47 protein-coding genes, 2 tRNA genes and 2 pseudogenes (1 of these 51 only partly in view) are annotated in these 51,795 nt (G+C 66.0%); 26 read left to right on the top strand and 25 right to left on the bottom strand.

Translation table 11 applies throughout. From position 1 onward, the window contains the following. Positions 1–184, top strand: a 184-nt coding sequence (locus ACTJJK_RS10270) for a hypothetical protein (protein ID WP_440730135.1), incomplete at its 5' end; no start/stop codon positions are given. Positions 185–270: 86 nt separating this feature from the next. Here the strand turns inward: ACTJJK_RS10270 and arsC are convergent. The 3 genes and pseudogenes from arsC to ACTJJK_RS10255 form a co-directional block, all read right to left on the bottom strand. After that, positions 271–617, bottom strand: a pseudogene (gene arsC / locus ACTJJK_RS10265) (arsenate reductase (glutaredoxin)). Positions 618–794: 177 nt separating this feature from the next. Continuing rightward, positions 795–869 (bottom strand) — tRNA-Val (locus ACTJJK_RS10260). 140 nt (positions 870–1,009) lie between these two features. Continuing rightward, a complete protein-coding gene (locus tag ACTJJK_RS10255; RefSeq protein ID WP_031371733.1) occupies positions 1,010–1,864 on the bottom strand; it encodes a hypothetical protein in 855 nt (284 codons plus the stop codon). A 182-nt stretch (positions 1,865–2,046) separates the two neighbouring features. Here ACTJJK_RS10255 and ACTJJK_RS10250 point away from each other — a divergent pair, with 182 nt between their 5' ends. Next, on the top strand, positions 2,047–2,451 hold the full coding sequence (locus tag ACTJJK_RS10250) for a hypothetical protein (RefSeq protein WP_223619511.1): 405 nt from the start codon (positions 2,047–2,049) through the stop codon (positions 2,449–2,451). 126 nt (positions 2,452–2,577) lie between these two features. Here the strand turns inward: ACTJJK_RS10250 and ACTJJK_RS10245 are convergent, their stop codons facing one another. Beyond that, positions 2,578–3,204 carry a TetR/AcrR family transcriptional regulator gene (locus tag ACTJJK_RS10245; RefSeq protein WP_031371731.1) on the bottom strand — a complete coding sequence of 209 codons (627 nt, stop codon included), beginning with the start codon at positions 3,202–3,204 and terminating at the stop codon, positions 2,578–2,580. 34 nt (positions 3,205–3,238) lie between these two features. Further along, a complete protein-coding gene (locus tag ACTJJK_RS10240) occupies positions 3,239–3,496 on the bottom strand; it encodes an acyl-CoA-binding protein (protein WP_031371730.1) in 258 nt (85 codons plus the stop codon). A 152-nt stretch (positions 3,497–3,648) separates the two neighbouring features. Between ACTJJK_RS10240 and ACTJJK_RS10235 the strand changes: the two genes are divergently transcribed. Continuing rightward, positions 3,649–5,637 (top strand): SDR family oxidoreductase, encoded by a 1,989-nt coding sequence (locus ACTJJK_RS10235; RefSeq protein WP_031371729.1) that lies wholly within the window; start codon positions 3,649–3,651, stop codon positions 5,635–5,637. A 288-nt stretch (positions 5,638–5,925) separates the two neighbouring features. On the opposite strand, the gene ACTJJK_RS10230 is transcribed toward ACTJJK_RS10235, so the two are convergent. The 3 genes from ACTJJK_RS10230 to ACTJJK_RS10220 all read right to left on the bottom strand — a co-directional run bounded on the left by ACTJJK_RS10230 (position 5,926) and on the right by ACTJJK_RS10220 (position 9,423). Beyond that, positions 5,926–7,026 carry a restriction endonuclease gene (locus ACTJJK_RS10230; RefSeq protein WP_440730134.1) on the bottom strand — a complete coding sequence of 367 codons (1,101 nt, stop codon included), beginning with the start codon at positions 7,024–7,026 and terminating at the stop codon, positions 5,926–5,928. A gap of 342 nt (positions 7,027–7,368) precedes the next feature. Beyond that, a complete protein-coding gene (locus ACTJJK_RS10225; RefSeq protein ID WP_051884815.1) occupies positions 7,369–7,974 on the bottom strand; it encodes a phasin family protein in 606 nt (201 codons plus the stop codon). A 156-nt stretch (positions 7,975–8,130) separates the two neighbouring features. Further along, complete coding sequence (locus ACTJJK_RS10220) at positions 8,131–9,423, bottom strand: patatin-like phospholipase family protein (protein WP_031371726.1); 1,293 nt, start codon at positions 9,421–9,423, stop codon at positions 8,131–8,133. Positions 9,424–9,516: 93 nt separating this feature from the next. Between ACTJJK_RS10220 and ACTJJK_RS10215 the strand changes: the two genes are divergently transcribed. After that, on the top strand, positions 9,517–10,320 hold the full coding sequence (locus ACTJJK_RS10215; RefSeq protein ID WP_223619514.1) for an FFLEELY motif protein: 804 nt from the start codon (positions 9,517–9,519) through the stop codon (positions 10,318–10,320). A gap of 176 nt (positions 10,321–10,496) precedes the next feature. On the opposite strand, the gene ACTJJK_RS10210 is transcribed toward ACTJJK_RS10215, so the two are convergent. Beyond that, entirely contained in the window at positions 10,497–10,772 is a 276-nt protein-coding gene (locus tag ACTJJK_RS10210) for a polyhydroxyalkanoic acid system family protein (RefSeq protein ID WP_031371724.1), read from the bottom strand. A 202-nt stretch (positions 10,773–10,974) separates the two neighbouring features. On the opposite strand from ACTJJK_RS10210, the gene ACTJJK_RS10205 reads away from it, so the two are divergent. Then, positions 10,975–11,778, top strand: a complete 804-nt coding sequence (locus tag ACTJJK_RS10205; RefSeq protein WP_031371723.1) for an FHA domain-containing protein — start codon at positions 10,975–10,977, stop codon at positions 11,776–11,778. Positions 11,779–12,003: 225 nt separating this feature from the next. Here ACTJJK_RS10205 and msrQ read toward each other — a convergent pair whose 3' ends face one another. Both msrQ and msrP read right to left on the bottom strand, forming a co-directional pair. Further along, positions 12,004–12,621: a protein-methionine-sulfoxide reductase heme-binding subunit MsrQ gene (gene msrQ / locus ACTJJK_RS10200; RefSeq protein ID WP_031371722.1), complete on the bottom strand. Its 618-nt coding sequence runs from the start codon at positions 12,619–12,621 to the stop codon at positions 12,004–12,006. Positions 12,622–12,721: 100 nt separating this feature from the next. Further along, positions 12,722–13,693, bottom strand: coding sequence for a protein-methionine-sulfoxide reductase catalytic subunit MsrP (gene msrP / locus ACTJJK_RS10195; protein ID WP_031371721.1), 972 nt, complete (start codon positions 13,691–13,693; stop codon positions 12,722–12,724). Between the two features lie 160 nt (positions 13,694–13,853). Here msrP and serC point away from each other — a divergent pair, with 160 nt between their 5' ends. The 4 genes and pseudogenes from serC (at position 13,854) to aroA (ending at position 18,749) form a co-directional block, all read left to right on the top strand. Continuing rightward, complete coding sequence (gene serC / locus ACTJJK_RS10190; RefSeq protein WP_031371720.1) at positions 13,854–14,939, top strand: 3-phosphoserine/phosphohydroxythreonine transaminase; 1,086 nt, start codon at positions 13,854–13,856, stop codon at positions 14,937–14,939. Positions 14,940–15,080: 141 nt separating this feature from the next. Further along, a complete protein-coding gene (gene pheA / locus ACTJJK_RS10185) occupies positions 15,081–16,301 on the top strand; it encodes a prephenate dehydratase (protein ID WP_031371719.1) in 1,221 nt (406 codons plus the stop codon). Then, a pseudogene (gene hisC / locus ACTJJK_RS10180) lies at positions 16,298–17,427 on the top strand (histidinol-phosphate transaminase). The gene pheA and the pseudogene hisC overlap by 4 nt, the downstream one beginning before the upstream one ends. Then, positions 17,424–18,749 carry a 3-phosphoshikimate 1-carboxyvinyltransferase gene (aroA, locus tag ACTJJK_RS10175; RefSeq protein ID WP_440730133.1) on the top strand — a complete coding sequence of 442 codons (1,326 nt, stop codon included), beginning with the start codon at positions 17,424–17,426 and terminating at the stop codon, positions 18,747–18,749. The pseudogene hisC and the gene aroA overlap by 4 nt, the downstream one beginning before the upstream one ends. A 213-nt stretch (positions 18,750–18,962) precedes the next feature. On the opposite strand, the gene ACTJJK_RS10170 is transcribed toward aroA, so the two are convergent. After that, positions 18,963–19,583, bottom strand: a complete 621-nt coding sequence (locus ACTJJK_RS10170) for an energy transducer TonB (protein WP_440730132.1) — start codon at positions 19,581–19,583, stop codon at positions 18,963–18,965. Between the two features lie 135 nt (positions 19,584–19,718). Next, the gene (locus tag ACTJJK_RS10165) at positions 19,719–20,387 is read right to left on the bottom strand and encodes an energy transducer TonB (RefSeq protein ID WP_051884811.1); all 669 of its coding nucleotides are present in this window, start codon (positions 20,385–20,387) and stop codon (positions 19,719–19,721) included. 193 nt (positions 20,388–20,580) lie between these two features. Between ACTJJK_RS10165 and serS the strand changes: the two genes are divergently transcribed. Together serS and ACTJJK_RS10155 are read left to right on the top strand one after the other, a co-directional pair. Next, entirely contained in the window at positions 20,581–21,873 is a 1,293-nt protein-coding gene (gene serS / locus ACTJJK_RS10160) for a serine--tRNA ligase (protein WP_440730131.1), read from the top strand. Between the two features lie 69 nt (positions 21,874–21,942). Beyond that, the gene (locus tag ACTJJK_RS10155; RefSeq protein ID WP_440730130.1) at positions 21,943–22,266 is read left to right on the top strand and encodes a hypothetical protein; all 324 of its coding nucleotides are present in this window, start codon (positions 21,943–21,945) and stop codon (positions 22,264–22,266) included. Between the two features lie 72 nt (positions 22,267–22,338). On the opposite strand, the gene ACTJJK_RS10150 is transcribed toward ACTJJK_RS10155, so the two are convergent. Continuing rightward, a complete protein-coding gene (locus ACTJJK_RS10150; protein WP_440730129.1) occupies positions 22,339–22,917 on the bottom strand; it encodes an FMN-dependent NADH-azoreductase in 579 nt (192 codons plus the stop codon). A gap of 116 nt (positions 22,918–23,033) precedes the next feature. Between ACTJJK_RS10150 and ACTJJK_RS10145 the strand changes: the two genes are divergently transcribed. The 5 genes from ACTJJK_RS10145 to ACTJJK_RS10125 all read left to right on the top strand — a co-directional run bounded on the left by ACTJJK_RS10145 (position 23,034) and on the right by ACTJJK_RS10125 (position 29,273). Then, the gene (locus ACTJJK_RS10145; RefSeq protein ID WP_152566184.1) at positions 23,034–24,059 is read left to right on the top strand and encodes a LysR family transcriptional regulator; all 1,026 of its coding nucleotides are present in this window, start codon (positions 23,034–23,036) and stop codon (positions 24,057–24,059) included. A gap of 408 nt (positions 24,060–24,467) precedes the next feature. Next, positions 24,468–26,657, top strand: a complete 2,190-nt coding sequence (locus ACTJJK_RS10140; protein WP_440730128.1) for an XVIPCD domain-containing protein — start codon at positions 24,468–24,470, stop codon at positions 26,655–26,657. Beyond that, complete coding sequence (locus ACTJJK_RS10135) at positions 26,657–27,571, top strand: hypothetical protein (RefSeq protein ID WP_440730127.1); 915 nt, start codon at positions 26,657–26,659, stop codon at positions 27,569–27,571. Before ACTJJK_RS10140 ends, ACTJJK_RS10135 begins: the two co-directional genes overlap by 1 nt. Before the next feature lie 453 nt (positions 27,572–28,024). After that, a tRNA-Ser gene (locus ACTJJK_RS10130) sits at positions 28,025–28,114 on the top strand. 460 nt (positions 28,115–28,574) lie between these two features. Next, positions 28,575–29,273, top strand: a complete 699-nt coding sequence (locus ACTJJK_RS10125) for a DUF2971 domain-containing protein (RefSeq protein WP_161786095.1) — start codon at positions 28,575–28,577, stop codon at positions 29,271–29,273. Between the two features lie 248 nt (positions 29,274–29,521). On the opposite strand, the gene ACTJJK_RS10120 is transcribed toward ACTJJK_RS10125, so the two are convergent. Then, positions 29,522–29,962, bottom strand: a complete 441-nt coding sequence (locus ACTJJK_RS10120) for a hypothetical protein (RefSeq protein ID WP_031371708.1) — start codon at positions 29,960–29,962, stop codon at positions 29,522–29,524. Positions 29,963–30,030: 68 nt separating this feature from the next. Continuing rightward, on the bottom strand, positions 30,031–30,390 hold the full coding sequence (locus ACTJJK_RS10115) for a hypothetical protein (protein ID WP_235186225.1): 360 nt from the start codon (positions 30,388–30,390) through the stop codon (positions 30,031–30,033). A gap of 260 nt (positions 30,391–30,650) precedes the next feature. Here ACTJJK_RS10115 and ACTJJK_RS10110 point away from each other — a divergent pair, with 260 nt between their 5' ends. The 3 genes from ACTJJK_RS10110 to ACTJJK_RS10100 all read left to right on the top strand — a co-directional run bounded on the left by ACTJJK_RS10110 (position 30,651) and on the right by ACTJJK_RS10100 (position 33,204). Next, a complete protein-coding gene (locus tag ACTJJK_RS10110; RefSeq protein ID WP_440730126.1) occupies positions 30,651–31,493 on the top strand; it encodes a hypothetical protein in 843 nt (280 codons plus the stop codon). A 73-nt stretch (positions 31,494–31,566) separates the two neighbouring features. Then, a complete protein-coding gene (locus ACTJJK_RS10105) occupies positions 31,567–32,073 on the top strand; it encodes a hypothetical protein (protein ID WP_440730125.1) in 507 nt (168 codons plus the stop codon). A gap of 219 nt (positions 32,074–32,292) precedes the next feature. Then, complete coding sequence (locus ACTJJK_RS10100; RefSeq protein ID WP_440730124.1) at positions 32,293–33,204, top strand: DUF2268 domain-containing putative Zn-dependent protease; 912 nt, start codon at positions 32,293–32,295, stop codon at positions 33,202–33,204. Positions 33,205–33,291: 87 nt separating this feature from the next. Here ACTJJK_RS10100 and ACTJJK_RS10095 read toward each other — a convergent pair whose 3' ends face one another. The 3 genes from ACTJJK_RS10095 to ACTJJK_RS10085 all read right to left on the bottom strand — a co-directional run bounded on the left by ACTJJK_RS10095 (position 33,292) and on the right by ACTJJK_RS10085 (position 35,362). Then, entirely contained in the window at positions 33,292–33,579 is a 288-nt protein-coding gene (locus ACTJJK_RS10095) for a hypothetical protein (protein ID WP_440730123.1), read from the bottom strand. Between the two features lie 150 nt (positions 33,580–33,729). Beyond that, on the bottom strand, positions 33,730–34,620 hold the full coding sequence (locus ACTJJK_RS10090) for a LysR family transcriptional regulator (protein WP_440730122.1): 891 nt from the start codon (positions 34,618–34,620) through the stop codon (positions 33,730–33,732). 37 nt (positions 34,621–34,657) lie between these two features. Then, the gene (locus ACTJJK_RS10085) at positions 34,658–35,362 is read right to left on the bottom strand and encodes a cysteine hydrolase family protein (RefSeq protein WP_440730121.1); all 705 of its coding nucleotides are present in this window, start codon (positions 35,360–35,362) and stop codon (positions 34,658–34,660) included. 277 nt (positions 35,363–35,639) lie between these two features. On the opposite strand from ACTJJK_RS10085, the gene ACTJJK_RS10080 reads away from it, so the two are divergent. The 3 genes from ACTJJK_RS10080 to ACTJJK_RS10070 all read left to right on the top strand — a co-directional run bounded on the left by ACTJJK_RS10080 (position 35,640) and on the right by ACTJJK_RS10070 (position 38,942). After that, on the top strand, positions 35,640–36,767 hold the full coding sequence (locus tag ACTJJK_RS10080) for a serine hydrolase domain-containing protein (RefSeq protein ID WP_440730120.1): 1,128 nt from the start codon (positions 35,640–35,642) through the stop codon (positions 36,765–36,767). Positions 36,768–36,974: 207 nt separating this feature from the next. After that, entirely contained in the window at positions 36,975–37,697 is a 723-nt protein-coding gene (locus ACTJJK_RS10075; RefSeq protein ID WP_440730119.1) for a hypothetical protein, read from the top strand. A 198-nt stretch (positions 37,698–37,895) separates the two neighbouring features. Continuing rightward, on the top strand, positions 37,896–38,942 hold the full coding sequence (locus tag ACTJJK_RS10070) for a saccharopine dehydrogenase family protein (protein ID WP_440730118.1): 1,047 nt from the start codon (positions 37,896–37,898) through the stop codon (positions 38,940–38,942). A gap of 55 nt (positions 38,943–38,997) precedes the next feature. On the opposite strand, the gene ACTJJK_RS10065 is transcribed toward ACTJJK_RS10070, so the two are convergent. Further along, entirely contained in the window at positions 38,998–40,353 is a 1,356-nt protein-coding gene (locus ACTJJK_RS10065) for a hypothetical protein (RefSeq protein ID WP_440730117.1), read from the bottom strand. A 213-nt stretch (positions 40,354–40,566) separates the two neighbouring features. On the opposite strand from ACTJJK_RS10065, the gene ACTJJK_RS10060 reads away from it, so the two are divergent. After that, complete coding sequence (locus ACTJJK_RS10060) at positions 40,567–41,877, top strand: hypothetical protein (protein WP_440730116.1); 1,311 nt, start codon at positions 40,567–40,569, stop codon at positions 41,875–41,877. A gap of 136 nt (positions 41,878–42,013) precedes the next feature. Here ACTJJK_RS10060 and ACTJJK_RS10055 read toward each other — a convergent pair whose 3' ends face one another. Then, positions 42,014–43,381 carry an alpha/beta hydrolase family protein gene (locus ACTJJK_RS10055; RefSeq protein ID WP_223619534.1) on the bottom strand — a complete coding sequence of 456 codons (1,368 nt, stop codon included), beginning with the start codon at positions 43,379–43,381 and terminating at the stop codon, positions 42,014–42,016. 490 nt (positions 43,382–43,871) lie between these two features. Between ACTJJK_RS10055 and ACTJJK_RS10050 the strand changes: the two genes are divergently transcribed. Beyond that, on the top strand, positions 43,872–45,314 hold the full coding sequence (locus tag ACTJJK_RS10050; protein WP_440730115.1) for a hypothetical protein: 1,443 nt from the start codon (positions 43,872–43,874) through the stop codon (positions 45,312–45,314). Positions 45,315–45,394: 80 nt separating this feature from the next. Here ACTJJK_RS10050 and ACTJJK_RS10045 read toward each other — a convergent pair whose 3' ends face one another. Beyond that, positions 45,395–46,861: a TIGR04222 domain-containing membrane protein gene (locus ACTJJK_RS10045; protein WP_440730114.1), complete on the bottom strand. Its 1,467-nt coding sequence runs from the start codon at positions 46,859–46,861 to the stop codon at positions 45,395–45,397. Between the two features lie 1,033 nt (positions 46,862–47,894). On the opposite strand from ACTJJK_RS10045, the gene ACTJJK_RS10040 reads away from it, so the two are divergent. Beyond that, a complete protein-coding gene (locus ACTJJK_RS10040) occupies positions 47,895–48,206 on the top strand; it encodes a DUF2782 domain-containing protein (RefSeq protein WP_440730113.1) in 312 nt (103 codons plus the stop codon). A 13-nt stretch (positions 48,207–48,219) separates the two neighbouring features. On the opposite strand, the gene ACTJJK_RS10035 is transcribed toward ACTJJK_RS10040, so the two are convergent. Further along, positions 48,220–49,032, bottom strand: a complete 813-nt coding sequence (locus ACTJJK_RS10035) for an isocitrate lyase/PEP mutase family protein (RefSeq protein ID WP_408953481.1) — start codon at positions 49,030–49,032, stop codon at positions 48,220–48,222. 105 nt (positions 49,033–49,137) lie between these two features. Next, positions 49,138–50,052, bottom strand: coding sequence for a M28 family metallopeptidase (locus ACTJJK_RS10030; RefSeq protein ID WP_440730112.1), 915 nt, complete (start codon positions 50,050–50,052; stop codon positions 49,138–49,140). A gap of 139 nt (positions 50,053–50,191) precedes the next feature. Between ACTJJK_RS10030 and ACTJJK_RS10025 the strand changes: the two genes are divergently transcribed. After that, positions 50,192–50,839, top strand: a complete 648-nt coding sequence (locus tag ACTJJK_RS10025; RefSeq protein ID WP_031371689.1) for a response regulator — start codon at positions 50,192–50,194, stop codon at positions 50,837–50,839. A gap of 293 nt (positions 50,840–51,132) precedes the next feature. Here the strand turns inward: ACTJJK_RS10025 and ACTJJK_RS10020 are convergent, their stop codons facing one another. Next, positions 51,133–51,795, bottom strand: partial view of an Rne/Rng family ribonuclease gene (locus tag ACTJJK_RS10020; protein WP_440730111.1) — the end only. It continues 2,751 nt past the right edge of the window; 663 of the gene's 3,414 nt are visible here — the last part of the coding sequence; its start codon lies off the right edge, out of view; it ends in the stop codon at positions 51,133–51,135.

Raw genomic sequence — 51,795 nt, 5'->3', positions numbered from 1 at the left:
GGTAACTTTCTTTTGTCTAAAGCAACAAAAGAAAGTCACCAAAGAAAAGTGCTTTTGCTTTGAATCACAGGCCCGCACGAGCGATGCACACGCAGGGTTTTTTCATACGGGACATCCCTGTCCCGATGAAAAACGGCGCGCATCCCTGCGCGCCGCCCTCCGGGTCTTCGATTGCCTTCGCTAGTGCGAGTCGGCGCACAGCAACAGCAAAATCTTTGCGGCAACTGCAACTGCAACTGCAACGGCAACGGCTTGTCGCCGCGTCTTCGCTCACAGCAATTCCAGCACACGCTCCGGCGGGCGGCCGATCACGGCGCGAGCGGCGTGGACGAAGATGGGCGTTCGATCAGGCGCGGGTGGGCGGCCATGGCGGCGAGCAGGCGGTCGTCGTCGAGCGCGGGGTCGGCCAGGCCCAGTTGGCGGTACTCGTCTTCGCCGCTGCGCAGCAGGTCGCGGGCGGGCAGGCCGCGCAGTTCGTCGACGCTCGGCGGGGTGTCGAGGTAGGCGACGAGGGTCGGTTCGATGCCGCGAGCCTGCAGCAGTTCCAGGGCGCCGCGCGATTTGGAGCAGCGCGGGTTGTGGTAGAGGCGGGTCGGGGCGGCGTGGGTGTCGGTCATGGCGGGTCCTCACGGTTCGGTGGTCGCGTGGGCGCGGAGGCTTCGGTGCGGCGCATCGGCAGGGCGGGCCGCGCGAGGCCGCTCGCGCTGGTGCGCGGCCGGGGCTGCGCCCTGGTCGTGCCGCGGTGGCGGCCCGGAAACGAAAAAAGCCGGCTTGCGCCGGCCTTTTCGTGGAACTGGTGGGCGGTGCAGGGTTCGAACCTGCGACCCTCGCCGTGTGAAGGCGATGCTCTACCGCTGAGCTAACCGCCCGAGTTGAATCGGGCCGCAAAGTTTACAGGGGGACTCGCGGAACAGGCAAGCCTCTCGATGAATCGGCCGCAGGGGCGGGCTCTCGGGCGTTCCGCCAGGCCCACGGGAGCGAGCGAGCGCCCTGCGAACCCAGGCGCGTGTTACTCCAGTTGTTCCTTGGCATAGCCGGCATCCAGCGCTTCCATCGCGTCCAGCGGCTTGAGCTTGGCGGCTTTCTCGTAGGCCGCGGCGGCGGCGTTTTCCTGCTTGTCGCCGTGCAGGAGCATCAGCACGTTGCCGTACTCGATGTGGGCGATCGGCGAGTCCGGAGTCAGCTTGACCGCGGCCTTGATGTGCTTCTCGGCTTCGGCCGCCTTGGCGCCGTAGGTCAGGCCACCGATCATGCCGCCGATCTTGTTGATGATCTCGGCGTGGTACAGGGCCATCGCGGTATGCGCTTCGGCATGTTTCGGCGACAGCTCCAGCGCGGTTTCCAGCGAGCTGCGGACCTTGCCGGCGATGCCGGCCTTGAGCGCCTTGGCGATGCTCAGGCCCTGGCTGTAGCGGCCCAGGGCGAAGGCGTGGCGATAGTGGCTGTTGGCGTCCTCGGGCAGGGCCTTGATCGCGGTCTCGGCGAGCTTGGCGGCCTGCTCGAAGCGCTGCAGCTTTTCGGTGTCGTCGTCGACCAGATAGGTGGCGTGGATGCCCATGGCCTTGACCGCGACGCTGGCGCCGACCGGGCCGAGCGCCTGGCCGGCATCGAAGGCGGCCTTGAAGTCGCCGCGATGGAACGCGCGCCAGGCGTCCTGCAGAGCGGCGGCGAGTGCGTCGGCGTCGAGGCCCTTCGGGGCCGCCTTGCCGGCCGCGCCGATCAGCGCGCTGGCGCGCTTGGCGTCGGGGAAGGGCTCGGTATCGCCGGCGTGCAGCTTGGGCCAGGCTTTCTTGAGGGCGTCGCCGGCGTAGGCGTAGCCCTTGGCATCATGGGGAAAGTTGGCCCAAGCGGATTTGGCAGCCATCTGCAGTCCTTGTCGACAGGTCGGGAAGGCAGCATCCCGCCGTCGCCGCGCTGTGGCAAGAGGGGACGAGGTATCGGCGCTTCGCCGTCAGAAAGCTGAAGCGGCTAGTGTGATTGCTCGATGCTCCGCCGCCACAGTGGCCTGGTGAAACCGCTCATCCGGAGCGGTCAGCGGAGCTAACGATGGCAGCAGTGAAACGCAAGAAACCGGCGGCGAGCGAAACCACGCTGCGCCATGTCTGGCTGGCCGGCCTGGGCCTGGTGGTATTGGCGCGTCGCGAAGCGATCGCCGCGGCGGGCCGCAGCATCGGCCGTGTCGATGCGCTGCAGCAGCGCGTACGCGATTTCGCCGACGACGCGCGCAGCAACGTGCGCGGCGGCATCGAGAACGTGCGCGACCAGGTCGAGCCCAAGGTCGTCAAATTCAGCGCCGAGGTCGAGGCGCGCCTGGCGCCGGTGTTGGACAAGCTGGGCCTGAAGAAGCCCAAGCGCGGCCAGCGCAAGGCCCGCAAGACCGCGGCGAAGAAGCCGCAGTCGCGCCGGGTGGCGACGCGTAAGCCGGCGGCGCGTCGCGCCCGCAAGGCCTGATCGGTCCGCTCGCCGCCTCCACGGCGGCGGGTCGGTTCGAACGAACCAGGAAAGGGCGCCTAACGGCGCCCTTTCTGCGTTGGGGTTCGGACTCGGGTTTGGCGCCGCCGGCGAGGGCCCGCCGGTTCAGTCCAGATAGGCCCGGATCAGCGTGTTCAGATGCATGCGCTCGGCGTCGCGCAGGAACGGCGCCAACAGCATCATCACCTGGACGATGCCGTCGCGGATCGCCGCGTGCTCGTCCTTGTCGCCGCGCGCGGCGGCGTAGTTGAGCCAGAAGGTGGCGATGACCAGCACGTTCGTGGCCGTAGCCGCGAGCTCGTCGCCGGACGCGCGCATGATCCCGGCCTGCGACAGCCCGCGCATCACCATGTGGGCCTGTTCATCGGCGCGCTTGAGGATGCGGGCGAAGCGCATGCGCAAGCGGCGGTTGCGGCTGAGGATCTCGACCAGGTCGCGGTAGAGGAAGCGATAGTCCCAGATGCACTCGAACACCAGGTGCAGTTGCAGCCAGATGTCCTCGAGCCCGGGCAGGCGGCCTTGCGGCGCGGCCAACGCGGCGTCCATGCGCTCCTCGAAGCGCGCGAACAGCTGCTCGATGATGTCGTCCTTGTTGCGGAAGTGGTAGTACAGATTGCCCGGGCTGATCTCCAGCTCGTCGGCGATGTGGTTGGTGGTGACGTTCGGCTCGCCCTGCGCGTTGAACATGGTCAACGCGGTGTCGAGGATGCGCTGACGGGTCTGTTTCGCCATCGGGCGTGCCGTGCAGGGGCGGGCGGGCGCGGCGTCAGCCGCGCAGTTTCTTGACCAGGTCGACGTACTTCTTCTGCGCGTCGGCCTGTGCGGTGCCCTTGAGCTTTTCCCAGGCTTCGTACTTGGCGGTGCCTACGAAGTCGAAGAAGCCGGGCTTGGGACCGCTGACGTCGCCGTCGGCGCCCTGCTTGTACAGCGCGTACAGGCGCAGCAGGGTGTCGTTGTCGGGGCGGTCGGTCAGCGATTGGACGTCTTTGGCGGCTTGTTCGAACGCGGACTGGATATCGGACACGGCGAGCCTCTCCTGGCGCCAGGGTGAAGCGGCATAACAGCATGCACGCCCGGGACGGTCAATACGGAAAGGAATTGTTCCGCGGCACGGGCTCTGGCACCGTAGCGTCATGCCGCCGCATTGGCGGTCGATCGGCCATCCAGGAGAGGGGTATGAGCTATTTCGTCACCGGCGCGACGGGTTTCATCGGTCGCTTCCTCGTCAGCAATCTGCTGAAACGCAAGGGCACGATCCACGTGCTGGTGCGCAAGGACTCGCAGAAAAAGTTCGACGCCACCGCAAAAAAAATGGGCTGGGACCTCAAGCGGGTGATCCCGGTCGCCGGCGACATGACCCAGGCCAAGTGCGGCCTGAGCGCCGCGCAGATCCGCGCGCTCAACGGCAAGATCAAGCACTTCTTCCACCTGGCCGCGATCTACGACCTGACCGCCAGCCCGGCCGCGCAGCGCGCCGCCAACATCGATGGCACCCAGCACGCGCTGGACCTGGGCACGGCGCTCAACGTCGGCTGCTTCCACCACACCAGCTCGATCGCCGCCGCCGGCATGTACCCGGGCGTGTTCCGCGAAGACATGTTCGACGAGGCCGAGGGCCTGGACGATCCCTACCTGCGCACCAAGCACGATTCCGAAGGCCTGGTGCGGGCCGAGAAGCGCATCAAGTGGCGCATCTACCGCCCGGGCATGGTCGTCGGCCATTCCCAGACCGGCGAAATGGACAAGATCGACGGGCCGTACTACTTCTTCACCTTCCTCAAGAAGCTGCGCGAGATGCTGCCGCCGTGGATGCCGATGCTCGGCGTCGAAGGCGGGCGGATCAACATCATCCCGGTCGACTACGTGGTCGATGCGATGGACCACATCGCGCACAAGCCCAAGCTCGACGGGCATTGCTTCCACCTGACCGATCCGGAGCCGCAGCGCGTCGGCGAGGTGCTCAACACCTTCGCCCGCGCCGGCCACACCCCGGAGATGACCATGCGCATCGACGCGCGCATGTTCGCCTTCGTGCCCAGCAGCGTGCGCGGCGCGGTCGGCAACCTGCCGCCGGTGCGGCGTTTCATCGGCATGTTGCTGCGCGACTTCAAGATTCCTAAGGAAACCCTGAAGTTCATCACCTATCCGACCCGCTTCGACAACCGCGAGACCGAGCGCGCGCTGCGCGGCAGCGGCATCAAGGTGCCGAACCTGGACACCTATGCCTGGCGTTTGTGGGACTACTGGGAACGCCATCTCGACCCGGACCTGTTCATCGACCGCACCCTCAAGGGCAAGGTCCGCAACAAGGTCGTGGTGATCACCGGCGGTTCCTCGGGCATCGGCCTGGCGACGGCGGAGAAGGTGGCCGCGGCTGGCGCGGTGACGGTGATCATCGCCCGCGGCGAAGACGAGCTGTTCAAGGCCCGCGACGCGATGAAGGCCGCCGGCGGCAAGGTCTTCGCCTACACCGCGGACCTCGCCGACATGGCCGACTGCGACCGCCTGGTCAAGCAGATCCTGGACGAGCATGGCCACGTCGACATCCTGGTCAACAACGCCGGCCGTTCGATCCGGCGTTCGATCGAGCTCAGCTACGATCGTTTCCACGACTTCGAACGCACCATGCAGCTCAACTACTTCGGCAGCCTGCGCCTGATCATGGGCTTCATGCCGAAGATGACCGAGCGCCGCAAGGGCCACATCATCAACATCAGTTCGATCGGCGTGCTCGCCAGCTCGCCGCGGTTCTCGGCCTATGTCGCCTCGAAGGCGGCGCTGGACGCGTTCAGCCGCTGCGCCCAGGGCGAGTTGTCGGGCAAGGGCATCAGCTTCACCACCATCAACATGCCCTTGGTGAAGACGCCGATGATCGCGCCGACCAAGATGTACGACAGCGTGCCGACCCTGACCCCGGACGAAGCCGCCGACCTGGTGGTCAAGGGCATCATCGAGAGGCCGACCCGCATCGCCACCCGCCTGGGCATCTTCGCCTCGGTGGTCAACGCGCTGGCGCCGAAGGCCTACGAGGTGGTGATGAGCACGGCGTTCGAGCTGTTCCCCGACTCGGCCGCGGCCAAGGGCGACCGCAAGGGGCTCAAGGACGAACACGCCAGCAGCGAACAGATCGCGTTCGCGGCGCTGATGCGCGGCGTGCATTGGTAAGAGTTGCGCGCCGGTCGGTGGCGCGCATCGAGTAGCGAATTCGGGGCGGCTCAGGCCGCCCCGATGCGTTTGCGCGCCTCGGGCCGCGGGCCTCCTGTAGGAGCGGCGTAAACCGCGACAGAGGTCCGGTGCGGCCTCGGCATCGCGTCGTGGGCCTGGTTGCGGGTCGCGGCTCACACCGCTCCTACAAGGGGGGAGGGGTCGACCAAGGCGTGAAACGAAAACAGCGCGCCGTTCGTCGCGGCGCGCTGTGCTCGGGTTCGCTCGGTTCGCTTCGGCGGGCCCGGATCAATAGGCCCGGCACTGGAAGAAGCGCACGCGTGCCTTGCTGCCCGGCGGCGGTTGCAACTGCACGCGCGAGGAGCGCAGGTCGGGATAGGCGTCGAGGATCGAACAGATCCGGTCGATGTCCTGTTGCTGCGCGTCGGTCAGGCGGTAGATCAGCAGGTTCGACGGCGTCGACCACAGGGCGCGTTCGACGCCGTCCAGGGTGGAGATGCTGCGGATGACCTGGGCGCGTTCGGCCGGAGGGTTGCCGGTGTGGGGGACGGCCGTGGGCGGATTCGCCGCTCGCGTGCCGGCGGTAGCCGCCGGAGCGGTCGCAGGCGGCGCCTGCGCGGCCGGCGCCGGGTTCGGTGCGGTTGCGGCCGGCGTCGGTGCAGGCGTGGCCGCAGGCGGCGTTGCGGGCGGCGCGGATGCGGCGGCGGGCGCTGCGGTGTCGGACGGCGCTTCTTGCGAAGCCGCCGCGTCGACCGGCGTGGCCTGCGCGGGCGCCGCAGCGTCGGGCTCGCTGGAAACGAACTGCGGTACGACGAAGCCGGCGATCAGGCCCAGCACGATCGCTGCGGCCCAGGCCCCGACGATGGTGCCGATGCTGCGCTTCTGCGCGGCGGCGATGACCTCGTGCCGGGTGGAAGCCGGCAATTGCGGTTCGACCAGCTCCCACAGCGTCTCGCCGCTGTACAGGTCCAGGCCGTTGGCGACGCGCTCGGAATTGCTGTCGAAGCGCCCCGTGGTGACCATCATCCCGCCCGCGGCGCCGTTGAAGCGCACCGCATCGGCCAGTTCGGCCACGGTCGCCGCCGACACGCGATAGTCGGCGTCGCCGAGCTTGCACGACAGCAGCCATGGCTTGCCGGCGCGCAGCAAGCGCAGCTCGGCCTGGGTGCCGCGGGCGAGGGACTCCTCGACCGACTCGGCTTCGAAGCCGCGTTCGCGCAGGGATTCGACGATCAGGCGGGCGAACTCGCGCCAGCGCATCTTGGCCAGGCCGGCGATACCGGTGGCGACCTCAGTGCGATGACGGCGGTACGACCACAGATAGGCGGTGGACACCAATCCGATCGTCAGTGCGACGGCGGCAGCAGCCCACAGGGAAAAACTCGACATGAAGCGCTAGGCCCATAAAAGACGCTGAGGATATACGGCCTGCGACATCTAGCACTTATACGAACTGAGACGTAGTTCGCGAAATTGACGTGTTCGTTATCGGCCGTTCCATCAAGAACGACGATTCGATGTCAGCGTGAAGTCCATCCGCTACGGCATGGCGGATGCGCGGCGTTCGATGCAGGGCATCGTCGCGACCCGGCGGCGGCGGTCGCAGGCATTAAGAAAGCCCGCCAGTCCGAAACCGTAAGGGGAGGGGAGCATACGGAAGCGCGGACTGGCGGGCTTAAACGTCGCGCTGCGGACGACCCGCAGCGCGGTGAAGCCGGAGTTGAAGCTGGGTTACGGTGTGACCGGCGGCTTCGGGCGCGCGATCGACTTGCGCGTGGCCTTCTTCGCCGCCGGCGACTTCTGCGCCTTCGGCTTGGCGGCTGCGGCCTTCTTCGCGGCGGGCTTGGCCGGTGCCTTGGCTGCGCTCTTGCGCGCGCTAGGGACGCTGCCGCCCTGGCGACGCAGTTCGCGGGTCAGGGACTCGACGCGCTCGCTGAGGTCGGTCAGGTCGTCGCGGCCCGGCACGCCGAGCTTGACCAGGGCACGCTGGACGCGCTCTTCGAACACCTTCTCGAGGCGGTCCCAGGTGTCGGACGCGCGTTCGCGCGCCTGGCCGACCTTGGACTCGACCGCGTCGCGCAGCACGCCGGCTTGGCCGCCGGTGAACTTGCGCGCGGTCTGCTCGAGGTTCAGGCCTTCCTTGACCAGGCCTTCGAACAGCTTGGTGCCTTCGGCCTGGGCGCGACCGAACGCGCCGACGCCGGCCAGCCAGATCTGCTGCGCGGATTCGCTGAGCGTCTTGGACAGGCGCTCGGCCTGTTCCTGCGCGCTGCCCTTGCCGGCGCTGCTGCTCTTGCCGGGGGTCTTCTTAGCGGTCTTCTTGAACTTGGCGGCCATGGACGTCCTGTAATGAGTGCTATCGCTGTGCACCCAAGATGGCCCCCCTGTCTAGAGTAATCACACCAACCCACAGTGAGCGGCCAGTAATGAGAACGAGGAGTGAGAAACGAGTGAAAGCAGGCTCGCTCTTACTCGTTTCTCACTCCTCTTCGCTCACTTCCCGCTTCTGGCTGCAGACGCCGTCCTGCGGCGCCGTGGCCGCGGTTGCGCCACCAGCCGGTCGACGTCGTCGAGCGCACGCCGCAAGCGTGCGGTGGTCTCGGTATCGCGCTTGGGCGGTGTGATGCCGTCGAGGATCGAGCGCTGGGCGTCGGCGATCACGTCGCGGCGCAGGCGCAGGCCGTGCGCGGCCAGCACCGGCGCAAGCACGTCGGCGCGCAGGTGTAGGTCGGCCAGGGTGTTGCGGTAGGCGATCTCGCAGATGCGCTGGCGCGCCGAGAAGCTGAAGGCGTTGGTGAAGAACAACTCGCGGTCTTCGGCGTTGGGCTCGAACACCAGTTGGTCGATGTCCGGGTATTGCTGGGCGTAGCGTGCCAGGCCGACCTGCATGCGCGACTGCAGCAGGGTGCGGAAGGTCTGTGACAGCACCGCCGGCAGGCCGCCTGCGGCGAGGCTGTTGTCCTCGGCGACCGGCACGCCCTGGTTGTGGTTGAACGGCACCAGCGGGTTGATGCCGATCAGCAGGTCGATGCCGCGGTCGAGCACCACCGAGGCATGCATGGTCCGGCGCAGCGCACCGTCGACGAAATGGCGGCCACGGATCTGCACCGGCGGGTACAGCCCGGGCAGCGCGGCGCTGGCCTGGACCGCCTGCGAGATCGGCACATCGCTCCAGTTGTCGCCGCCGAAGCGGACCGCGTCGCCGCTGTCGATGTCGACCGCGACCACGTACAGCTCGGCGTCGAGTTCGCGAAAGTCGTTGCTGCGGCCGCGGCGGGTGAAGACCTCGCGCAGGAACAGCTCGACCTGAGTGTTGTCGAACAGGCCGTTCGGGATCAGGCCGCCGAAGCGGGTGATCAGGTCCGACCAGCGCGCTTCCAGCGGCGAGAACAGCAGCTCGCGCCACCACTCGGTCGCCAGGCGCGGAAAGCTCGCCGCGCGCTTGACGTACTCGAGGAAGGCCGGGCGCATGAAGGTTTCCGGGCGGAACTCGACATCGGCGCTGTCGCCGGTGACGAAGATCCGGCACATCTCGGCGGTGTCCATGCGGTTGGCCAGGCCGGCGGCGAGGAAAGCGCCGCTGCTGACGCCGACGTAACAGTCCAGGCGGGTGAGGTCGAGGCCTTCGATCGCTTCGTCGAGCGCGCGCAGGGCGCCGAGCTCGTACATGCCGCCGATCGGACCGCCGCCGGCGATGGCTAAGCCGATCTTCGGTGCGGAAGCATTGGTGCCGTGGGCCGAACGTTTGCGGCTCGCCCGGTTCTGGGCGGAATGGAGTGACAGCATGTGATAGGCAGCACGGCCCGGACGGAATTCGGTCGAGTGTAGCCCAGGACGGGCGGGGCACCAGGGGCCGGGACCAAAGTCTGAGTCGGGTCGATGAACCGGGTTGATGAGCCGGTCTGTGCCGGCTCCCCGGTCGGCTTGCGGAGGCCGGCCGGCGCCGCGATCATCGTCGCGATGGCCAGGACGACCGAACATAGCCAGCGTCTGGGGTGTCTGCTGGCCCGCCACCAGGCCCTGCACGACCCCGGGCGCGAACCGCGCAACCGGCTGCGCTGGCTGCCCGAACTGCGGTTGTGGCAGGCACGGCGCTTGGAAGCCAGCTTCGACCGCTTCCTGCGCGACCCGCGCCGGCGCCCGGCGGCGCAGTTCTTCCTCAGCGACGTCTACAACGACCGCGACTTCAGCCGTCGCGACGCCGACATCGCCAAGGTCTTGCCGATGATGCAGCGGCTATTGCCGGGCTCGTTGCTGAGCACGGTCGCCGATGCGATCGAGCTGGGCCTGCTGACGCACGCCTTCGACCTGCGCATGGCCGAGCGCCTGCAAGCGCTGGCGCCGCGCCGGCGCCGTCTCGACGGCCCGCTGTACGCGCAGATCTACCGTGCCTGCGGTTTGCCGCGGCTGCGCGGCCATCAGATCGACCTGATCGCCGCGGTCGGCCTGGGCCTGGGGCAGGCGGTGCGGATGCCGGGCATCCTGACTTTGCTCAAACTCTCGCGCGGCCCGGCCAAGGCGGCGGGCTTGTCGGAGCTGCAGGGCTTTCTCGAACGCGGTTTCGCAGCGTTCGGCCGGCTCGGCGACGTGCGCGAGTTCATCGCCGAGATCGAGCAGGACGAGCGCGACATCGCCGAGCGGCTGTTCGCCGGCGAGGCCGATCCCTTTCCACGCCTGGAGTGATCCGGCATTGGATTGAGCCGGAACTGGATTGAGCCGGTGCCGGATCGAGTGCGGGCGGCCTGGTGTCTGGATCGGTACGGGTAGGGCCGATCCCCGAGCTCGGCCAAGGCTGGAGCGAACCGAGCCGTTCGTGGCGTTGAAGCGCAGCGGTTCCGCTGCGCCGCGGGCGACGCCGCTTACTTGAAGCGTTCTTCCAGCACCCGGCGAATTTCCGACTCGATCGGGCCCTTGAGGGCGCCGAGCAGGAAACCGAGTTGCGCGGTCACGTGCAACTGATTCGGCTGCAGCGAGATCTTGCCGTCGACGCCGCTGCGGACGAAGTTGAGGGTATCGCCGACCCAGTCGTATTCGACATCGAAACGTTCGGCGAGCTTCTTCGCGACTTCCTCGACGGCTTTGCGGGCTTTGGCCGGTGCGAGCGAATGCGGATGGCGGATATCGATGCTGGACATGGTCTGGGTTCTCCCTGGAGGCCGGTATTGTGGGGGCAGGGACCGGCGCATCCAAGCCTGGGGCGCACTGCGCCGCAGCGCGGTGTTGCGAGCGGGCGAAGCGACGCGGCCGCCGGGTATCGGTTCGAACGCGCCGCAGCGTTGGGCTCGGTCCGCGACGACGGGATGTACGCGATTCGACAACCTGCTAGATTGCGGCGGAGTGAGCGCCCTCAAACTTCGATACCCGAATCGCGAACATGCCGACCTGGCCCTCAAGCCCGGGGTGCATGCGATCGGCCGCGATTCGGCCGGACGCACCGTGCTGGTCGAAGACGCCGGTGCGGCGATCGCGCAACTCAGCGTCGACCGTCGCGGCGTCTGGCTGCAGGTGCGCGAAGGTCTGCGCGGCCTGCACGTCAATGGCCGCCCGGTGAAACGCGTGGCGATGCTGCGCGCCGGCGACGCGATCTTTCTCGACGGCGTCGAACTGCTGCTGATCGACGACAAGCCCGAGCCCGCGCCGCCGTTCGGGGTCGACATCCCGGCAGATTCGCGCATGGTCGTGCGCGGCGTCGGCGGCATTCATCACGGGCGTTGCTACACCCTGGAGCAGCCGCGCCTGATCGGCCGCGCCGGCGATTGCGACATCCGCATCAACGAACCGGCCTTCGCCGATCGCCATGCGCGCCTGGAAGCCCATGCCGATGGCGTGGTGCTGCGCGATGTCGGTTCGGTCGACGGCAGCGTGGTCAACGGCCAGCCGGTGCGGCACGCCTTGCTCAAACCCGGCGATCAGTTGCTGCTCGACGGCCAACACCGTTTCGTCATCGAAGCCCCGACCCGCCAGTTCAGCGCCGCCGAAGCCCTGCAGGCCCAGTTGGCCCAGGAAGCGGCCTCGAACGAAGAGCGCATGCAGCCGCCGTCGGCCCTGCCGGCCTCGGTGCGACGCATGCCCTGGCTGTTGCTCGCCGCCGTGGTCATGGCCGGCCTGCTGAGCCTGCTGTTGCTGTACGGCACGCGCTGAGCCCCGCGACACTCGGAATAGGCGCCGCGTCCCACGGGGATTACGGCTTTCTGTAGCAGCGGCGTCCCATAGGGATTTCCTTCGGTCATAAGCCGCGACCGGGGCCGCGTCCGATTGCGTGGATTTTGCCGTAGCCTGCGCCGCCGTTTGTTTCACGCGGTCGCGGCTTGCGCCGCTCCTACCCCTAAGAGCCGCGGCTTCGTGTAAGAGCGGTGTCAGCCGCGCCTATTGCGCCGCGGCCTTGCGCCGCAGCCGCGCCTCGGCGAACTTGCGCCACACCCGCCAGCCCAGCAGGACGCTCAGGATCGTGGCGTACAGCAAAGGCTCGCGGATGTCCGACTTCACCAGCCACCAGAAATGCAGGACGGCCAATACGGCGATCGCATAGACGAGTTGGTGCAACAGCCCCCAGCGCCGGCCGAGGCGCCGCATCATGCCCTGGGTCGAGGTGACGGCGAGCGGGATCAGCAGCAGCCACGCCAGAAAGCCGACGGTGATGTAGGGCCGTTTGGCGATTTCCTCGAAGATCTGCGTCCAGTAACCCTTGAGGTCGAGCACCAGGTAGGCGGTCAGGTGCAGGCTGGCGTAGAAGAAGGCGTACAGGCCGAGCAGGCGTCGGAAGCGCAGCAACACCGCCTGGCCGCTGAGCTGGCGCAGCGGCGTGACCGCCAAGGCGATCATCAGCAAACGCAGCGCCCACAGGCCCAACCGATGTTCGATCTCGGCGATCGGGTCGGCGCCGAGCCCGCCGCTGCCGGTCAGCACTTCGGAGCGGATCTGCCAGGCCAGGATCGCCGCCGGGGTCAAGGCCAAGGCGTGCACGGCGACCTTGGCCCAGATCACGCCAGCCGGAGTCCGGCGTTTCAATGCCACCCCGGGCGGGCGCCCGGAAGCGGAAGACGAGGCGGACGAACGCGCCACCGACGCGGATTCCTTCGCCATCTCAGAACCAGAGCCGCAGGCTCATGCCGGCATACAGGCTGGCGACCTGATCGCCGTAGCCGTTGAACAAGCGGGTCGGGATGCGGTCGACGAACAACTTGCTGCCGGTGCCGGCGATGCGGCGCTCGGTCTTCTGGCTCCAGCGCGGGTGGTCGACGCTCGGGTTCACATTGGAGAAGAACCCATATTCGCTGGGCTGCAGGTCGTTCCAACTCGTCAGTGGCCGGCGCTCGACGAAGGTGATGGCGATGATCGACTTGATGCTCTTGAAGCCGTACTTCCACGGCACCACCAGGCGCAACGGCGCGCCGTTCTGTTGCGGCAGGGATTTGCCGTACAGACCGGTGGCGAGCAGGGTCAGCGGGTGCATCGCCTCGTCGATGCGCAGGCCTTCGCGATACGGCCAGTTGATCCAGGGGTAGGCGATGCCCGGCATCTGTTTCTCGTCGGCCAGGGTAGTGAAGGCGACGTACTTGGCCTTCGAGGTCGGCTCGAAGCGCTTGAGCACGTCGGCCAGCGGCACCCCCAGCCAGGGGATCACCATCGACCAGCCCTCGACGCAACGCAGCCGGTAGATCCGTTCCTGCGGGGTCAGGCCCTTGATCAGATCTTCCAGCGACAGCTTGCCCGGCTTGGCGCAGGCGCCGCCGACCGCGACCGTCCAAGGGCTGGTGCGCAGACTGCGGCGAGCCCGGGACGGGTCGGACTTGCCGGTGCCGAACTCATAGAAGTTGTTGTAGGTGGTGATGTCCTCGTAGCGGGTCAGGACCTCGTCGGTCCGGAAGCCGGCCTTCATCTGCTCCGGGCTCGCCGCCGGCAGCGACCTCGGCGCCGGCGGTTCGGCCTCGGCGCAGCCGGACAGGCCCAGCGCCGGGGTCAGGGCGAAGGCGGCCAGCAGGCGCCGGCGTTCGCGGTAGACGGCCTCGTCGGTGATCTGAGAGGAGGGGATAGCGAGGGCATCGCGCAACGACATGAGACGGCTCCGGCGGGGCGGGTTCCGAGTCCTCCAGACATACGGGACCCGATATGAGGATAGAGGCAGCCAACGGGGCAAAAGTTGCGCGCGAAACGGAGGCGCACACGGTGTTGCACTGCGGCATACTGAGGGGCCAACCCCCACTACGGAGTTTCCGATGTCCCGCGCTTTCAACTTTAGTGCCGGTCCCGCGACCCTGCCCGAACCGGTCCTGCTGCAGGCGCAGTCGGAACTGCTGGAGTGGAACAACGCCGGGGCCTCGATCGTAGAACTCAGCCACCGCGGCCCGGAGTTCATCCAGGTCGCCGCCGAGGCCGAGCGCGACCTGCGCGCGCTGATGTCGATCCCCGAAGATTACGCCGTGTTGTTCCTGCAGGGCGGTGCGACCGCGCAGCAGGCGCTGATCGCGCTGAACTTCGCCAACCCGGGCCAGACCGTCGACTACGTGGTCACCGGCCACTGGGGCAAGACCGCGCTCAAGCAGGTCAAGCCCTACGTCAACGCCAACATCGCCGCCAACGGCGAGGCCGACGGCTTCCGCACCATCCCGGCGCGCGACACCTGGGCCCTGTCCAAGGACGCGGCCTACGTCCACTACACCGCCAACGAGACCATCCACGGCGTCGAGTTCCGCGACATCCCCGACACCGGCGACGTTCCGTTGATCGGCGACTTCAGCTCCAGCATCGTCTCCGAACCGCTCGACGTGTCGAAGTTCGGGGTGATCTACGCCGGCGCGCAGAAGAACCTCGGCCCGGTCGGCGTCAGCGTGGTCATCGTCAAGCGCGAACTGCTCGAACGCGCCGGCCAGCCGCGCGCCGAGATCTTCGACTACCGCGCCCACGTCAAGGGCGAGTCGATGCTCAACACGCCGCCGACCTGGAACTGGTATCTGGCCGGCCTGGTGTTCAAGTGGATGCTGGCCGAGGGCGGCGTGGAAGAATTCGCCAAGCGCAACGACCGCAAGTCCAAGCTGCTGTACGGCGTGATCGACAACTCCGGCGGCTTCTACCGCAACGAAGTCGCCCCCGCCGCGCGCTCGCGCATGAACGTGCCGTTCTTCCTCAAGGACGAAGCGCTCGACAAGCCCTTCCTCAAGCAAGCGCAGGACGCGGGCCTGATCTCGCTCAAGGGCCATCGCGCCCTGGGCGGCATGCGCGCCTCGATCTACAACGCGATGCCTGAGCAGGGCGTGCAAGCGCTCGCGGCCTTCATGCAGGACTTCCAGCAACGGCACGGGTAAGCCGCCGCGCTTGGCCGATGCCGCATCGGCATCGGCCGCGGCTGCGAACGCCCGGCCTCGGATGGCCGGGCCGTGCGATCCGAAGGCTTCGTGTTCCAGCAGGGACGGCATCGCAACACCTTCGGTAGCGACGAGACGACAATGACCGACAAGTCACGCAAGACCAAGCAAGCAGACAGCAAGCCGCCGGCCAAGCCCGGCAAGCAGAAACCGGCCGCCGCCAAGGGCGCGACCGAAAAGAAGCCCGCCGGCAAGGCGAAAGCCGGGTCGGAACCGGCCGTGGTCAGTCCCGACCTGGCGCTGCTGCGCGAGCGCATCGACGGCATCGACCGGCACATCCAAGAACTGATCGGCGAGCGCGCGCAGTTCGCCAACCAGGTCGGCAAGGCCAAGGGCAAGCTCGCCGCCGCGGTCGATTACTACCGCCCCGAGCGCGAGGCCCAGGTGCTGCGCCGGGTGGTCGACCGCAACGACGGCCCGCTCAACGACGAAGTGCTGGTGCGCCTGTTCCGCGAAATCATGTCGGCTTGCCTGGCCCAGCAGGAGCCGCTCAAGATCGGCTTTCTCGGCCCGGAAGGCACGCACTCGCAGCAGGCGGTGTACAAGCACTTCGGCCACTCGATCCACGGCCTGCCGCTGGCGAGCATCGAGGAAGTGTTCCAGGAAGTCGAAGCCGGCAGCGCCGATTTCGGCGTGGTCCCGGTCGAGAACTCGACCCAGGGCACGATCCAGTCGACCCTCGACATGTTCCTGACTTCCAAGCTCAAGATCAGCGGCGAAGTCGAGCTGCGCGTGCATCAGCATCTGCTCTCGCGCAGCGGCCGCATCGAGGACATCGAACGCGTCTATTCGCACCCGCAGTCGTTCGCCCAGTGCAAGGCCTGGTTGCGCGAGTACCTGCCGAAAGCCGAGAAGATCGCGGTGTCGAGCAACGCCGAGGCCGCGCGCCGGGCGCGCAACGCCGACGACGCCGCCGCGATCGCCGGCGCCAGCGCCGGCAGCGTGTACGGGCTGCGCACGGTGGCCGGGCCGATCGAAGACCGGCCCGACAACACCACGCGCTTTTTGGTGATCGGCCGCGAGCTGTTCACGCCTTCGGGCAACGACCGTACCTCGCTGCTGATCTTCATCAAGGACCAGCCGGGCGCGCTCTATAACGTGCTGTCGCCGTTCGCCAAGCGCGGCCTGAGCATGAACCGCATCGAGTCGCGTCCGGGCCACACCGGCCGTTGGCAGTACGCCTTCTTCGTCGACATCGGCGGGCATGTGCAGGAGCCGGCGATGCGCGAAGCGCTGGAAGAACTGGAAGAGCTGGCGCACGAAGTGAAGGTGCTCGGTTCCTACCCGGTGGCGATCGCATGAGCGCGCCGGCCACGCAAGCGCAAGAGCCTGCCAGTCGCGAGGGCAGGGACACACCGGCCTATGACGAAGCCTGGTTCGCCGCGCGCGCGCAGGCCGGCATCCAGCGCCTGAAGGCCTACGACCCGGGGCACGACCTGGTCGCGCTGCGGCGCCGTTTCGGCGAGGCCAACCTCGCCGAGCTGGGCTCCAACGAAAACCCCTACGGCCCGTCGCCGCAGGCGCGCGCGGCGATCCTCGATGCGCTGCACGCGCTGCATCGTTATCCCGACCCGCTCGGCGCCGATCTCAAGCGCGCGCTGGCCGCGAAGCACGGCGTCGACGTCGCCCAGATCCAGCTCGGCAACGGCTCGCACGAATTGCTGATGCAACTGGCGCAGGTGTTCGCCGGCCCCGGCGACGAGGTGGTGTTCTCGCGTTACGGTTTCGCCGTGTTCGCGCTCGCGACCCAGGCCGCCGGCGCGANCTCGATGCGATCGCGGCCGCGATCGGCCCGGCCACGCGCCTGGTTTACGTGGCCAATCCGAACAACCCCACCGGCACCTGGTTCGGCCGCGAGGCGATGATCGATTTCCTCGATCGCGTGCCGTCCGACGTGCTGGTGGTGATGGACGAGGCCTACGCCGAAATGGCCGACGCGCCGGACTATGCCAGCGCGCTGTCTTTGCTCGGCCGTTATCCCAACCTCGCCATCACCCGCACCTTCAGCAAGGCCTATGGCCTGGCCGGCTTGCGGGTCGGTTATCTGCTCGCCCAGCCCGGCCTGGTCCAGGTCATGGACCGGCTGCGCGAAAGCTTCAACGTCAACGGCCCGGCCCTGGCCGCGTGCGTCGCGGCGCTCGCCGACGAGGCGCACCTGGACTGGGCCTGCGCGCGCAACGCCGAGCAGCGCGCCGCGCTGGCGGCGGCCTTGCAGCAGCGCGGCCTGCGCGTCTTCCCCTCGCAGACGAATTTCGTCCTGGTCGAGTTCGGTCCGCGCACCGCGCAGATCGAAGCGGCCCTGGTCGAGCGCGGCGTGATCCTGCGGCCGATGGCCGGCTACGGGCTCGCCGATTGCCTGCGGATCAGTGTCGGCTCGCCCGACGAAAACCGCCGCCTGCTGGCGGCATTGGACCAAGTGCTGACATGAGTGCGCTCATCGAAGAACAAGCGGCCTGGACGGCCGGATCGGGTTCGCCCCTGCGCGGTTCGCTGCGCGTGCCGGGCGACAAATCGGTTTCGCACCGGGTGGTCATGCTCGGCGCGCTGGCCGAAGGCGTCACCCGCGTCACCGGTTTTCTGGAAGGCGAGGACACCCGCGCCACCGCGCGCGTGTTCGAGCGCCTGGGCGTGCGCATCGAGACGCCGAGCGCGAGCGAACGCATCGTCCACGGCGTCGGCATGCACGGCCTGCGCGGCGTCGCCGAAGCGCTGGACTGCGGCAACGCCGGCACCGGCATGCGCCTGCTCGCCGGCGTGCTGGCCGGGCAGGACTTCGACAGCGTGCTGATCGGCGATGCCTCGTTGTCGAAGCGGCCGATGCGCCGCGTCACCGAGCCGCTTGCGGCGATGGGCGCGCAGATCGACACCGAAGACGGCGGCCTGCCGCCGCTGCGCATCCGCGGCGGCCGTTCGCTGCAGGGCATCGAATACACCTTGCCGGTCGCCAGCGCGCAGGTGAAGTCGGCGCTGTTGTTGGCCGGCCTGTACGCCTACGGCGACACCGTGGTGCACGAACCGCACCCGACCCGCGACTACACCGAGCGCATGCTTGCGGCGTTCGGCTGGCCGATCGAATTCTCGCCCGGGTATGCGCGCCTGAGCGGCGGCCACGTGCTGCGCGCGACCGGCATCGCCGTGCCGGCCGATTTCTCCTCGGCCGCGTTCTTCCTGGTCGCCGCGAGCGTGGTGCCGGGCTCGGACCTGCGCCTGGAAGCGGTCGGCATGAACCCGCGCCGCACCGGCCTGCTCGCCGCGTTGCGCTTGATGGGCGCCGACATCGTCGAGGAAAACCCGCGCGCCGAAGGCGGCGAACCGGTCGCCGACCTGCGGGTGCGCTACGCGCCGCTGCACGGCGTCGATGTGCCGGAAGCGCTGGTGCCGGACATGATCGACGAGTTCCCGGCCTTGTTCATCGCCGCGGCCACCGCCAAGGGCCGCACCACGATCCGCGGCGCCGCCGAGCTGCGGGTCAAGGAATCCGACCGCATCGCGACCATGGCCACCGGCCTGCGCGCGCTCGGCGCGAACATCATCGAGACGCCGGACGGCGCGATCATCGAAGGCGGCGCCTTGCACGGCGGCGAAGTCGACAGCCACGGCGATCACCGCATCGCCATGAGCTTCGCCATCGCGGCGCAACTGGCGAGCGGCGAAGTGCGCATCGGCGACGTCGCCAACGTCGCGACTTCGTTCCCGGGCTTCGAGGCCTTGGCGGCGAAGGCGGGCATGCGGGTCGGCCCGGCCGAGTAGGGCGCCGAGACGAACTGATCGGCAACTAAAACGGCGGCCTTGGGCCGCCGTTCTTGTGTGTGGGTGATGCTGGAAAGTCGGCGAATAGCGTTGTTACCGGCTTTCGCCATCATGGCCGCTTATCTCGGCTTACCGCCGCGATGTCCATTGAGAGTGTCGCGATTGCCTGCTTTCACCATCATGGCCGCCTATCTAGGCCTGCGGCCAGAATGTTCATTGGCGTGGCTTGAACTCCACCGGCTGCTCCACCACCGAGGCCACTTCGCGGCCGTCGCGGGTCGCCGGGCGGAAGCGCCAATCGCGCACTGCGACCAGGGCGGCGCGGTCGAGTTCGCGCGAACCGCTGTGGCGCGCGACCTCGACTTCTTCGGGCAGGCCGTCGGCGCCGACGTTGACGCGCAGGACCACGGTGCCGCCTTCGCCGCGGCGCAAGGCGCCGGCCGGGTAGCGCGGTGCGGCATTGTCGGCGGCCAAAGGCAGTGCCTCGGTCGAACGCGGCGGATCGATCTTCGCCGTAGCTTCGGTCACCGGTTTCGCCGAGGTTTCGGCGGCGGCCGCTGCAACGGCCGTCTTGCGCGCGATGCTGGGCGTCGCTTCGGCGACTGCGTTGCGCTCGATCGGCGGGACGATCACCAGCGGCATCGCCGGGGCCGGCGGCGGCGCCGGCGGACGCTTGCCGTAGTAGTACCAGCCCATGAAAGTGGCACCGAGCAGGAGCAGCAGCAACCACAGACCGGTGGAACTCGGTGCGACTTCGATCGCATCGGCCTCGGGGGCCGGCGTGGCCTCGAAATCGTGGCTATTCGGGTCCAATGGATGTGATGCAACGCTCATTTTTGGCCTCCTTTCTGCGGTCCCGGGGGCGCGACCGAGCGCCGAGCTTCCAAGCGCGGTCGTTAGCCAGCGGTGAACGGAAGGTAAAGAAGATTCAGGCGAGCGACAGGCAGGCCACGGATTACAAGACGCCGATCACTGGTTAGCGTTGAAGGTGATCGGCACGATCACCGCATCGGCGACCGGACGGCCGTTGCGCATCGCCGGGCGGAAGCGCCACTGGCGCACGGCGGACACCGCCGCGCGATCGAGCAAACGCGAGCCGCTGCCTTCGACGATCTGCACATCGCCCGACGAACCCTGTTCGTCGACCGTCACCCGGATCCGCACCGTGCCGCCTTCGCCGCGGCGCAGGGCCTGCGCCGGGTACTGCGGCGGGCGATTGCCGGGCAGCGGCGTGGCCGGCGTCTGCGCGGCGGTGGAAGCGGCGGGCGCGGCCGGCGGCGCACTCGGCATGGTTTGCGGCGGTGCCGGCGGGTTCGGGTTTTCGACCAACTCGGCGCGCTCTTCGTCCTGGCCGGGCGCCGCGGCCTGCGGCGCTTGCTGTGCAGACGGGGCGACACCGTCGCCGCCGGCCCCGGCCGGCGCCGGCAAGGGCGCGTACTGCGGCGTGGTGCCGGCCGGCAGCGCGCCGTCGGCACGGTAGAAGTCGTCGCTGTTATTGCGGTTGCTCGACCACACCCATGCGAACAGCCCCAGGCCGACGGCGAAGGCCCCCAGCACCAACAGCCAGGCCTTGCCCGAAGGGCGCCAGGCGGCGAAATCGAAGGAGCGGCGCGACGGAGCGGGGGGCGTGGTCGACATGGGCGGTCCGAATATGCGTTGGGCCGCATTCTGCAACGAAATGCCCGAAAGCGTCCTCCGCGGACTCCGATCGCCCCCTATTGCGTCCTCGATCCGGCCCCGATCCGCCGTCTCCGGCAAGCGCAAGGTTCGCGAAAACCGCCGAGTGACGCGATAATCTGCGGTTCTTCTCGCCACTGCGACCGGCTACGCCATGCTCGATCCGACCCTGCTGCGCCAACAGCCCGCCGAACTCGCCGCACGCCTGCGCGAAACGCGCGGCTACGCCCTCGACCCGGCCGTGCTGGAATCGCTGGAAAGCGAGCGCAAGCAGATCCAGGTGCGCACCCAGGAGCTGCAGAACCTGCGCAACACGCGCTCCAAGGCGATCGGCCAGGCCAAGGCCAAGGGCGAGGACGTCGCTCCGTTGATGGCCGAGGTCGCCGCGTTCGGCGACGAGCTCAAGGCCAGCGAAGCGCGTCTGGAAACGATCAAGGCCGAGATCGAAGCGATCGCGCTCGGCATCCCGAACCTGCCGCACATCACCGTGCCGGCCGGCAAGGACGAGACCGACAACGTCGAGACCCATCGTTGGGGCACCCCGCGTACGTTCGATTTCGAGGTCAAGGATCACGTCGAACTCGGCGCCCGCAACGGCTGGCTCGACGGCGACACCGCGGCCAAGCTGTCCGGCGCACGCTTCACCGTGCTGCGCGGCGGCCTGGCGCGTCTGCATCGCGCCCTGGCCCAGTTCATGATCGACCTGCACACCGAGCAGCACGGCTACCAGGAAACCAGCGTGCCCCTGCTGGTGAACGCCGACTCGATGCGCGGCACCGGCCAGTTGCCGAAGTTCGAGGACGACCTGTTCGCGACCGTGGTCGGCGAGGGCGAGGCGGCGAGCAAGCGCTATCTGATCCCGACCTCGGAAGTGCCGCTGACCAACATCGTCCGCGACGAAATCGTCGAAGACGCGGCGATGCCGCTGCGCATGACCGCGCACTCGATGTGTTTCCGCGCCGAAGCCGGCAGCCACGGCCGCGACACCCGCGGCATGATCCGCCAGCACCAGTTCGAGAAGGTCGAACTGGTCAGCATCGTGCGCCCGGACGAAAGCTACGACGAACACGAGCGCATGACCCGCTGCGCCGAAGTCGTGCTGGAAACCCTCGGCCTGCCGTACAAGCGCATGCTGCTGTGCACCGGCGACATGGGCTTCGCCGCGACCAAGACCTACGACCTGGAAGTCTGGCTGCCGAGCCAGAACACCTACCGCGAGATTTCCTCCTGCTCGAACTGCGAGGCCTTCCAGGCCCGCCGCATGCAGGCGCGCTGGCGCAACCCGGCCACCGGCAAGCCCGAGCTCGCCCACACCCTCAACGGCTCCGGCGTCGCCGTCGGCCGCGCCATGATCGCGGTGATGGAGAACTACCAGAACGCCGACGGCTCGATCACCGTGCCCGAGGCGCTGCGCCGCTACATGGGTGGCGTCGAAGTCCTCAGCTGATCGCCGACCGCGGCGCGCATGCATACGGCGCTTTATTACCTTGCGCTGACCGCAGTGCCGACCGCGGTTTTGTTCCTGCTCGAATTCGCCGTGCTGCTAAGGCTGCGCCAAGTTCAACGCTTTGCGTTGGCTTGGACCCGGTTGGCCTCGCATGCGGCGGTTGCGGCGATGATCGGCTGGTTCGTGTCGACCCTGGTCTTCCACGCCGTCGTGTTCGGGCCGTATTGGTGGACCGGCGACGACCACTGGTTGCCGCGCCGGATGGTCGGCCCAGGGATTCTCGCCGCGGTTGCGAGCGCCATTTCGTCTGCATACCTGGCCGGCCGCTGGTTGCTATGGCGCAGTCGCGAAAACCAGGCAAGAAAAAAGCCGGGCCTGTCAGGACCCGGCTAATTCCGACGCGGGGGGAGGAAGCGTCGGACTTGGAGCTACACGGTTGGGCGGGGCAGACTCGATCGCGAAGACTTACGCGGCCCGACGCAACGGCAATGGAATCGATGCGTGCGCCGCAGCGAGCGCGTCGGCACGATGCTGAGGTGAGTAGGCCACACCTTCCGCTCGCACGAACTCGACATTCGTCACGCCGATGAATGCGAGTACGTGACGCAGGTAGGCCTCTTGGAAATCGCTCGGCGCATCGGTGTGGAAACCGCCGCGGCCGCTGACCACGATCGCGCGCTTGCCGGTAGCCAGACCCTCCGGACCCTTCTCGGTATAACGGAAGGTCTTGCCGGCGACCGCGACGCGGTCGACCCAGGCCTTTAGGGTCGAAGGAATGCCGAAGTTGTACATCGGAGCGCCAAGGACAATCACGTCGGCCGCCAGGAATTGTTGCAGGATGCGCTCTGACTCCTCGGCTTCGGCCGGATCGGCCTTGGCCAGCGAACGGCCGGTAAGATGCGGGATGGGGTCGGCATCCAGGTCGCGGTAGTCGATCGTCAGGCCCGGCACCTCGTCCTGCCAACGCGCCGCCACCGCCGCGCTAAGCTCACGGGTCACGGAATGGGCGCCCAGGGCGCTCGAATCGATATGCAACAGCTTCATGGTGGACCTCGGTGGCTCGGTCGGAGCCGGTAAAGCGGGCGTCGCCGCGTTGGAGCAAAGTCTGTATCGTTGCTTCAGTGGGATAAAGATGCTTCAATGTCACTTATTGTTCTAATATTGGAACTATCGTCATGCACGATTTGAACGACCTGTATTACTTCGCGATGGTCGTCGACCACGCCGGCTTCGCCGCCGCCGAACGCGCGCTGGGCATTCCGAAGTCGCGCCTCAGCCGCCGCATCAGCCAGCTCGAGACCGACCTGGGCGTGCGCCTGCTGCAGCGTTCCACCCGCCGCTTCGCCGTCACCGAAGTCGGCAACAGCGTCTACCGCCACGCGCAATCGATGCTGGCCGAGGCCCAGGCCGCCCGCGAAGTCGTCGATCGCCTCAGCGCCGAGCCGCGTGGCGTGATCCGGGTCAGCGTGCCGGTCGGCCTGGCCCAGCAGCAGATCCCCAAGCTGCTGCCCGAATTCCTCGCCAAATACCCGCAGGTGCGGGTGCAGTTGAACGTCAGCAACCGCCGCGTCGACATCATCAACGAAGGCGTCGACGTGGCCCTGCGCGTGCGCTCCAAGCTCGACGACGACGGCAGCCTGGTCATGCGCAGCTTCGGCCAGATCCAGGAACTGCTGGTCGCCAGCCCGAAGTACCTGACCCGCATGGGCCGCCCGAGCAACCCCGACGAACTGTCCGACCACGTCACCCTGAGCATCAGCGAAGACGACGCCCGCCAGCGCTGGGAACTGCACGGCCCCGACGGCGAAGTGCGCCGGGTCGAACTCAAGCCGCGGGTGATGGGCTTCGACTTCCCGATGCTGATGGCGCTGGCCGAGCAGGGCGTCGGCATCACTCTGCTGCCCGAGACCGTCTGCGCCGAAGCCGTGCGCCGCGGCGACCTGGAAGTGGTGCTGCCGAACTGGCGCCTGCCGCAGGGCATCTTCCACGCCGTGTTCGCCTCACGCCGCGGCCTGCTGCCGGCGGTGCGCGTGTTCATCGACTTCCTGGCCGAGAAGGCCCCGTCCCTGGTCGAGTCCGCACGCCTGCAGTGCAGCGACATCAAAGGCATCCCGTGCCCCGACGGCATTGCCCGCCACGACAAGAAGCACGACAAGTCGGTGAAGATTTCCGCTCCGGCGGGGTGAATGAGTGCCACGCGCCCGGCGCAAGACCGGGCGCGCAAGGCGGTTCGCAAGGAACCGCCCGCGACGGATTCCAAAGACCGTCGCAGTAAGACGTTAGTGGAGAGATGGCCGACCGGTTCAAGGCAGCAGTCTTGAACCATGCAATGGCCATGCTGGCTGCAAACAGGCGAACCAATCATCCAGGTGCCGTTCGATTTCGACCATTAGCGCTTTTGCGTAACTGAAAGTTGCGCTGTCAGTCTGCCTGCCGAGTTGTTCACGCACTTCAGGCTGAGAGCACATATGTAGACGGCCCGATGGCACGGAAACCATGCTCATGACGTTCATCGGATGGACCGCCTTGGTGCTTTGGATCGTCTCGGCGGATAAGCTGTTCTCCGTATCACGTCAACTGAATAAGGATATTCAATGGCTACTTCCCAACGGGTGGACACCCGCGATATCGCTGCGCTGCTGGCTGCAACAGACGCCGAAGGCCGCCCGAACCCGCTCGACTTCGAGGCGCAGCGTTTAGTACTAAGGAATCAACGGGTCGGTGGTGTAGATGCCGCAGCGCTAGTCAACGACTTGCAACGCAGCCCGGCGCTGAGAGCGAACCGGGACAGCTTTCTCGACGCGATCGAGAAGAAACTCGACACACCCGCCGAGAAGCGGAGGTTCGCCGAAGCCCTCGACGCGGCCAACATCACCGACACCTTCGTGGAAAGGCAGGGAGAACGGCTCGCCGAGGCCACCGCGGCCGTGCGCGATGAGGCCGCCAAGCGATTCAAAGAGGCCGACCAAGCCCTCAGCGACCTGCTCGCCAACGGCCAACAGCGCCTCAAAGGCATCGCCAACGACCCGCAGAGATCGGCGACGGAGCAGGCCGCGGCCAATGCCGCTTCGTACGTTCTGACCGGCACGCAGGCACAAACGGGCTTCGCTCGCGGGGCGATAACGCATACGGCGGACACGCTTGGGGATTTCGTCGATCTGGCCCGGATGGCGGATCGCATGGTGAGCGACCCGAGCTATCGGAAGATGGTCGTCGGCATGGCCACGATGTACGCGGCCGATGTCATCGACGACCCGAGCAAGCCGAAAACGGACGCGCAGCGCGCCGCCTCCGATGCGATGGAGAAGTGGGACAAAGGCCTCAAGGAAGCCCAGGCCCGCGGCAAGGAGGCGGAGTACCTTGGGGGTGCCGCCGGCGTCATCGGTGTCGAACTCGTCGCCAGCTTCGTTCCGGTCACCAAGCTGGGCAAGTTCGGCAAGGCGGTCCATGCGATCGACGCGGTAGTACCCGAGCATGCGGTCGAGCTGACGAAGCTCGGCGAGGTGGTGCGCGTCGTCCCGCACGACATCCAGGTGCTCGGCAAGGCCGACGAACTAGGCAAGGGCGCTCGTACGCTGACTGAGGACGCCGGCAGGATCGCGCGCACAGGGGAGCAGGTCAGGGAACTGGGCGAGACGCTCGCCGAGGCCAATCGTGACCTGAAGCAAGACGGCATGGCCGGCCGCGGTGCCAGCGGAATGATCGAGGGCCTGGTCGAGCGGGCACGGGATCAGGGCAACCTCGAGCAGCTGATACGGGCCGCGCACCAGACCGATAACGTCGAGGGGCTGCTGCGCAGCGGACAACTCACCCCGAGGGAGCTGGGCGAGGTCGCCAAGCTCGACAAGACGGTTTTCGAGGGGAAGATCAAGTTTCAGGAGGCGTTGGACCACAGCCTCAAGGGCGTCGATCTCACTACGCTCAGCCGGAAGCATATTGGCGACATCGGCGAAGCCATACAGACGCACAAGATGGTGGAGCTCGGCTACACCGATATCGTGTCGATCAAGAACAAATCCGGGCAGGGCATCGACATCGTTGGGCGGCATCCGGATACCGATAGACTTGAGTTCTTTGAGGTAAAGACGTCCGTCCAGGGTAAGGCAAGCGCGCAGAACATCGACGACCCGGGCGAATTCATCAGGGTAAGACTGCAAAGAGCCATAGATGGGCGAGGGCAATGGGCCGAGCATCGGACGATTCATGGTCTACCCGATATCGCGGATAAAATCATGGCGGAAGCCTTCGACCCCGAGACGAAGCTTTTCAACGCAGAAGCGTCATGGGTCCGCATCAATATAAGCAACGAACCGGGCTCGCATAAGCTGCGCATTGACAGTCATGTTTCCGATCCGTGGGTCAGACCCGACAAGCGCGCCGAGCTGTCGCCCGGCTTCGATCATTTGAGGGCCAGTGCTGATTTTCAGGAGATATACAAGGCGATTGCCGCAGATGGGCGGTGGGACGAGCAGCAAAGTACTAGCATTTCTGCCGCGCTCCTACGCGCGCATGTTGCCGACCCTGTTGCGAAACACGTCGATAGCGTCGCTATCGTAACGGCCCCTGCTACTGGCGAAGTTACGGTGTTCGCGGTCTACTCGCCGCATGGCGATCGAGGGCCGCATTTCGAGAACCGGGTAAGCGCTCAGCAAGCCATTCAGGAGCCCGCCGAGAAGAATTTCGCGCAAGTCGAGCAGATCAATCAACAGCAAGCTCTTGCCCAGCAAGAAGCACAACAACGCGGGCCGGACGATCCGAGCCGCAGCGGCCCTAGGACCATTTGATGGCAACTAAATCCGTAAAGAGTCCGCCGATGCCTGGCTGGCACCCGTCTCTTGGAAAGGTCTTCAAGGACGCGGAGCTCTGGTGGCAGACCAACATGGTCAAGCGGAACTTGCTCGATGAGCTGCTGAACGCGTTGAAGGTCGAGCTTGAGAAGCCAGGGCCGCCTCGCGGGGCGATCAGCGCGCTTTACAGAATTTCCCACGTCTATTCGATGCAGTGTTGCACGAAGGCGGCGATCGACGACAAACAGGTCTTGTCGCAGGCAATGTCTCGGGCGGTTTTCTTCAGGGCGCTGGATTTCCGGGCCGAAGCCAGCTTGTCGCTGCCCCATTCGCATCAACCGGTCCTGGCTTTCTGGAGCAGCATGAAAGCGGCAAGCGCGGTGATGTTAGGAGATTGGGATCTTGCAGAGGTTTGCGCCCGACTGCTGGTCGATGTGGGCGAAAAAGACCTCCGGGTCAATCCTTCCCAGAAGGATGGATGGCGCAGGGGTACGAATGATGCATTTCTGATTTCTCTATTCGCAGAAGCCTTCGGCCTCGACACAAGCTTTGGGCGGGACGTTCCGTTGATACCGGAATACCAAGGACTTCTGGATGCTTGGCGTACGGAGAATACCGATGCCTTTCGCAGCGCTATGCAGCTGGCTGCCGACTTCCATGTCAGCCGTAGCCGCGAAGGCACGAACAAGATGACTTATGAATTCGAGAAGTCATTCGACTGCGTGTATCCAGGCGAACTGTTGGCCGTGCAGTCGCTTCGGCGGAGGCGCGGGTTGCCGCATATCGAGACTGGGCACCCGCTTATCGACCAGCCGTGGGCGCTCATCAGCGAGTTGGAGCCATCCGTCCCGCATCCACTGGCTATCGAGGTTGAGGAGCGGCTCCGGCGGGATTACCCAAGCTTTCGATGAGGTTTCCACTCTTTCGGGAGGACCGGCTAGGGGCAGCGAAGAAGATGAGGTCAGGTGGCTGAGATGCGATTAGCCTGGCGTCCGCTAGCCTCACACCCCCAGTTGAGAGGGTCGGAGGACCAAGAATGGGGTAGCGACGATGCGGCTGGCTAGGGCAGCCAGCGCTCATGAACCCGTTGGAGTCCGTGCTTCATGGCGGCTGGGATCCCGAGGACGGTCTAAACCGGGCGAAACGCGCCCCGATCGAGTCCACGGGTTTGCCCATGGCGACCTGGAGGCTGACCAGTTCCGTATCCCCCGGGGGGCGCGCCAGAGAAGGGGCCTGCACGCTGGAGATTTCCGCCCCGCAGACATGAGAGAATGCCCCGCGCCCGGTACAAGACCGGGCGCCCAGGGCGGTTCGCAAGGAACCGCCCGCGACGGATCGAAGGACCGTCGCCGCAAGACCTCAACGGAGAGATGGCCGAGTGGTTTAAGGCAGCGGTCTTGAAAACCGCCGAAGGGTTAAACCTTCCGTGGGTTCGAATCCCACTCTCTCCGCCACCCGTATTTCATAAAGATTGATCTGACTGGGCTTCTGCGAAGCTGAGTGGCCGCTGGCACTCCAATTTCACGTAAACGAAATGAATGCAGTCATAAGGACATGGCCACAGTTGCTGTCAGATGTCTAGCCATTATGAAATGGGCAATTACTTCTTTCCAAAGGGCATCTGACACGTGCTTGAGGCCTCTACTGCAATGATCTGATGCTCGTGAAACTACGAGACTTGGGCGGTGGCAGCATCTTGACTGGTTGAAATAAAACTTGGAGCAGGTGGGGCTGATGCGATCGATTAATGATTTCTACTATCACCAAGCTCCGCGCGTACTCTTCCACTACACGGGTGTCGGCTCTCTCCTAGGTATGGCTAGAACGAAGTGCGTGTGGGCTAGTAACGTGTACTACCTTAATGACTCTCGTGAAGTGCTGCACGCATGCGAGGTTCTGAGGGGCCGGATTTGTTTGCTCATTGATCAGTCTAGTGATGTCATTGAAGTGGAATTCTTACGTCAGCTTCGCTTGTGGATCGAAAGCTTCAAGCAGAATCACTACAATATTTTTGTCTTCTCGCTCTCAGAGCAAGAGAGCTTGTTAAGTCAGTGGCGAAGTTACACGCCTCATGGAAAGGGTGTGAGCTTGGGATTTTCTCCCGAGATCATCAAACTACTCGCAGATGGTTCTAATTGCGTTCTTGCTAAGTGCATTTACCAGGCACATGAGCACGAGGAGTTGGCGCAGAGCCTCATCGAAAAGATCATCGAAACGTTTCGAAAAAACTTGACCACGGGGGAGGTTGATGTTTCTTGCGATCATTCTTCGCAGAAATATTTTCACTTCTTGGAAAAGTATCGCCGAGACTTCCTGCGGGCGCTTTGCATCATAAAGAATCCAGCATTCTCGGAAGAGCAAGAGTGGCGACTTATATCTGATTATTTTTGCAGGCACACAGATAGCGCAATTTTCTACCGCGAGGGCGCATCTATGTTGGTTCCTTCTATTGAATTAGCTTTTCCGGAGGTCAACCCGATCTTTGAAAGGGTTTGTCTCGGGCCGTCAGAGCATCAGAATTTATCCATGTCGGTTCTGGCTCAGTTCCTCTCTAGTAAGCGCCTTGCAAATCATGTGATAAACACGGGTGTTCCCTACAGAGAGTGGCGGTAACAAATAAAATAAGCCGATGGTATTAAGGGACGGGCGGCTGGTCTTTCTGTGAAATGAGTCTGGCGCGCTTTGCTGTGATGGGCGGGCTTGCTTAAGGCTCGTTATTGTCTTCTTCATAGCCCTGATACTCGTCTTCTAGTGTGTAGCAGTCGGCAGAATCGTAGATTTGAGTCTTCTTATAGCGGTCGCCGAGACCAACGGCCGTAATCCGACCAGTGCAAATGGGGTCAAGTTCACTTCTGCGCAGATCAGATTGCTTCCTCTTGATCAGCGATGCTGCCATCAAAGAAGGGGCTTCTGGAACATATAACGAAACCAATCTCCGATAGTGGCGCCTGAGAATCCCTCGGCATTGCCGTCGCCTGCCAGTTCCTCAAAGATGATGGGGGAAGCGGCTCGGAGATATCGAAGAGTTCCTGCGGAACTGAGCCGATATCGAAGTCACAGCACATGTATTCAAGACACTCGAATGCGCAGAGCTTTTCGTGATCGTTGCCTTGGGCAAGACGTTCGATGAGGACGCTATAACCGTCTCTATGCGTGCTCGCGAATTTTCTTCCGGCCTGGATCGCTTCCGACGGAGCGTATTTGGGCAGGCGAAGATTACGGAGGTACTCCTCCATGCGGCCGGAAGCAGCGCATAAATCGAGGCACTCCAGCCAGTCCTGCTCGATTGTCGTCTTGGTCATGGCTCTACCTCGGGTCCGTGGCAAGCACTGGATTGGAGCGGGCCCATTGATGCAGGGGACTGGGTAAGTCAGCTTGCCGAGGTTTTCGGTGATTTCTGCGCGCTATCGAAATGCGCCCTCAACTCGTCGAGATCGCCCAAGCCAATGCTGGGCGAGCGGGCGCGGAACATCAGGTTCAGTTTCGCGCCGGCACGCTGGATGGCCTGCGCATCGCCACTGGCTTCGGCCGCCTCAAGCTCATCACGGGCGTCGCTGATAAACCGGCTGAGCATGTCCTCCAGTGCCCAGAGCGCCATTTCGAACGGCGGATTGCCACGGGAATTGGTCGTCGCGGCTTTAAGCGTGCTGGCGAGTGCTTCTATCAGGTCCGGATAGTCCTTGAGCATGTCGCGCAGGCGCTGCGGAACAGGGGGCGTAGTGCGGTCCATGCAGTGTCTCGTTCCTGCTGGGGCGATGGTTCATTTTACAGCCGATGAAGGGGGGGCTGGATTCTCCGATAAACATCGTGTTGTGTTGTTTTGCGCACGGAGCACATTCCGCAGTCGATTTCGCGCCCTCCGCACAAGTGTGATTGTGTTGCAGCCGATTCACCGCTGTATTCGTAACCTCCGGGCAGGCTCGGCCGTGCCGGGTCTGTCGATGCGCTGCGTCGCAGGCATCGATTTGGAAATGGCCCAGGAGCTATCGAATGAAATTTGCAGCCGTTGCAGCTGTGACGCTGTTTACCTTGAGCGGCGCCACGGTCGCGGGGAAAAGGGCAGTCGACGAAGTGCGTGCGCGCTCGGAGATGAGCATGGTCGTCACCGGCAAGGTCCGCATCAAGGCCGATGGCAGTGTCGAAGGCCTGGATGTGGATAAGCCGAGCGGGCTGCCGAAAGGCGTCGTTGAACTGGTCCAGCACACCGTGCCGCATTGGCGGTTCGAGCCGGCCGCAGCCGGCAAGGAGGCAGTCGAGGCGTTGAATATGTCGGTTCGTGTCGTCGGCCGCAAACAGGCCGACGGTAATTATCAGTTGACGATGCGGAGCGCGAATTTCGCCGATCCCGACCCGGGCACTGTCTTGAAGGCGCGATCGCTTCCTCCGCCGAGCTATCCGAGCGCGTTGGAAGGCACGAATGCCGCGGGTACGGTGTACGTGCTGGTGCGGGTCGGCGAGGCGGGTGATGCGCAAGAGGTGTTCGCCGAGCAGGTCAACTTGAGCGTGGTTGCCGAAGAAAAGGAAATGCAGAGGCTTCGCAAGGAGTTCGCGCGTTCGGCGGTAAGCGCGGCCAAGCGCTGGAAGTTCGAGCTGCCGAAGAACGATGCAGAAGCCGGTCCGTGGACGGCTCGCGTTCCCGTCGAATATGTCCAACTGGGCCAGAAGTCCGTTAAATACGGGCAGTGGGAGGTCTATGTCCCAGGTCCCCATCAGCAAGCCCCTTGGCACAAGGACGACGACACGGCCGGGCTCGGCGTGGATGCGTTCGCCAACAACGAGCCGCAGTTGCTCGGGCAGGGCCGCCGGTTGTTGACGAAGCTGGCGCAAGAGTGATCGCGTGCCGTGCTCAGGCTACGGAGCTATCTTGGACGCATTGTTTTTCCATTGAGCGGGACGGGAGCATCGAATGCATGAGCTGAAAAGAACTGCGGCGGCCGTGGCTATCGCCGTGTCGGTGCTCGCCGCGAACGCGGCCGAGCTGCCCGCGACCAAGACCGATGAGCGTGTCGGCAGGATCGAGGAAATGCTTGGGGGAAAGGCCGGAGCTGCCGCGGTCAAGGCCTGTCTGGATGCGCACGCATCGGAAAAGTTCGTGCCGATGATCGAGAGCATATGGCACGCGCATTTGGACGGGGTCGGAATGACGACCGTCGATATCACCGGCAAGCGCCAGAGTTGCTACTACAACGTCAAGACTGGAAGCATAGAACGGCTGCACTCGCCGTTCGATGCTTCCGGGCCGCTCTTTCTCGCTGCCGAGGCGCATCCGGCAAAGCCCGAGGGCGAGTGCATCGTCGCCAGGCGCGTCGAGGTGGCGGGCGTGTTCCGGGGTTGGATGGTGTCGCAGCGGCCGCCGCAGGCCGAGCCCGGGCCGGATGCCTGTTCCGTGCCGGTTTGGGAGGACATCCGTTAGTTCGTCGAGCAGATGGATTCAAGCCATCGTGGTGCGAAAGGCGGGGTGACTGTCGTCACTTTTGGCCGGCGCCTGGGTATGAGGTGATGTACGCATCGACGCGCCCGGCAAAGCTTCGGGCGCGTCGGTTCGTCCCATTCGACAGCCGGTGCTCGGCTGCGCAGACCCTCCAGGATCGAGATCGTGCCCAAGTTACCGCGTACCGCTGTTTTCCTTTCTGTGCTCGCAGCTTCCGCCTTCGTGCAGGCGGCGCCCAGGCCGGAGCCCGAAATCCTGACCGAGGACGTCACGCGCTTCTATGCGTTATACGACGCCACCGGCGGCCATCCGACGGTGGAGCAGATCGACAAGGACTATCTCGCCAAGGGCACACGAAGCTTGAGCGAGTTCGCCAGGCTCAGGCGGGTGACGGCGCAGAGCATCGCCGACCGGCTGGCGAAGGACCCGGCCGTGTACGCGAAGGCGAAGGACTGTCTGGTCAAGCTGCCGGAGGTGAAGCAGCGGGTCGCAATGGCGCTGGGCAAGCTTGCGACCTTGTATCCCGAGGCGCGATTCCCGCCGGTGGCGGTCGTGGTCGGCCGCGGACGGCCAGTGGGGATAGCGGATAACGGTGGCCTCACCATCGGTCTGGAAGCCTTGTGCTCGGCCGATTTCATGAACCCGGACGCCGAAGACCGCTTCGTCCACGTCATCGCCCATGAGTACGCCCACATCCAGCAGACGGGGCCGACCGAGTTCGAGCCGGGCGACCCGAATGCCACCGCCCTGCGCTTCGCGCTGATCGAGGGCGGGGCCGAGTTCGTCGCCGAACTGATCTCGGGCAACGTCGGCAACGGGCGCCACGCCGAGTGGACCCGCGGCAAGGAAGCCGAGATCGAGTCCGCCTTCGCACGCATTATGGACGGCACCGACTTGTCCGCCTGGTTCGCCAACTATCGCAGTCCGGACGAACCCTACGACCTGGGGTATTGGGTAGGGTACCGGATCGCCAAGGCTTATTACCTGGGATCTAAAGATCGCAAGGCTGCACTCAAGAACATCATCGAATTCGACGACCCGAAGGCGTTGCTGGCGCAGAGCGGCTGGACGCCGGGCATGCGCTTGCCGGCCAAGATTTCCGGCGAAGAATGAGGCGGCTTGAGCCCCGCATCGCGCGTCGGGTTCGGGTGAACCCAGCGGCGTTTTCCCCATAAGTACGGGTAGGGCCCGGTGACGGAACTAAGGCGCTATGCCGCCGGCGCTTCCGGAGCGGCGCCGGGGCAGTTCTAGTGCGTTCACCCGCTGGTTCGCGGCCTGTACGGCAGTTCGAAGCGGTTCTGGATGTTCTTCCGCGACCATATTGATTTCCCTCACCGTGGTTGCAATGACGTCGAGCTCGTACTGCTCTGCCGGGAGGGCGGTCAACAATGCCTTGATGTAGCGCAGGTACACCTCGCATTGGCCTTCGAGCGCGGTGATGCGCGCTTCGAATTCGGCTCGGGTGATAGGGTCGTGCTGCCTGTCCATAACGGTCTCCGAAACGGGTAGAGGGCGCACTCGGAAGCTTACGCCTGCGATGTTAAGAACGCAGGCACAGCAGGCCGTCTCCCTGCGTCGATTGCTTCGCGTACGACCCTGCCGGGAAGAACGAGATCAAGCCGACTTTCCGGTAAAACCCTACCGGGCCATCGCGTAATGCGCCCGCATGTATTCGGTGAACGCGCGGACTTTCGGCGTCAATTGGCGCGCATGAGGGTAGAGCGCGAAGTAGTGGCGTTGGCCGGCGTGATGTTGCGGCAATACGCGCAGCAGGCGGCCGGCGGCGAGGTCGTCGCGGACGGTGAGGAAGGTGAACGCGGCGATGCCCTGGCCGGCCATGACGGCCGCATGCAGGGCGAGGATCGAGTCCAGGCGCAGCCGGCTGCCGAACTTGAGCTCGGCTTCCTCGCCGCTGTCCGAGGACAATTGCAGAGCCGGGCCATCGGCGGCATAGGCCAGCAAGGGATGGCTCTGCAGGTCGTCGATCGTGCGCGGCAGGCCGCGATGCGCCACGTACTGCGGCGCGGCCACGAGCACCCGTTCGGACACCGCGAGTTCGCGTGAGCCCAGGCTGCTGTCGGCCAGCGGTCCGGAGATGCGGATGGCCATGTCGAAGCCGCCCTTGACCAGGTCGACCATGCGGTCGTCGCAGGACAGGTCGAGGTCGATCTTGGGATGGCGCTGCATGAAGCCGGGCAGCCACTGCGCCAGCTCGAGTGCGCCGATGGCATGCGGAAGGCTGAGCCGCAGCACGCCGGACGGCAGCTCGGGGTCGGTGTTCAATCGCTGCCGGGCTGCGTCGATCCGGTCGAGGATGTCGACGCAGTCGCGGTAGTACTGCGCACCGGCCTCGGTGGCGGTCAGGTTGCGGCTGTTGCGGTTCAACAGGCGCACGCCGAGCTGGGTTTCCAACTGGCCCAGCTGGCGCGAGACCGAGGTGTGGGTGGTGCCCAGGCGCTCGGCCGCCTTGGTGAAACTGCCGGATTCGATGATGCTTCGGTAGGCGCGCATGGCCGACAATTGATCCATCACTCGACTCCGGTCGTCAGCACTCCGGCGAAGGGTATCAGCGGACCGGTAACGAGAGAATCTGATCGGTGCTCAGCACGTCGCCGAAGGTGTCCTCGATCTCGGCCAGGGCCGATGCGTGCAACTGGGCGGCGCCGACCCTGCTGCCGTCGCGCAGGTCGAGGTCGCGGGTGGCGGTGGCGTCGGAGGAGACGATGACCTGGTAGCCACGCGCGGCGGCGTCGCGGGCGGCGCCGGCGACGCAGGCGTGGGTCTGCAGGCCGGCGATGATCAAAGTATCGGCGCCGGCCTCTTTCAAGGCCTTCTCGATCGTGGCGGCGGAAGCGCCCGCGAACACGCTGACCGCATCCTTCTTCACCACCAGCTCGCCCTGGCGCGGCTGCATCGCATCGACGAACTTCACCGTGTTTCCGCCTTCGGCGAACAGGGGCGCACCCGCCGGCAGCACGTGCTGCACATGGATCACGCGGATGCGGTGGCGATCGGCGAGATCGATCAGGCGACGGGTTTGCCGCAGCGCCGAATCGGCGTCGGCGATCGGCATGCGTCCGCCGGGGAAGTACTCGTTCTGGAAATCGATGACGAGCAGGGCGGTCTTGCCGGCCTGCAGTTCCGACACCGGCGCTGCCCCGGCCATGGCGCGGATGGTCGGGTGGGGTTGGGGTTTCGACGCCTGTGCGTCGATGCCGCCGAGCCCGGCGATGCCGAGCGTCGCAAATCCGATCAGAGAGGAAATTCGCATCCGGGGAGCCTCGTTGTGGTGGAGGCGCCATGATGAAGATCTGCGGGCGAATGCCCAGGCGTCTGTGCGAACAGCAACTGTGCGGTTTGCGCACAGATCCAGGTGCGCTCGGCGGGTTCCTGCCGGCCGTGCGCCGCCATTCCGGTTTTCGCTGCGGGCTTAAACCTTGCGGCCGCGCGATGCATCCCACGCCCTCTGGACTGACACCGCTGGATGCGACACCGCAGGACACACCGTTAGCCATCACTTCATCGGCGACTTCGCCTCAGGAACCTCCATGCTGTCTGCAAAGAAGCGCTACACCACGATCCTCGCCGTTGCCCTGCTGTCGCTTCCTGGCCTTGCCGCCGCCGCGAGCGCCTCGGAGCAAGCGAACGAGCGTACCCGGCAATGGATTCGGCAGACCATGAAGGACAAGCGCATACCGGGCTTGCAGATCGCGGTGGTCGAGGACGGCCGGGTGGTCTTGTCCGAGAGTTATGGTTTGGCCAACGTCGAGAACCGCGTGCCCGCGACCCGTACGACCCTGTTTCCGATCAACTCGGCCACCAAGTCGTTCACCGGCGTGGCGATGATGCAACTGGCGCAAGCAGGGCAGGTCGACCTCGCGGCACCGCTGTCGCGTTACCTCGACGACGTGCCCGTGGCGTGGCGCAACATCCGCGTGCGCCAGCTCCTGGCCCACACCTCGGGGCTGCCGGACATCGTCGACCAGAACGGTCTGGTTGGAGGCGCCTCTGAGGCGGCCGCATGGAAGGCGGTGAGGGAACTGCCCATGGCCGCTACCACCGGCGAACGCTTCCTCTACAACCAGACCAATTATGGTCTGTTGGCGCGCATCATCGCCAGGCAGGCGAAAATGCCGTACGAGCGCTACATCGCCGAGCGCCAGTTCGCTGCCGCGGACATGCGCCTGTCGACCTTCGGCGACAGCTACGACCTGGTCGCCAATGCCGCCACCATGTACAGCTATTTCCCGCGCAAGACCGATGCGGAGAACGCCGAGCCGCGTCTGTCGCACTGGTTCTACGACATGCCGCAGGGCCTTTGGGCCGGCGGCGGCATCCAGACCACGGCCGATGAAGTGGCGGGCTGGATCATCGCGCTGTCGAACGGGCGCCTGATCGATCGCGCCCAGCTCCAAGGCATGTGGACGCCGGAACCATTGAACAGCGGCACCGACGGCGCCTGGGCGGCCGGCTGGCCGGTCCTGGCGAAGTCGCCCGACCGCCAGTTGGCCGGTATCGGCGGTGCGCGTGCCGCCTTCGTGGTCTATCCGGACCGGCGACTGGCCATCGTGGTGTTGACCAATCTGGTCGGCGCCAACCCGGAAGGCTTCATCCCGCAGATCGCGGAGTTTTATCGGCCTTCGCAAACGAAGAGCGAGGCGAAGCCGGCCGGCTGATCCGGAAGGTGCCGACAGACCCCGGGTAATCGGTCGGCATCTGGCACGGGCGTGCCGGTCGATTTCGATCTCGGGGCGAACGGCTTGACCGGCGGCCGACGCCCGTCGAGTATCCATGCCAGCAGTCGGCCTGCTGGCGTGCCCGGTCGATCGCATCGCTGTCATGGCTGCTGCGCAAGGGCGACGGCGACATCGATGGGGGAATGGATGAAGACCGGCTACAAGTTCGGTGCGGCATTGGCTGTCGTGCCTCTATCGCTGCTGCTGACCGGCGCGACGGGCAACGGCTATTGGATGATCGGATTGCCGTTGGGACTGGTGGCCGTGTGCCTTTATGGGAACGATTTTCATGGCGAGTTGGTGAAAGCCACCGACATGAAGGCGTGGTCGTTGCGCAGAGTGATGTTGCAGTTGCCGCAGTTCGCTACGGCCGTGGTCTGCGTGATCGGCGGCGTCATCGCCCTGGCGGCGTTGCTGTGGTCGCTGCGGGACGGCCAAGAGCTCGGTTTGAAGTCGCTGACGGCGGTGTTGCTGGCCTGTTTCATAGCCGGCGGCATCGCCCTCTTCATCCAGGGCATTCGCGGTCCTGCGCCGGAGATAAAGGATTGGTTTGCGGTGGAATTCGACGACGTCGATGTGCGGATCCGCGCAAATCCGCCGCGTTCGTCGCCGGTCGATACCGGCTTCCCGTGGGCATCGATCGAACGCGTCATCTTCGAAGACGGGGGCTTCGGCAGCAGCGATGTCTTCTATCTCTTCACCAGCGTCGCTACCGATCCTTTCGTCGTACTGACCGAAGGCGAGGGTGGCGCGGAATTCTCTGGTGCCTTGTGCGAGCGGGGGCACTTCCCGCCGGAGATATTTGCGCAGGCAATGCGCTCGTTGGGCGGCGGTTGTTATGTGTGGCCGCCGGCGACGTCCGCCGAGTAGAGGCTCGCGCGACTGCGTCCTGTCTACGCCCAGGCAGGAGAGGGCGCCTGAGCCCGCCTGAGGCGTACTCGGCTCGGGGGCGTGTCGCATCGGCGTAATGCGAGCGCCGGCCGAGCAACTAAAGATTTCGATAGCGCCGTCGTGCCGGTTCGCGGTTTCCTATGCGTGCCCGATCCGCGGGCATCACGGAAGCGCACGATGTCGATCAATCCAGCAGCAGCCCCGAATTCCCAGGCGACCCAGAATCGTCGCGTCGCCGTGTTCGGCGCTTATGGCCATACCGGCCGTTTCGTCATCGCGCGTTTGCGTGAGCGTGGCTGGGTGCCGGTGGCCTGCGGCCGCGACGCCGAGCGCTTGGTCGCACTCGACGACGCTTTCCCCGGGATCGATCGCTTCGTCGCTTCGGTCGACGACCCGGATTCGCTGGATCGGGCGCTCGCAGGCACGGTCGCGGTGATCAACTGCGCCGGGCCGTTCAGCGATACCGCGGTGCCGGTGGTCGAGGCGGCGTTGCGTGCAAAGGTGCACTACCTGGATACGGTGGCGGAGCAGCAGCCTGCGTTGGCTTTGTTCGAGCGCTACGACGAGGCGGCGAAGGCGGCCGGCATCGTCATCGTGCCGGCGATGGCGTTCTACGGCGGGCTGGCCGATCTGTTGGCGACCAGCGCGATGGGCGATTGGGACGGCGCGGACGAGATCTTGATCGCGGTCGGTTTGGACAGTTGGCACCCCACCAACGGCACCCGGGTGACCGGCGAGCGCAACAAGGCGCGGCGCGTGGTGGTCTCGAACGGCGCGCTGGATTTCGTGGCCGATCCGGCGCCGACGCGGGACTGGGCGTTCCAGGCGCCGTTCGGTAACCAGGAGGTGGTCGGCGTGCCGCTCAGCGAGATCGTACTGATCTCCAAGCATCTGCGTTCGAGCGAAGTGCATTCGTTCTTGAATCTCGTATCGCTCAAGGATGTGCGCGACCCCACCACGCCGGCGCCGGTCGCGGCCGACAGCAGCGGGCGCTCGGCGCAGGTGTTCCTGGTCGAGGTGATGGTGCGCAAGGGCGAGGTGCAACGTCATGCCAGCGCGCAGGGCCGCGACATCTATGCGGTCAGCGCGCCCTTGATCGTCGAAGCGATGGAGCGGGTCGTCGACGGCCGCCGCACTCGCACCGGTACGGTCGCGGCGGGCGAAGCCTTCGATGCGCCGGGTTTCCTGGCCGCACTCGCGCCCGAGCATCTCGTTCTCGCTTGATGCGGTCCTGCAGCGCGGCGATCTCGATGGCGATCGCCGCGCTCGAATGCAACGCTTACTGCCGCGGCGGATCGTCTTCGATGCGGTTCATGAAGACCCGTCGCAGCAGAGGCAGGTCGCAGGCCGGCGCGGTGACGCGATAGCGCGTGGGTGCCTCGTTGCACAGCTTGGGGGTTGGTCCGAGCAGTTTGCCTTCTTTGCAGGCCTGGCACATGCGAGTCAGCCCGGCTTCGAGTTGCAGCGAGTAATCCAACGGCCGCGCCGGGAACGTCGGATCGACCAGGTCGCCGCCGCGGGTGTTGCGGAAGTAGTCGCTGACGTTCTTCTCGATATCCGCTTCGCTCAGCGGCGGTTGCGGGCCGTTGGGGCCGACCGGGTAGGTCGGCACGATGCTCAGGGTCGGGTTGCGCGGCCACTGGGCGAGGGCGTGGCAGGACAGGCACGACGAGCGCATGTTGTCGGCCGGCCCGTTCAAGCGGCCCTGGAAGCCCGGGAACGGCCGGTGCAGCCAGCTACCGGGCGTGCCCTGCCAGAGCACGCCGGCCAGGTCTTTATTGATCCGGCTCTGCTTGATCGGCGCCCATGCGCCCCAATTCGCATCGTGCACGTTCGGGTCGTTGCCCCACATCAGGCCAACCGGCACCAGGTTGTCGAGAAAGCCGTCGCCGCGGGCCGGGCCTTTCCAGATGAAGGTGCCCATGACCCAGTCGGTTTCGTCCGCGTCGGGGTCGCGAATGGCGATGTCGACCTGCAGCAGCTTCAGGCGCTTGGCGCGGCTGTTCTTGTCGATCTTCGCGAGCACCGTGGGCGCGCCGTCGAGATAGTCCAGGCCGGTGGCGTTGGAGAACAGCATCTTGAACGAGACGGTCTTGTCGGGAAACTTCAACCCGGGAGCGTCGCGTGCGGGCAAGACCGGATCGCAAGGGTCGGCGAATACCTTGCCCAGCCCGACCGCGCCTTCGCTGTTGTACCAACCGATCGCCCACACGTCGAAACCGCCCGGCGAGGTCGGCGAAAGATCGAGCGGGTCGGGGCTGCGTTCCTTGGTCAGGCCGTTGACGCGTTCGCGCCCGTTCGAACCGTAGTCCATCCAGGGCGCGATCCACCAGGGCGAACCGGCCGGCATGCGGATCTTGCCGGCGCTGTTGATGCTGATGCCCGAATCGCGGACGTCCTTGAGCACTGCATCGGTATAGCGCCTCCAACTGGTCTTGAAGCTGATCGACTCCCAGCTGTAAGGCGGATGGCTGGGAACCGAGGCCGGATAGTCGGTGCGCCACGGCAGCGTAATCTTCTTCGCGGCCGGGTCGTAGGCGGTGCTGTTCTTGGCGTCGAAGCGACTGCAGGTGCCGGCCTGGGCGGCCAAGGGAAGTGCGGCCAACAGCACGAGCTTCGCGAAAAATCCGTTCATGGATCGATCCTTCCTGGCCCCTGTTTGCCAGATAAACGCCGTTTGCGCGGGTCAGCGGCCAGGGCCATCGGGAATCGGCAGCTAGGCTGTGTTTTTTCTCGAAAGCGAAACCGGGACGATGGCAGGACGGCTATCGACCACTCGATCCTCGGCTAGCCTTTACCGACCGTCTTTCGCCGACCGCTCATCGGAGATCCCGCCTTGGACTTGTTCGTGCGTCGCTCTTGCCTGTCGTTCCTGCTTGCAGTCGCTACCGCGACGGCGGCCGCCGAAGCGCCCGATGCCGAAGTCGCGGCGCGCTACATCGCCGAGCGCGACGCCGCGTGTCGCGCCGATGCCGGCCAGTTGTGGGGCGAGCCGCTGTGCGCGCCCTTGCTGCTAGTCGATGCCTCCACCCGTTCGACGGTGGCGAGCCAGGCCGTCGACGGCTTCGCTGCGAAGGGCGAGGTGTTCGTCGGCACCCTGCCGAAAGAGCGCAACGTGGCCAATACCGCGGTGGACTGGAACGGCAGGCGATGGGCGATGGTGCTGTGGCCCTTGCCCGAGGATGCGTTCGAGCGGCGACAGTTGCTGATGCACGAATCCTGGCATGCCGCGCAGGATCGGCTGCGCTTGCCCGCGCGCTCGCCGACGCCCGCGCATCTGGCCGGCTTGGAGGGGCGCATCGCCCTGCGCATGGAATGGCGCGCCCTGGCGGCGGCATTGGGGGCGAGCGACGACAGGTCGAGGAAGCACGCGATAAGCGATGCGTTGGCGTTCCGCGCCCTGCGCCGCGCCGCCACCGCGCAGGCGCGCGAACTCGAGAACCAGCTCGAACTCAACGAAGGCCTGGCCGAATACAGCGGCCAGCGGCTCGCCGGCCGTCCCGAAGCCGAGGCCTATGCCGCCGCGCAATTGGCCAGGCACGAGGGCGACGATTCCTTCGTGCGCAGCTTCGCCTATCGTTCCGGGCCGGCCTACGGATTGCTGTTGGATCGCTACGGCGATTGGCGTGCCGGTTTGACCCCCGATTCGGACCTGGGCGAACTGTTGGCGGGCAAAGCCGGTGTCGTGGTCACGCAGGACACGGCGAGCGCCGCGAAGCAGGCCGGAGCGCGGTACGACATCGACGCCGTGCGCGCGGATGAGATCGGCCGCGATCTCGCGCGTCTGCGCCAGGCGGCCGAATGGACCGCCAAGCTGATCGATCGGCCCGGTCTGCGCGCACCGTTCGTGGCGATGAACATCTCCTTCGATCCGCGTGCGCTGTTTCCGCTACCGCCGCACGGCACGGTCTATCCGACGCTGAGGGTCAGCGACCAGTGGGGGATTCTCGAAGCGAACGCCGGTGCCTTGATCGACGAGGCCTGGAGCCAGGCGCGCCTGCCGGGCGCGGGCCGGCTGCGCGACAGCGATGGCCTGTGGGTGGGCGAGGGATGGACGTTGAAGCTCAACCCGGGCTGGACCGTGAGCGAGGACGACGGCGGGCAGATCCTGCGGCGCATCGGTGGCGCCGCGGCCGGCTCGACGAGCCGGTCGCGATAGTCGCCGAGCAGCCACGGCCGAAGCAGACCGTCACCGTGGCGGCGAAGCTCTTCGAGTGCGGCATCGTCGGATCGGCCACGGGCGCCATGCAACCCATCGATGCGAGCCCTCGTTCGGTGATGCCCTCAGGCTGCGCTCAATGGGAAACCGGCAAGGGCAGGGCGCGTCCGTAGCGCCCGCCGTCGAGCTTGCCGTGCTTGATCCAATCCAACTGCATGGCGATATAGCCCTCGGCCATGCGCGTGTGCAGACGCTCGCCGGCGGCATCGGTCTCGAATTCGAGAATGCCGTGGTCGGCCTGCGGGAATACCGCGCCCTCGATCGCACGGCCTTCGGCGGCGAGTGCGCTCAAACGGCGTTGGGTTTCCTGCGAAGGCGCCTCGGCGTCGTCGCCGCCGAGGATCCACATCTGCGGCTGGGTCAGCTTGCGCAGCACCGGCATCGGGTCGTACGTCCAGCTGACGTCGCTGTCGAGCATAGCGATCTGCATCAGGTCGTCGCCGCGACGGCGCTGCACGACCTCGCCGGTGTATTCGCCCTTGAGTGCCTTCCACCAGGGCTCGTGCTGGTATTGCGTACGTAATGCCTCCAGCTCGTCCCAACCGCGCTGGCCCTTGCTCGCGGCCAGCAGGCCGGTGGCGTCGCTGACTCGACGTGCCTTCGCCAGTGTTTCGGCGTCGCCGAAACCGGCCGTGCGCAGGTCGGCGGCGACCTGGTCGCGATCCTCCGACAGCACGCTGTCGGCGAGGCCGAACACGACCATGACGAACTGTGCCTGCGACGTCTTGCTCGCCGCCAGCGGCGCGACCCAGCCGCCCTGGCTGCTGCCATGCAAACCGATACGCGAGATGCGCGCGCCGCCGAGACGGCGGGCCTCGGCGAGCGCGGCGACGGCATCGTCGGACAGCAGGTCGAAATCCTTGGAAAACTTGCCCTCGGACCCGCCGGTGCCGCGCTTGTCGTAGACGAACACGCCGACGCCCTGCGACGGGAACAGATTCTGCTGGAAATAGGCGTCGACGCCGGACACTTTCTCGGAACCGTGCACCAGCACCACGACCGGCACCTTGTCCTGGCCGCGCGGAAGCACCAGGCGCCCGCGCAAGCTCAGGCCATGGCTGTCGAAGCGGGTCTCGGCGATGTCGAAACCGATCTTCCTGCCACGGTGGCCGTCGAAGCGGATGCGGGACTGACTGCAGGTGCCGAACGCCACCTTGACGCCGTCCGGTTGCTCGGTCCAACCGCGGGTGCTGATCCACGCGCCGTTCTCGCGGACCAGCTTGCCGGTGCGCCCGTCGAGCAGGCGCCAGCGTAGCTTGCCGGGGGCGTCGGACGGCATCACGCTGACGACGCGGCCGTCGTCGAGCCGGTAGGCGCCGACGTGGCAGCGCGCATCCGCCGCCTTGGAACTCTTGGTCGAAGCGGGGGCCGCGTGGGCGCTGGCGCACGCGAAGGCGATCGCGCCGGCGATCGCAACGGCGAAGCAGAGTCGGAACAGGTTCATCGGCGAGTCCGTCTAGGGTGACTGCCGAATGTGATGCGGCAACTAAGCGAAAGGTTGTAGTGCGCGACCGTCAGCGAATGCCTGCGCTTGCGACGACTCCGTGCGGAACGCAGCCGCGATCACGAAAACACATCTGGACACGTATCGGATCGCCGAAGCGCCGGGCGCATCACGCCGTCCGTTGCGTCGGCCCACTAGCCTGGGACACTGCTGGATGGCGTGCATGCGGTATCGCAGCGACCGTTGCGCAATGGGGATGTTGCCGGCGATTCGTGCAGGGCGGATTCGAGCAGGGCGGGAGATGGCGTGCAGCGGCCGGAGCCTATCCGGCCGTGCGCCGTCGCGGCCGGCTGAGCCATGCGCTGCGATCCGTCGGGCCTCGGCTGTGTGGCCGAGCACGGCGATGCCGCGGTCGCCGTCCAGCACACGCAGCCTCTCCGGATGCTTCCGGAGTCGGCGCTCTCCGTTTCGTAACGACCAAGGATCATCGATGCTCCGCACAGCGAATCCCCCATCGCCCCGACGCCGCCGCCTCAGCGGCGCGTTGATCGCCATCGTCGCCGGCTTGTTCGCGGCCGGCTCCGTGTTTTCCGTCAGCGCTGCCGACCCGACCGCGAACGTATTCGTCGATTTCACCGCGCATGGCCAACCCACGTCCGAGTACTCGCTCGGCGGCACGATTTCGACCTATTCCGACGGCGGCACCAACCTGATCAAGGGCAGCAACCGCACGCTGTGGACGCAGTACCTGCGCGACCTGGGGCCGCTGGTCTGGCGCGTGCCGCTGTTCCATCACAACGGCCAGGTCGGCTCGTCGGCCGGCAACATCCACGGCGGCAACGAAGGCGAAGCCTATGTCCGCGGGATCAAGGGCATCGGCGGCATCCCGATGATCGCCATCGGCGGCACGACCGGCGACAACGACATTCGCGCGACCGATGCAGCGGCGCTGGTGCGTTACTTCAACGACAACGGCGGCCAGCGCGGCGGCCCGGTAGTCGACTACATCATCGGCAACGAGCCCGACAACGGCTTCGGCGTCGGCAACTACATCGCCGGCGGCAACGGCAGCGACGGCTTCCACAACATCGCGGTGGCGATGCGCCAGGCCAGTGCGCAACCGTTATCGCTGGCCGGGCCGTCGCTGGTGACCTGGGCCGACTACAAATACGGCGATTTCCGCCAGTTCTTCGCCAGCAGCCACGCCGATACCGACGTGGTCGATTTCCACAAGTACGGCGACGGCCAGCCGCTGGGCAACCTGGGCGCGACCTCGCAGTACGGCGACGCGATCGCCTGGTTGCGCAACGAAATCGACCTGAGCTTCGGCGACCGCGCCAATGGCATCGCCATCCAGGTCGGCGAGTTCAACTACCACACGCGCTACGATGAGCAGTGGCGTAATTCGTTCTACACCTCGCGCAACGTCGTCCACACCGCTTCGGTGATCGGCCACGTGCTGCGTGCTGGCGGCAGCGCTTATCAGTACTCCGACAACAACGGCCCGCTGGGATTGATCAGCGACGGCACCGACCTCAACGATCAGCCCGGCGGCCGTCATGTGCGTTTGCCGGCGTATTGGGGCGTGTCGGCCTGGAGCGGCGGCGCCTGGTCGCGGCGCTACGGCCAGCGCATGGTCGCGGCGACGACGGCGGTGCCGGACCTGGAAGTGTTCGCCACCGACAACGCCAAGAAGATCGTCCTGATCAACAAGTCCGAGACCACCGATCGCCAGGCCGTGCTCGCCCTGACCGGCAAGAGCAGCGGCACCTACACGGCATGGCGATACGGTCGCGGCATGGACCCGGCCAACTTCACCAGCGGCGCGCAGTTCCTGCCGCCGGTGAAGATCGCCACGGCGAGAGCGTTCTCGCAGGGGCGGGTGGTGGTGTCGGTGCCGTGGATGAGCGTGGTCGTGATCAACGTGGATTGAGGCATCGGGCCGCGGCGTTCGTCCTTGCGGGCGAGCGCCGTGGCTGCAGGTCTCAATACGGATCATCGCGAAGCGGTCGATCAACTTCCGCCGCAGCCACCGCAGCCGCCGCAGCCGCCGCCGCAACCTCCGCCTCCGCCGCCGTCGCCACCTCCTCCATCGCCGGCACCTCCGCTGCCGTCGTTGTTGAACGAGGAGGGCGTACGGATCTGTTGATAGTCGGAGAACGGGGTGCCGATCAGGACCGCCGTGCCGGCCAGCGCGACCGTGGCGGCCGGATCGCTGCCGTCTGCGCGTCGTTGCCGGTCGGCTTTGTACAGTTCCCAGTCGCCGGCCCAGGTGCGGGGCCGCTCCTGGGTCGATAGCGCGCGAAACAGCGCGATGAGCACGGACAGGACGGTCAGGGCGATCAGGAACCCGACCGGGCGTTCCAGTTGCAGACCGATCATGATCTTGCGCAGGCCCAGAGCGGCGACCGCGGCCAGGGGCAGGGCCGACAGCAAGGTCGCCCAGGCTTGCTGCCGCGGGCTCATCAGCCAGCCCTTGCGGTGCAAGTGTTCGTCCTGCGATCGATGACGTTCGCGCAGCGCCAACAGGATTCGGGAGAGGGTCTGTTTCTCGGCGACTACTTCCAGAGCGTCGCGCAGCACCGGCGACAGCGTTTCGAGCTGCTCGGGCGGCAGGCGCGGGCGCAACCACACGCGGTCGTTTTCGTAGGCTTCGCGCGCCTTCTTGCGGTCGTACTCCAGGCTGACCGCGTCGCGCGCGAGCAGGTCGACCACGATCGCGTCGGCGACCCGATCGCTGCCGCCGGACAGATAGGCCAGCTCCCAACGGTCGGCCTCGTGACTCCGCCCCGGGCCCTTCGGCCCGCGCATGCCTTGCCGCAGCCAGGAGCCGGCGATCAGCGCGGCGACCATCAGGACGACGAACCAGGCCAGGAACAAACCGCCGGTCCAATGCAGCGGATTGCTCTCGTTGGCGATCAACGCGAACAGCGCATAGGTGCCGGCGACGGCGACGATGCCGAACCGCATCGGCCGCCACGGTGCGCGCGGCTCAGCGAGCGCGACGGTGGCCGCCACCGACGGCGGGCGTGGTGCGCGCGGTTCCGGCCAGAACCGGTTCGGCGGCAGGCCGAAAAAGCGCCGGTAGCTGTCGATGGTGTCGGCGTACTGGCGTTGGTGTTTCAGCTCTTCGCCGCTGCCGCCGCGCGAAGGCACGTGGTGTAGGTCGTACTGCAGCACTTCGGTGCGGAAGCGCTCGTAGCGCCGGGTGTCGACGATATGCGTGTGCCAGACCTCATCGACGAGCTGACTCGGAGTAACCGCATGGGCGACGGTGACGGCGAGAAAACAGAAACGGCGGTATTCGTCGAGCGCCGCTCGCGCTTCGCTGAGAGCGAGCAGGGAAGTCGTGGCGACGCGGGTCAGGAACTCGTTGGAATCGTCGTCGTCGAATCGGTAATCGCACAGGCGTTGCCACAAGGCGCGCTGCGCGTCGGTCCATCCGGCGGTGTCCGCCGTCGCTCGGTTCGGATCGTTCATGATCGTCCCTCGGTAGTCCATCCATTGAACTGCCTGCCTGTCGACCGGGGCGGCGCATGCGTTGGTGGACGCGCCGATCCGGCTTACGGCACAAGCTACGGCAGGCGCGGATGCGGCGAAATAGCCCGTTGCGGCTAGTCGGCGAGCTGCATCCCGCCGGGCGAGAAGTGCCTGTTTAGGTCTCGCGGCGTAACGCTCAAGCAAGATCACGATCAAGATCAAACGCTTAGAGCTGCCTTCGCTGAAGCGGCGGGTTACTTTCTTTTGTCATAAGCAACAAAAGTCCGTGTGGATTCCCTTCGGTCAAAGGTAACCAAAGAAGTTGCTTTTCTTTGGGTCAGGGGCCCGCAAGAGCGGTGCCTCCGCGGGGCTCTGCATACGGGACATCCCTGTCCCGATGAAAAACGGCCGACATCCATGCGGGCCGCCCTCCGGGTCTTCGATGGCTTTCGCGAGTGCGGGGCCGCGCACAGCAACAGCAATCCTGCAGCGACGGCGCTTCAAAGGGTAGGAGCTGCGTTGCAGAGGGATTTCCTGCGATCACAAGTCGCGAGCACGCAGTCACGATCGCCCGCGCCGGCAGCCGTGGATTCGCAGTCGCGGCTTGCGCCGCTCCTACCCTTAGAGCACGGCAGCTGTTGCCGCTGCCTTGAAGCTTGGCGCAGTTTCGGACTTGCGATGCCACTGTAGACCTGGAGGGCGCCGCACAGGACGTGCGGCGTTTTTCGATAAGACAAGGATGTCTTATCGAAAAATCCCGGCGCGAACATCGTACTCGCAGGGGAGCTTCGTCAAGGAAAAGCACTTTTCTTTGGTGACTTTCTTTTGGGGCTTTGGCCAAAAGAAAGTTACCCGCCGCTTTAGTGGAGGAAGCTCTAGGCGTTTGATCCTGATCTTTATCTTGTTTAAGCGATACGTTGCGAGACTGTTGCAGCCCGGTCGCGGCTTGCGCCGCTCCTGCCCGGAAACCGTACCCTTGCAGCGGGGGACCGCGGCCCGGGTATAGTCCGGTGCGAATCGCAAGGAGACTGCCATGCGGTATGCCGTGCTGTTATCGACCGTGGCCGCGCTGGCGGCCTGCGCCAGCCTGTCGGACCCGACCGCGGATCTGGTCGATCCGCAGGTGCGCGTGCGTTATGCCGGCGACGACGTGATTCGCGAATACCGAGAGCCCGGCCGGCCGGGGCGCATCGTCAAGATCACGCCGGCGAACGGCCTGCCGTTCTATCTGTTCGACGATGACGACGATGAGCGCATCGACCGGCACCTCGGCGATATTCCGCCGAAGTACCAGGATGCGCTGAGGTTCAAGGTCCGCTTCGAGGATTACGGACTGATGCGCTGAGCGGCGCCGCCGCTCAGCGGTCGACGAACAAGGCGTTGAGTTGCGAGTAAGCCATGACGTCGGCGCCGAGCGGTCGCGAGTCGCCGTCGCTCAGGAACCCGCTGGCCAGCGCGCTGGTTCGCGCGAATACCGACTGGGAAATGTCCGAGCCCGCGCTCAGGCGGCGCACGCCCCAGCGTTCCAGTTCGGCCGCGGGCGGCAAGGCCGGGCGAGCGAGCAAGTTCAAGGGCAGGCCGGCATCGGCGGCGATCGCGCGCACTTGCGCTTCCTCGGTCAGGCCGGGCACGAACAGGCCGTCGGCGCCGGCGGCGCGATAGCGTGCGGCGCGCGCCAGGGTCTCCTCGACGCGGCGCTCCGGCGGCGCCAGGCCGCGCAGGTACACGTCGGTGCGGGTGTTGACGAACAGCGCCACGCCGAGGCGTGCGCTGGCGCGCTTGATGTGTTCGATCTTCGCGCACAGCAGCTCGGGATCGCCGCCGCCGTCTTCGAGGTTGATACCGACCGCGCCGACGTCGATCAGGCCGGCCACGGTTTCGGCGACCGCGGCCGGATCGTCGGAATAGCCGCCTTCGACATCGACGGTGAGCGGCACGCGGATGACGCGGACGATGTCGGCGACGGTGGCGACCAGGCGCCGCACCGGCAGCAGGTCGCCGTCGGGATAACCGTGCGACCAGGCCACGCCGGCGCTGGTGGTGGCGACCGCCTTGGCGCCGAGGCTTTCGATCAGGCGCGCAGTGCCGGCGTCCCAGGCATTGGCGAGCAGCAGCAGGCCGTCGCGGTGCAGGCTGTGGAAGTGATCGGCCTGTTGGGCTTGTGCGCTCATGCGAAAGACTCCGAAAGAAAAAAGGCGAGAAGAGAGAGGCGAGGGCGTAAGAATCTCACGCCGCGGGCCCGCGGACTCGCTGTTTTCGGCTATTGACGTGATCGGTCAATTTTGAGCCGCATCCCACTGGCGGATCGCCCGTTCGACCGCGTCGACGCCGCGCGCGGTGGCGGCCGCGTCGATCTGCTCGACGGTGTCGTTGCTGCTGTGGATGACTTTGATGACCTTGGCCTGGGTCGGGGTTTTCTCGCCCTTGAAGAACGACAGGATCAACGGCACTTCTTCGTTGCCGATCAGCGAATACGACACCGCCGGCCAGCCGGCCTTGATGAAGGGCAAGTGGTCGCTCGGCGGATATTCGCGGCCGGCGGACAACTGCAGACCGGAGGCTTTCACCGCATCGCGGCTGGCGCCGACCAGGGCGCTGTCGGCATCGGGCGTCATCATCCACAAGGTGTCGCCCCAGCCGAATACGTCGAAATTGACGTACAGCGCGGGCTTTTCGCTGCCCTGGGCGATGTAGGCGCTGGAACCGAGCAGGCCGGCTTCTTCCAGGTCCCAGAACGCCACCGCGACGCGATGGTGGGCGAGCGGCTTGTGCTTGAAGCGTTCGGCTAGGGCCAGCACGGTGGCGCTGCCGGAAGCGTTGTCGGTCGCGCCGTGGCCTTCCTCGACCTGGTCGAAATGCGCGCCGAACAGCAGCAACGGCGCCGCGGCGGCGCCGGAGACTTCGGCGATCAGGTTCTGCCCCTGTCGCTTCTTCGCGGTTTCGAAGGCGACCGCTTTCCACTTCAGGCCCAGGCCATCCAGGCGCTTTTCGATCGGCGCGCGGCGGTTGCCGGCGCCGGCCTGCGACAGGCTGCGGACATCGCCGAGCCACGAGCCGGTCGTGGCGGCGGGCGCGCTTGCGGGCGTGCCGGCAACGGCAGCGGCTTCGCGTGCGCTCGCGGCGGCCATCGAAAGCGACAACAGGGATGTGACGACGGTTGTGACGATCGGCGAGAGTTTCTGAGAACGCATTGGGTCTTCTCGAGAGAGCGTTGGAGGGCCGGATGTGAAGCGCATTGTGCCCACTTTCACATTATGAATGCCTTGCACCGCACCATGCCGGCGCGTAGCCTCGTTGGCGTTGCAGGCCTGGGTCGTAGGGGAAGGGACAATGACTATCCGTGTATTCATCGTTGACGACCATGCGTTGGTCCGCACGGGCATGCGCATGATCCTGTCGGCGGAGACGGATATCGAAGTGCTCGGCGACGTCGAGAGCGGCGAAGAGGCCATGCCGCTGATCCGCAAGCTCAAGCCCGACGTGGTGCTGTGCGATCTGCACCTGCCCGGCGTGAGCGGGCTGGAAGTGACCGAGCGCATCGTCAAGGGCGACCACGGCACGCGCGTGATCATCGTATCGGTGCTGGAAGACGGGCCGATGCCGAAGCGTCTGCTCGAAGTCGGCGCATCCGGTTATGTCGGCAAGGGCGGCGATGCCAGCGAACTGCTGCGCGCCATCCGCGATGTCGCCCGCGGCAAGCGCTATCTGGCCAGCAACATCGCCCAGCATCTGGCGTTGTCGAACATCGACGGCGGCAATTCGCCGTTCGACGAGCTGTCGCCGCGCGAGTTGGAGATCGCCTTGCTGCTGGTCCAGGGTTTCCGCCAGGAAGAAATCGCCAAGCGCCTCAGCCTCAGCGCGAAGACGGTCAACACCCACAAGACCCGCTTGTTCGAGAAGCTGGCCATCACCGACAGCATCGCGCTGGCCCGCCTGGCCGCGCAGTACGGACTCGCCGATCCCGCGCATTCGCTGTAATGCGGTTGCGCCGGCGCTGAGTTCGCGTCGGCGTCGCTCCGGCGCGCGCGGCCCCGGTTGAAGCGGTCCGCCGCTGCATGAATGCACTGTCGCTCCGGCTCGAACGAGCCCGCTTGCCCATGCCGTCGATTCACAACCCAGGCCGGTGATGTCCCGGGGCGCTGACCGGTGCGTGTCGGCGACTGCGAACTAGCGGCGCCGCCAATGCGACGCGCAAAAAGAAACCGGCCGCATCAGCGGCCGGTTTCTTGGTGGTTACCTACCGGATTACGGCCCGGCTGGAGCGTCGTCGGTCAGGCGCGACGCTCGTCGTCGGACGACCCGTCGGTGGCATCCTGCTCGCCTTCGACGGCGGCAGTGGCCGCGTCGGTGCGGGCCGGTTCGACCGGATGGGGCAGGGCATCGAACAGGCCGGCGGTGCGCGGCGTCGTTGCCGGCGCTGCGTTGCCGGCGTCGGCCTGGGCCGGTTCGACCGGAGCAGTTTCGACTGAGGCAGTTTCGACCGGAGCAGCTTCGACCGAAGCGGCTTCAGCGGCAGCGGTGTCGGCGGCCTTCGGTTCGACCGAGCCGGTCGCAGCGGAGGCCGCAACGGCCGGTTCGACCTGTGCCGGCAGGGCCACCGGCTCGATCACGGTCGGTTCGACCGGGGTCTGCTCGATCACGGCCTGTTCGACCACGGTGTCCTCGACGCGGGTCTCTTCGACCAGGGCCGAAGTCGGCTCGACGACCGGTTCGACATCCTCGTTGCGCGGCGTTGCAGCCTGCAGGGCGGGCTGCGCCTGTTCGATCGCCGCGACGGCGCTCTGCGCAGGCGTGACGATTTCGGCAGGCGCCTCAACCGCTTCCTCGGGCAGGCGGGTGATGACCGGCATCGCCGCTTCCAGCACGGGCTCGGCGACATGCTCGTTCACGACCGGCTCGGCGGCGACATAGGCGTTGCGCGAGGGCTCGACCCG

Source organism: Lysobacter sp. 22409 (genome assembly GCF_052045105.1).
Taxonomy (GTDB): Bacteria; Pseudomonadota; Gammaproteobacteria; order Xanthomonadales; family Xanthomonadaceae; genus Lysobacter; species Lysobacter antibioticus_B.
Note: the sequence above shows the minus strand (reverse complement) of the source record. Positions and strands in the feature narration are given on the sequence as shown.

What these genes read in the sequence shown, in the direction of transcription:
- ACTJJK_RS10055 (WP_223619534.1), bottom strand. Translation starts at nt 43,381, where the DNA reads ATGAACCTGTTCCGACTCTGCTTCGCCGTTGCGATCGCCGGCGCGATC.
- ACTJJK_RS10025 (WP_031371689.1), top strand. Translation starts at nt 50,192, where the DNA reads ATGACTATCCGTGTATTCATCGTTGACGACCATGCGTTGGTCCGCACG.
- ACTJJK_RS10095 (WP_440730123.1), bottom strand. Translation starts at nt 33,579, where the DNA reads ATGGACAGGCAGCACGACCCTATCACCCGAGCCGAATTCGAAGCGCGC.
- serS (WP_440730131.1), top strand. Translation starts at nt 20,581, where the DNA reads ATGCTCGATCCGACCCTGCTGCGCCAACAGCCCGCCGAACTCGCCGCA.
- ACTJJK_RS10070 (WP_440730118.1), top strand. Translation starts at nt 37,896, where the DNA reads ATGTCGATCAATCCAGCAGCAGCCCCGAATTCCCAGGCGACCCAGAAT.
- ACTJJK_RS10225 (WP_051884815.1), bottom strand. Translation starts at nt 7,974, where the DNA reads ATGGCCGCCAAGTTCAAGAAGACCGCTAAGAAGACCCCCGGCAAGAGC.
- ACTJJK_RS10165 (WP_051884811.1), bottom strand. Translation starts at nt 20,387, where the DNA reads ATGTCGACCACGCCCCCCGCTCCGTCGCGCCGCTCCTTCGATTTCGCC.
- ACTJJK_RS10255 (WP_031371733.1), bottom strand. Translation starts at nt 1,864, where the DNA reads ATGGCTGCCAAATCCGCTTGGGCCAACTTTCCCCATGATGCCAAGGGC.
- ACTJJK_RS10220 (WP_031371726.1), bottom strand. Translation starts at nt 9,423, where the DNA reads ATGCTGTCACTCCATTCCGCCCAGAACCGGGCGAGCCGCAAACGTTCG.
- ACTJJK_RS10090 (WP_440730122.1), bottom strand. Translation starts at nt 34,620, where the DNA reads ATGGATCAATTGTCGGCCATGCGCGCCTACCGAAGCATCATCGAATCC.
- ACTJJK_RS10065 (WP_440730117.1), bottom strand. Translation starts at nt 40,353, where the DNA reads ATGAACGGATTTTTCGCGAAGCTCGTGCTGTTGGCCGCACTTCCCTTG.
- ACTJJK_RS10045 (WP_440730114.1), bottom strand. Translation starts at nt 46,861, where the DNA reads ATGAACGATCCGAACCGAGCGACGGCGGACACCGCCGGATGGACCGAC.
- ACTJJK_RS10215 (WP_223619514.1), top strand. Translation starts at nt 9,517, where the DNA reads ATGAACCGGGTTGATGAGCCGGTCTGTGCCGGCTCCCCGGTCGGCTTG.
- ACTJJK_RS10105 (WP_440730125.1), top strand. Translation starts at nt 31,567, where the DNA reads ATGCATGAGCTGAAAAGAACTGCGGCGGCCGTGGCTATCGCCGTGTCG.
- pheA (WP_031371719.1), top strand. Translation starts at nt 15,081, where the DNA reads ATGACCGACAAGTCACGCAAGACCAAGCAAGCAGACAGCAAGCCGCCG.
- ACTJJK_RS10170 (WP_440730132.1), bottom strand. Translation starts at nt 19,583, where the DNA reads ATGAGCGTTGCATCACATCCATTGGACCCGAATAGCCACGATTTCGAG.
- ACTJJK_RS10030 (WP_440730112.1), bottom strand. Translation starts at nt 50,052, where the DNA reads ATGCGTTCTCAGAAACTCTCGCCGATCGTCACAACCGTCGTCACATCC.
- ACTJJK_RS10235 (WP_031371729.1), top strand. Translation starts at nt 3,649, where the DNA reads ATGAGCTATTTCGTCACCGGCGCGACGGGTTTCATCGGTCGCTTCCTC.
- ACTJJK_RS10120 (WP_031371708.1), bottom strand. Translation starts at nt 29,962, where the DNA reads ATGACCAAGACGACAATCGAGCAGGACTGGCTGGAGTGCCTCGATTTA.
- ACTJJK_RS10135 (WP_440730127.1), top strand. Translation starts at nt 26,657, where the DNA reads ATGGCAACTAAATCCGTAAAGAGTCCGCCGATGCCTGGCTGGCACCCG.
- serC (WP_031371720.1), top strand. Translation starts at nt 13,854, where the DNA reads ATGTCCCGCGCTTTCAACTTTAGTGCCGGTCCCGCGACCCTGCCCGAA.
- aroA (WP_440730133.1), top strand. Translation starts at nt 17,424, where the DNA reads ATGAGTGCGCTCATCGAAGAACAAGCGGCCTGGACGGCCGGATCGGGT.
- ACTJJK_RS10245 (WP_031371731.1), bottom strand. Translation starts at nt 3,204, where the DNA reads ATGGCGAAACAGACCCGTCAGCGCATCCTCGACACCGCGTTGACCATG.
- ACTJJK_RS10035 (WP_408953481.1), bottom strand. Translation starts at nt 49,032, where the DNA reads ATGAGCGCACAAGCCCAACAGGCCGATCACTTCCACAGCCTGCACCGC.
- ACTJJK_RS10075 (WP_440730119.1), top strand. Translation starts at nt 36,975, where the DNA reads ATGAAGACCGGCTACAAGTTCGGTGCGGCATTGGCTGTCGTGCCTCTA.
- msrP (WP_031371721.1), bottom strand. Translation starts at nt 13,693, where the DNA reads ATGTCGTTGCGCGATGCCCTCGCTATCCCCTCCTCTCAGATCACCGAC.
- ACTJJK_RS10150 (WP_440730129.1), bottom strand. Translation starts at nt 22,917, where the DNA reads ATGAAGCTGTTGCATATCGATTCGAGCGCCCTGGGCGCCCATTCCGTG.
- ACTJJK_RS10040 (WP_440730113.1), top strand. Translation starts at nt 47,895, where the DNA reads ATGCGGTATGCCGTGCTGTTATCGACCGTGGCCGCGCTGGCGGCCTGC.
- ACTJJK_RS10210 (WP_031371724.1), bottom strand. Translation starts at nt 10,772, where the DNA reads ATGTCCAGCATCGATATCCGCCATCCGCATTCGCTCGCACCGGCCAAA.
- ACTJJK_RS10110 (WP_440730126.1), top strand. Translation starts at nt 30,651, where the DNA reads ATGAAATTTGCAGCCGTTGCAGCTGTGACGCTGTTTACCTTGAGCGGC.
- ACTJJK_RS10230 (WP_440730134.1), bottom strand. Translation starts at nt 7,026, where the DNA reads ATGTCGAGTTTTTCCCTGTGGGCTGCTGCCGCCGTCGCACTGACGATC.
- ACTJJK_RS10050 (WP_440730115.1), top strand. Translation starts at nt 43,872, where the DNA reads ATGCTCCGCACAGCGAATCCCCCATCGCCCCGACGCCGCCGCCTCAGC.
- ACTJJK_RS10250 (WP_223619511.1), top strand. Translation starts at nt 2,047, where the DNA reads ATGGCAGCAGTGAAACGCAAGAAACCGGCGGCGAGCGAAACCACGCTG.
- ACTJJK_RS10080 (WP_440730120.1), top strand. Translation starts at nt 35,640, where the DNA reads ATGCTGTCTGCAAAGAAGCGCTACACCACGATCCTCGCCGTTGCCCTG.
- ACTJJK_RS10115 (WP_235186225.1), bottom strand. Translation starts at nt 30,390, where the DNA reads ATGGACCGCACTACGCCCCCTGTTCCGCAGCGCCTGCGCGACATGCTC.
- ACTJJK_RS10085 (WP_440730121.1), bottom strand. Translation starts at nt 35,362, where the DNA reads ATGCGAATTTCCTCTCTGATCGGATTTGCGACGCTCGGCATCGCCGGG.
- ACTJJK_RS10140 (WP_440730128.1), top strand. Translation starts at nt 24,468, where the DNA reads ATGGCTACTTCCCAACGGGTGGACACCCGCGATATCGCTGCGCTGCTG.